Source organism: Streptomyces spinoverrucosus (genome assembly GCF_006539505.1).
In the GTDB taxonomy this organism is placed as follows: Bacteria; Actinomycetota; Actinomycetes; order Streptomycetales; family Streptomycetaceae; genus Streptomyces; species Streptomyces spinoverrucosus.
This window is the reverse complement of record NZ_BJND01000038.1, coordinates 56,385-107,414: the sequence shown is the minus strand read 5'-3', so window position 1 is coordinate 107,414 and position 51,030 is coordinate 56,385. Positions and strand designations below refer to the sequence as shown.

The 51,030-nt window shown below is 70.1% G+C and carries 40 protein-coding genes and 5 pseudogenes (1 of these 45 cut by a window edge); 17 read left to right on the top strand and 28 right to left on the bottom strand.

The features are described 5' to 3' along the window. From SSP24_RS43555 to SSP24_RS25135, 3 genes and pseudogenes are all read left to right on the top strand, one after another. A partial coding sequence (locus tag SSP24_RS43555; protein WP_218037103.1) for a hypothetical protein occupies positions 1–392 on the top strand: 392 nt, incomplete at its 5' end. A 414-nt stretch (positions 393–806) separates the two neighbouring features. Beyond that, a pseudogene (locus tag SSP24_RS25140) lies at positions 807–1,486 on the top strand (response regulator). Positions 1,487–1,885: 399 nt separating this feature from the next. Next, positions 1,886–2,422, top strand: coding sequence for a class I SAM-dependent methyltransferase (locus tag SSP24_RS25135; RefSeq protein ID WP_167529695.1), 537 nt, complete (start codon positions 1,886–1,888; stop codon positions 2,420–2,422). 77 nt (positions 2,423–2,499) lie between these two features. On the opposite strand, the gene SSP24_RS25130 is transcribed toward SSP24_RS25135, so the two are convergent. Beyond that, positions 2,500–3,495 carry an Lrp/AsnC family transcriptional regulator gene (locus SSP24_RS25130; protein ID WP_141311958.1) on the bottom strand — a complete coding sequence of 332 codons (996 nt, stop codon included), beginning with the start codon at positions 3,493–3,495 and terminating at the stop codon, positions 2,500–2,502. A 279-nt stretch (positions 3,496–3,774) separates the two neighbouring features. Here SSP24_RS25130 and SSP24_RS25125 point away from each other — a divergent pair, with 279 nt between their 5' ends. Continuing rightward, positions 3,775–4,065: a hypothetical protein gene (locus SSP24_RS25125; RefSeq protein WP_141311957.1), complete on the top strand. Its 291-nt coding sequence runs from the start codon at positions 3,775–3,777 to the stop codon at positions 4,063–4,065. A 167-nt stretch (positions 4,066–4,232) separates the two neighbouring features. After that, entirely contained in the window at positions 4,233–5,876 is a 1,644-nt protein-coding gene (locus SSP24_RS25120; protein WP_141311956.1) for an MFS transporter, read from the top strand. A gap of 150 nt (positions 5,877–6,026) precedes the next feature. Here the strand turns inward: SSP24_RS25120 and SSP24_RS44280 are convergent. The 7 genes and pseudogenes from SSP24_RS44280 to SSP24_RS25085 form a co-directional block, all read right to left on the bottom strand. Next, positions 6,027–6,224 (bottom strand): annotated as a pseudogene (locus SSP24_RS44280) (substrate-binding domain-containing protein); the annotation flags it as partial. A 204-nt stretch (positions 6,225–6,428) separates the two neighbouring features. After that, entirely contained in the window at positions 6,429–6,926 is a 498-nt protein-coding gene (locus SSP24_RS25110) for an SDR family NAD(P)-dependent oxidoreductase (protein WP_167529694.1), read from the bottom strand. A 261-nt stretch (positions 6,927–7,187) separates the two neighbouring features. Then, a complete protein-coding gene (locus tag SSP24_RS25105) occupies positions 7,188–8,393 on the bottom strand; it encodes an FAD-dependent oxidoreductase (protein ID WP_167529693.1) in 1,206 nt (401 codons plus the stop codon). Between the two features lie 242 nt (positions 8,394–8,635). Beyond that, the gene (locus SSP24_RS25100; protein ID WP_141311953.1) at positions 8,636–9,391 is read right to left on the bottom strand and encodes a dienelactone hydrolase family protein; all 756 of its coding nucleotides are present in this window, start codon (positions 9,389–9,391) and stop codon (positions 8,636–8,638) included. A 798-nt stretch (positions 9,392–10,189) separates the two neighbouring features. Then, positions 10,190–10,543, bottom strand: a pseudogene (locus SSP24_RS44960) (LLM class flavin-dependent oxidoreductase); the annotation flags it as partial. A 656-nt stretch (positions 10,544–11,199) separates the two neighbouring features. Further along, positions 11,200–12,522 carry a HupE/UreJ family protein gene (locus SSP24_RS25090; protein WP_229864926.1) on the bottom strand — a complete coding sequence of 441 codons (1,323 nt, stop codon included), beginning with the start codon at positions 12,520–12,522 and terminating at the stop codon, positions 11,200–11,202. A gap of 10 nt (positions 12,523–12,532) precedes the next feature. Next, positions 12,533–13,609, bottom strand: a complete 1,077-nt coding sequence (locus SSP24_RS25085) for a DUF3500 domain-containing protein (protein WP_229864927.1) — start codon at positions 13,607–13,609, stop codon at positions 12,533–12,535. 303 nt (positions 13,610–13,912) lie between these two features. Between SSP24_RS25085 and SSP24_RS25080 the strand changes: the two genes are divergently transcribed. Then, positions 13,913–14,608: a response regulator transcription factor gene (locus SSP24_RS25080; RefSeq protein ID WP_174864703.1), complete on the top strand. Its 696-nt coding sequence runs from the start codon at positions 13,913–13,915 to the stop codon at positions 14,606–14,608. Next, positions 14,605–16,047, top strand: coding sequence for a sensor histidine kinase (locus SSP24_RS25075; protein ID WP_141311950.1), 1,443 nt, complete (start codon positions 14,605–14,607; stop codon positions 16,045–16,047). The genes SSP24_RS25080 and SSP24_RS25075 overlap by 4 nt, the downstream gene beginning before the upstream one ends. Positions 16,048–16,319: 272 nt before the next feature. Here SSP24_RS25075 and SSP24_RS43000 read toward each other — a convergent pair whose 3' ends face one another. From SSP24_RS43000 to SSP24_RS25015, 13 genes and pseudogenes are all read right to left on the bottom strand, one after another. Further along, positions 16,320–16,457: a hypothetical protein gene (locus SSP24_RS43000; RefSeq protein ID WP_167529692.1), complete on the bottom strand. Its 138-nt coding sequence runs from the start codon at positions 16,455–16,457 to the stop codon at positions 16,320–16,322. Then, entirely contained in the window at positions 16,454–16,984 is a 531-nt protein-coding gene (locus SSP24_RS25070; RefSeq protein ID WP_141311949.1) for a hypothetical protein, read from the bottom strand. The genes SSP24_RS43000 and SSP24_RS25070 overlap by 4 nt, the downstream gene beginning before the upstream one ends. 55 nt (positions 16,985–17,039) lie before the next feature. Continuing rightward, entirely contained in the window at positions 17,040–17,507 is a 468-nt protein-coding gene (locus SSP24_RS45580) for a transcriptional regulator (RefSeq protein WP_229864928.1), read from the bottom strand. A 15-nt stretch (positions 17,508–17,522) separates the two neighbouring features. Beyond that, entirely contained in the window at positions 17,523–17,828 is a 306-nt protein-coding gene (locus SSP24_RS25060) for a hypothetical protein (protein ID WP_141311948.1), read from the bottom strand. 189 nt (positions 17,829–18,017) lie between these two features. Beyond that, positions 18,018–18,482, bottom strand: a complete 465-nt coding sequence (locus tag SSP24_RS25055; RefSeq protein ID WP_141311947.1) for a hypothetical protein — start codon at positions 18,480–18,482, stop codon at positions 18,018–18,020. Positions 18,483–18,957: 475 nt separating this feature from the next. Beyond that, a pseudogene (locus SSP24_RS45140) lies at positions 18,958–19,344 on the bottom strand (NF041680 family putative transposase); the annotation flags it as partial. A gap of 344 nt (positions 19,345–19,688) precedes the next feature. After that, positions 19,689–20,376: pseudogene (locus SSP24_RS25045) on the bottom strand (IS5 family transposase); the annotation flags it as partial. 252 nt (positions 20,377–20,628) lie between these two features. Beyond that, positions 20,629–23,256, bottom strand: a complete 2,628-nt coding sequence (locus SSP24_RS25040; protein ID WP_141311946.1) for an RICIN domain-containing protein — start codon at positions 23,254–23,256, stop codon at positions 20,629–20,631. 242 nt (positions 23,257–23,498) lie between these two features. Next, positions 23,499–24,605, bottom strand: a complete 1,107-nt coding sequence (locus SSP24_RS25035; protein WP_141311945.1) for a ricin-type beta-trefoil lectin domain protein — start codon at positions 24,603–24,605, stop codon at positions 23,499–23,501. 128 nt (positions 24,606–24,733) lie between these two features. Next, a complete protein-coding gene (locus SSP24_RS25030) occupies positions 24,734–26,368 on the bottom strand; it encodes a glycoside hydrolase family 27 protein (RefSeq protein ID WP_141311944.1) in 1,635 nt (544 codons plus the stop codon). 341 nt (positions 26,369–26,709) lie between these two features. Beyond that, complete coding sequence (locus SSP24_RS25025; RefSeq protein ID WP_141311943.1) at positions 26,710–28,143, bottom strand: non-reducing end alpha-L-arabinofuranosidase family hydrolase; 1,434 nt, start codon at positions 28,141–28,143, stop codon at positions 26,710–26,712. 1,075 nt (positions 28,144–29,218) lie between these two features. After that, entirely contained in the window at positions 29,219–30,892 is a 1,674-nt protein-coding gene (locus tag SSP24_RS25020; protein WP_141311942.1) for an IclR family transcriptional regulator domain-containing protein, read from the bottom strand. A gap of 231 nt (positions 30,893–31,123) precedes the next feature. After that, positions 31,124–32,407 (bottom strand): M6 family metalloprotease domain-containing protein, encoded by a 1,284-nt coding sequence (locus tag SSP24_RS25015; RefSeq protein ID WP_141311941.1) that lies wholly within the window; start codon positions 32,405–32,407, stop codon positions 31,124–31,126. Positions 32,408–32,699: 292 nt separating this feature from the next. On the opposite strand from SSP24_RS25015, the gene SSP24_RS25010 reads away from it, so the two are divergent. Both SSP24_RS25010 and SSP24_RS25005 read left to right on the top strand, forming a co-directional pair. Then, positions 32,700–33,344, top strand: coding sequence for a TetR/AcrR family transcriptional regulator (locus SSP24_RS25010; RefSeq protein ID WP_174864702.1), 645 nt, complete (start codon positions 32,700–32,702; stop codon positions 33,342–33,344). A 139-nt stretch (positions 33,345–33,483) separates the two neighbouring features. Further along, positions 33,484–35,013 (top strand): MFS transporter, encoded by a 1,530-nt coding sequence (locus tag SSP24_RS25005; RefSeq protein ID WP_141311940.1) that lies wholly within the window; start codon positions 33,484–33,486, stop codon positions 35,011–35,013. Between the two features lie 84 nt (positions 35,014–35,097). On the opposite strand, the gene SSP24_RS25000 is transcribed toward SSP24_RS25005, so the two are convergent. After that, positions 35,098–35,625 carry a MarR family winged helix-turn-helix transcriptional regulator gene (locus SSP24_RS25000; protein WP_141311939.1) on the bottom strand — a complete coding sequence of 176 codons (528 nt, stop codon included), beginning with the start codon at positions 35,623–35,625 and terminating at the stop codon, positions 35,098–35,100. A gap of 110 nt (positions 35,626–35,735) precedes the next feature. On the opposite strand from SSP24_RS25000, the gene SSP24_RS24995 reads away from it, so the two are divergent. Beyond that, positions 35,736–36,527 (top strand): dioxygenase family protein, encoded by a 792-nt coding sequence (locus SSP24_RS24995; protein WP_141311938.1) that lies wholly within the window; start codon positions 35,736–35,738, stop codon positions 36,525–36,527. A 16-nt stretch (positions 36,528–36,543) separates the two neighbouring features. Here SSP24_RS24995 and SSP24_RS24990 read toward each other — a convergent pair whose 3' ends face one another. Next, the gene (locus tag SSP24_RS24990; protein WP_141311937.1) at positions 36,544–37,062 is read right to left on the bottom strand and encodes a GNAT family N-acetyltransferase; all 519 of its coding nucleotides are present in this window, start codon (positions 37,060–37,062) and stop codon (positions 36,544–36,546) included. A 183-nt stretch (positions 37,063–37,245) separates the two neighbouring features. Between SSP24_RS24990 and SSP24_RS24985 the strand changes: the two genes are divergently transcribed. Next, the gene (locus SSP24_RS24985) at positions 37,246–38,244 is read left to right on the top strand and encodes a sigma-70 family RNA polymerase sigma factor (RefSeq protein ID WP_141311936.1); all 999 of its coding nucleotides are present in this window, start codon (positions 37,246–37,248) and stop codon (positions 38,242–38,244) included. A gap of 423 nt (positions 38,245–38,667) precedes the next feature. Beyond that, positions 38,668–39,375: a TetR/AcrR family transcriptional regulator gene (locus SSP24_RS24980; RefSeq protein ID WP_373306674.1), complete on the top strand. Its 708-nt coding sequence runs from the start codon at positions 38,668–38,670 to the stop codon at positions 39,373–39,375. A gap of 16 nt (positions 39,376–39,391) precedes the next feature. On the opposite strand, the gene SSP24_RS24975 is transcribed toward SSP24_RS24980, so the two are convergent. Then, on the bottom strand, positions 39,392–40,354 hold the full coding sequence (locus SSP24_RS24975; RefSeq protein ID WP_141311935.1) for a helix-turn-helix transcriptional regulator: 963 nt from the start codon (positions 40,352–40,354) through the stop codon (positions 39,392–39,394). Positions 40,355–40,417: 63 nt separating this feature from the next. Between SSP24_RS24975 and SSP24_RS24970 the strand changes: the two genes are divergently transcribed. The 4 genes from SSP24_RS24970 (at position 40,418) to SSP24_RS24955 (ending at position 46,111) form a co-directional block, all read left to right on the top strand. Beyond that, the gene (locus tag SSP24_RS24970) at positions 40,418–41,959 is read left to right on the top strand and encodes an MFS transporter (RefSeq protein ID WP_141311934.1); all 1,542 of its coding nucleotides are present in this window, start codon (positions 40,418–40,420) and stop codon (positions 41,957–41,959) included. A gap of 177 nt (positions 41,960–42,136) precedes the next feature. Beyond that, positions 42,137–42,898, top strand: coding sequence for a DeoR/GlpR family DNA-binding transcription regulator (locus SSP24_RS24965; protein ID WP_141311967.1), 762 nt, complete (start codon positions 42,137–42,139; stop codon positions 42,896–42,898). Beyond that, on the top strand, positions 42,895–43,842 hold the full coding sequence (gene pfkB, locus SSP24_RS24960; protein WP_141311933.1) for a 1-phosphofructokinase: 948 nt from the start codon (positions 42,895–42,897) through the stop codon (positions 43,840–43,842). Before SSP24_RS24965 ends, pfkB begins: the two co-directional genes overlap by 4 nt. A gap of 169 nt (positions 43,843–44,011) precedes the next feature. Continuing rightward, on the top strand, positions 44,012–46,111 hold the full coding sequence (locus SSP24_RS24955) for a PTS fructose transporter subunit IIABC (RefSeq protein ID WP_141311932.1): 2,100 nt from the start codon (positions 44,012–44,014) through the stop codon (positions 46,109–46,111). Between the two features lie 100 nt (positions 46,112–46,211). Here the strand turns inward: SSP24_RS24955 and SSP24_RS24950 are convergent, their stop codons facing one another. From SSP24_RS24950 to SSP24_RS24935, 4 genes are all read right to left on the bottom strand, one after another. Beyond that, on the bottom strand, positions 46,212–46,958 hold the full coding sequence (locus SSP24_RS24950) for a DUF6227 family protein (RefSeq protein ID WP_141311931.1): 747 nt from the start codon (positions 46,956–46,958) through the stop codon (positions 46,212–46,214). 217 nt (positions 46,959–47,175) lie between these two features. Further along, positions 47,176–48,402: a L,D-transpeptidase gene (locus tag SSP24_RS24945; RefSeq protein ID WP_141311930.1), complete on the bottom strand. Its 1,227-nt coding sequence runs from the start codon at positions 48,400–48,402 to the stop codon at positions 47,176–47,178. A 161-nt stretch (positions 48,403–48,563) separates the two neighbouring features. Then, positions 48,564–49,604 (bottom strand): P1 family peptidase, encoded by a 1,041-nt coding sequence (locus SSP24_RS24940; protein WP_141311929.1) that lies wholly within the window; start codon positions 49,602–49,604, stop codon positions 48,564–48,566. A 49-nt stretch (positions 49,605–49,653) separates the two neighbouring features. Continuing rightward, positions 49,654–50,892, bottom strand: coding sequence for a low temperature requirement protein A (locus tag SSP24_RS24935; protein ID WP_141311928.1), 1,239 nt, complete (start codon positions 50,890–50,892; stop codon positions 49,654–49,656). A 119-nt stretch (positions 50,893–51,011) separates the two neighbouring features. Between SSP24_RS24935 and SSP24_RS24930 the strand changes: the two genes are divergently transcribed. Then, a protein-coding gene (locus SSP24_RS24930) for a hypothetical protein (protein WP_141311927.1) crosses the window boundary here: on the top strand, positions 51,012–51,030 show its 5' end (the start). Its footprint extends 167 nt past the window's final position; the window shows 19 of its 186 coding nt (coding positions 1–19); the start codon lies at positions 51,012–51,014; its stop codon lies off the right edge, out of view.

The following is a 51,030-nucleotide window of genomic DNA, read 5'->3' as shown; positions in this document are numbered from 1 at the left end:
ACCGCCTCCGCCGCCGTCCGCAACGTGTGGACCGGCACCAACGCCTGGCCGCCGCCATGCCGGAGGAGACCAGGGCGTCCGTCTGCTGCTTGATGACGGTGTGGTCGATGCTGCTGGCGAAGCTGTTCCAGGACGCCCAGCCCATCGGCGGCGGAGTGACATCGATCTGGCTGGTGCTGACGGCGGTCGGTTCGACGGCCAGGGGCGCCGACGGCTCCTGCCGGTCAAGGCTGGCCAGACCGGCGACGGCGAGTCCGGCGGCGAGGACCTGGACGAGAAAGAACGTGATCTTGCCGGGACGCTGCCCCCGAGGCGTCGTGAAAGAGGTCTTCGGTGCACACGCCCGTGCACCACCGCCACTCTTGACCGATTCACCGGACGAAGTCCGGTGAATCGGTCAGAAGGTAGGGGTGCGCCAAACGGCAGGTCAATGGTTATGTCGTCTCTCGTTGGATTCTGTGCGGCGGATTCAGCCGGGGTGTCCGCGCGCCGTGGCGATGCCGACGATCCGGCGGCCGAGATGGGGCCGACCGTGAGCCGTTGGACGCGGACGTGGGTCGAGAACCCGCCGGACTCTGCCTGTCAGCTCCGTGCCCCTCAATCCGCCGTTCGGCCGAGATTCCGCGTGTCCGGGCCGGTTGCTCATGACCGTTCGGCCGAGGCGGTGGTCCCTGCCGAGAGGTGAGAGTGGAGCCCGGTCTCCACCCCGGCCGCAGTGGTACGGCGATGCCGCCGCAGCCACGACTCCCCCGCCACGTGGCCGGGCCGCACGGGTTCGTCAGGTGACCAGGACAGGAGAGATGGGCATGACTATCCGCGTGGTCGTCGTGGACGACCAGGACATGGTGCGGTCGGGCTTCGCCGCGCTGCTGTCCGCGCAGAGCGACATCGACGTCGTGGGGGAGGCACCCAACGGGCGGCTCGGCGTCGAGGTCAGCCGCAGTACGCACCCTGACGTGGTGCTGATGGACGTACGGATGCCGGAGATGGACGGGCTGGAGGCGGCCCGGCGGCTGCTCGATCCGCCGCCCGGTGTGGTGCACCGCCCGAAGGTGCTGATGTTGACGACTTTCGACATCGACGACTATGTCTACGAGGCCCTGCACGCCGGGGCCAGCGGCTTCCTGCTCAAGGACGCCCCGGTCGCCGAACTCATCCAGGCGGTGCGGTGATCGCCGCAGGTGATGTGCTGCTCGCCCCGTCCATCACCCGTCGCCTCATCGAGGACGTGGCTCGGCGCCGCTCCGTCCCGCGCCCGAACACCCGCCTGCGGCTGAACGGCCTCACGCCACGGGAGACGGAGGTCCTGCTGCTGGTCGCGCAGGGCCTGTCGAACAAGGAGATCGCCGAGACGCTGGTGGTGGCCGAACAGACCGTCAAGACCCACATGACCCGGCTGCTCGCCAAGCTCGGTGCCCGCGACAGGGCCCAGCTCGTCGCCATGGCGTACGAGTCGGGGCTGGTCGCTCCGGGGAGGTCCGGCTGACCACGCCCGACGCGGCCTGCTGCGGTCATCACGGACGGGCAAGCCCGGCACCATCGTCACGATCGTGGCACCGGCATACCCTGGCCTCGGGCTCCGTCACTTCATACCCGGGTGTGCCACCGGAGTTGGCAACTGGGTGGGACGTGCAGCCTCGTCCCCACGCCCTAGCGTCACCGCACCCTGATCAACCAGACCGGTTTCGCACGGAGCGCTCATGCACCAGACCATCGACGTCGATCACACATCCGGCTCTACCGCGCCTACGCCGACGACCTCGACCGGGCCCGCGAGAAGCAGCGGGAACTGCTCGCGTCGCCGACCTCGCTGAAGGCCCAACTCGACGACATCGAAGCGGAGATCACCTACCTCCTGCTGCGCGAGACCCGACCGGAGACGGTGGTGGAGATCGGCACCTTCCACGGCTGGTCCACCACCTGGATCCTCCAGGCACTGAGGGACAACGGCGCCGGCCACCTGTACTCGTACGACGTCGTGGACCGCGTTGTGCGCAACATCCCCCGAGCAACTGTCCACCGGCCGCTGGACGTTCACGCAGGGAGACACACGGGAGAACCCGGAGAAGATCCCGCTGCATCTGACAGCCGCTGCGCGGCGGGCACGGACTTCCTCTTCATCGACGCGGCGCACTCGGCGAGTTTCGCCCGCTGGTACATCCGCGAGCTGTTCCCGCGCATGCGGCCGGGCATACCGGTGTGCGTCCACGATGTCTTCCACGGCCGCAGGCCGCTGCCGTTCACCGAGGGCGCGGTCGTCCTGCGCTGGCTCGCCGACCGGGAGAACACCTGTTTCATCCCCTCCCGGGCCCGCGCACCCGAGATCCACGACCGCCTCAACGACGTCAAACGAACCCTCGCTCTGGGACACCCTCTTCGGGAAAGCAGGGACAACCCCATGATCTTTTTCACCCTGCGCTGAGGCGTGGGACTGCCGCCTGCGCATGGGTGAGAACCGCAGAGTCCATCCGGGACGAACTGTCGTCTGGACTTCGTCGATCATGCCGGCGCCGGATGGACGAGGCGGCCCTGGAAGATGAGTGAGGCCGCCTGCTTGAGGCGGCGGACGCGGATGCTGACCTCGTAGGCGTCGATGCCGTCGATGGCGGCGACGCGGGTGGTGAGGTAGCGGTAGAAGTCCTCGGCGTCGCGGCAGATGACGGTGGCCATCAGGTTGTGCCGGCCGCTGATGGCGCCGGCGAAGGCGACCTCGGCATGGCGGGCGAGTTCCTCGCCGGCCTGTTTGAGGCAGGCGGGGGCGACGCGCAGCCAGAGGGTGGCGTTGAGGGCGTGGCCGAGGCGTTCGGGCAGCAGGTCGACGTCGTAGGACAGCGTGCCGGAGGTCTCCAGGGCCGCCAGGCGGCGGGCGACGCGGGCGTTGGACCAGCCGGTGAGTTCGGCGAGGCGGGTGTGGGTGGTGCGGCCGTCCTCGGCGAGGGCGGCCAACAGGGGGGCGTCCTCGTCCGTGGGTGGCCGGAGTGGTCCGGCGGGGGCGGGTGGCTGTTCGCCGGTGAGCTGCCGTACCTGGTCGGGGCTGAGGCCGGCGCCGTAGCCGGTCCATTCATTGGTGCCGGTCTCGCCGAAGGGATGCAAAAGCAGGTCGATGCTGACGTCGAGGACGGAGGCCGAGCGGGGCAGCTGGCGCAGCAGGACGTCGTCGCGCTCCACGTCGACGGGGGAGCGGATCATGCAGATGATCTCCGAGCCGCCGGAGGCCAGGTTGGCGTAGGCGATGTCCGGCCGCTTGGCCAGGGAGTCCGCCAGGGGCCCGACCCGGTCGGGGCGGGAGCGGATGCGGGCCATCCACTGGGCCTGCCCGTACACCACAGGGTTGACCAGGCCGACCACCCGCATGACCCCGCTGCGGCGCAGGGCGTGGTAACGGCGGGCTGCGGTCTGCTCCGACACACCCGCTACATCGCCGATGCGGCGGAACGGGGCACGGGGCGCGCACTGGAGGGCGTGGAGGATTTTCCTGTCTACATCATCGATCACGGGGAGAGTGTTCCATTGCATAGGGGGTAGGTAGAGGTTTCTATTCACTTCGGGCTGTGAAGTTCATGGTCTGAGGCAGCGAGATGGATGCTGGGTCATGTCCTTGAGGAAGGGCCGTGACTCCCATGAGCACTCGGCTCGGTGACGTGGCTCCGGTGCCGGTGCCGGTGCCGGTGACCGTGGTTGTGGGCGTCTGCCGGTCGGCTGCCCGGCGGGGCGCCGCCGCTCCCTGACCGGCCCGGAGTGCCCTCCTCGCATCCCCCACGGGCGCTCCGGGCCATGAAGCGGCGCTGCGCCGACAGGACGACCGCGTCACCGTACGACACCACCATCCCCAGAGAGGCGTTCGTCCGTGCCCTGAACCATGCCGGTCCCACCCGGAACCCGGACTACATGTCCGCCTGGTACGAGCCCGGCACCGAGGCCGAGGGCGTCTGGGACAACCCAGGTGATCCGGTCATGCGCATCCGGGCCACCGTCTCCGGGGCCCCGTGCCGGCCCGTCCGCTCGAATGTCGACCTCCGCGTCCACCCGGCCGCATACCGGCCCGAGTTCGGACCGACCGCGTAAGCCGCCGGGCAACCGTCACACCCTCACCCACCGACGCCTGCGGGACGCCACCGGCCGCGTCCCGCAGGTCGGGGCTGCCCGCCCCGGCATGGCGGCCCCTGAGTACCACCCACCCCCTCCCCCGACCGCGGCGCACCGTGCCGCACGGGAGAATCCGGAGTATTTGCGTGAATGCCACCACAACGGCGATCAGGCCGACCGACCGGCGGGCGGCAACGATCGTCCTGGCCTGCCTCGGCGTGTTCGTCGCCTATCTGCCGGTCACCACGGTCGCCGTCAGCCTGCCCGCCATCCAGCGGGCGCTGAGCACCTCGACCGCCCAACTGTCCTGGGCGCAGGACGCCTTCGTCCTGCCCATGGCGGCCTTCATCATGACCGCCGGCGTCTTCGGCGACGTCCACGGCCGTAAGAAGGTGTTCCAGGCCGGCCTGTTCTTCTGCGCCGCCGGGGCGGCGGTCGCCCTGTGCGCGCACAACATCCAGACCCTGTGGGCCGGGCAGGCCCTGGCCGGTCTGGGCTCGGCCGCGCTGCTGCCCACCACGCTGGCCATGATCAGTCACGCGGTGCCCGACTTCCGCGAACGCGGCAAGTACATCGGCATGTGGGCCATGGCCATGCTCGCGGCCCTGGCCGTCGGCCCGGTCATCGCCGGCGTCATACTCGACCACTTCGCCTGGCGCTGGATCTACCTGCTGTCCATCCCTGTCTCACTGGTCGCGATGGTCGTCGCCGCCCCGCTGTTGACCGACTCGCGCGCCCCGCACGGGCGCAAGCTGGACTGGCCCGGCCAGATCACCGCGGCCGTCGGCGTCACCGCGCTGGTCTACGGCGTGATCGAGGGCGGCGCCGACTCCTTCACCGCCACCAAGGTGGTCGCCGCGCTGGCGCTGGGCGTCGCAGCGCTGGTCGCCTTCGTCCTGGTGGAGCGGCGCAGCGCCAGCCCCATGCTGGACCTGGCGGTGTTCCGCAGCGCGGCCTTCACCGCCACCGCCATGGTCGCCCTGATCATGTTCCTCGGGCTGATCGGCTTCTTCTTCGTCCTCAGCCTGTACTTCGGCATGGTGCAGCAGCTCGGCACGCTTCAGGCGGGCGCGCGACTGCTGCTCGTTCCCGTCGCCGCGATGGTGGCGGGGGCGCCGGCCGGACGGCTGATGCACCGCGTCCCGGCCGGCTGGATGATCACCGTCGGTCTGCTGCTGGCCGCAGGGGCTCTGCTGGCCATGACGAACCTCGACGCCGACACCTCCTACGGCTCGATCGCCTGGCGGTTGATCGTGCTGGGCGTCGGCCTCGGGCTCGTCACCACGCCGATGACGGCCACGGCCGTCGCCGCCGTGCCGCACCACCTGGCGGGCATGGCCTCGGCCGCCAACAACGCCTTCCGTCAGGTCGGTGGCGCGCTCGGCCCGGCCGTTCTCGGCGCCCTGCTGTCCACCCGCGCCGTCGACGCCCTGCCCGGCCATCTCGCCGACGCCGGCATCACCGGCGCCCAGGCCCACACCATCGTCGACACGGCGAAGGAGGGCGGCTTGGGCGCGGTCGCCGGGCTGGACCTCGGCTCGACGGCCCAGCAGATCTACGGCGCCCTGGGCGACTCCCTCCTCGACGGCATGCGCCTCTGCCTCGTGGTGGCCGCCACGCTGGCGCTGATCGCCGCCCTGTGCGCGGTCGTCCTGCTGCGCCGGCCGAAGCAGCAGGCTCCCGTCGGTGCGGCGAAGGCCGGGAGCGCGGCACGGCACGGCCGCCCGACCGCCTCCGCCGAGAACGCCCAGGCGGACACCGCCCAGCCCGCGGGACACCGGCGCGGCTGACCGGACAACCACGGGGGAGGGGAATCGTCCGCGTCGGTCACACCGAGCCGCGGACGACGATCCGCCCCCGTGCCGGGATGAGGTCGTTTCGACGCCAAGGCCCTCGGCGTCGATGTGCACGGCGGTTAGCGCGGGCGTGGCCAGGGCGCTGCACTCGGTGTCGTCGAAGCGGATCAGCGCCACGTCGTCGGGGGCGGCGAGGCCCAGGTCGTGCAGGGCGGTCGGGACATGCAGCGCGATGTCGTCATCGAGGGCGGCCACCGCCGTGACCTCGGGGTGCGCGGTGCCGAACGCTTCGACGGCGCGGGTGCCGGCCTCCCTCGGGCCGGGAACGACGAACTGCGGCATCGCGGGCAGCCCCAACCCGTCGGCCGCTTCGTCGGCGAAGCGTAGTCGCACCAGGGTGAGCGTGGTGGTTGCCGCCGCTCAGCACACTGGTTTCGGTGGCCAGGAGAGTGTCGAGAGCTTCGGTCTGGCACTCGAGGCCGGGGATGCATATCGTCTCGCCCAGCCGCAGGCCCGCGAGGCTTGCCCGGGCCACGCTTTCCGCGGTCATGGCGAAGGGCACGCTGTCAGCGAAACCGCCGTTGAACTCGGTGGCCACCACTCCGGGGCGAACCACCTGGGCGCGGATGGCGCGGCGTGATCTCGTGGGCGAGGGCCAGGAAGAAAGCCACGGTGGCGGCCTTTCGCGGCGGCGTACAGGGTGCGCGGAGGCATCCGCCGGTCGACTTGTCCGGCGCTGAATACCGGCGGGGAGGCGACGGCGATGGTGGTGCCGTCGTCGGCGGCCGGCATGCCGGGGAGGGCGGCGCGCACGAACTGGACGGATGCCAGGGCGTTGCGGGTGAGCACGCGGTCGGCTTCGGAGGGATCGACGTTTGCGAGCTCGGCGCAGCCGCCGGCCCCGGCATTGCTGATCAGCAACCGGACGTCCCCGGCGGCGAGGCGGTCGGTCCCAGTGGCCAGGTCGGAGCGTAGGCCGAGGCCGGCGGGTGGGACCTCGACGGCCGTGTCGGCCTCGCGTAGTCCGTCGGCGAGGTGGTTCAACCGGTCGACGCGCCGGGCGCCGGGTGAAATCGCACTCGGTGGCGAGGAGCCGGGCGTAGGTGGGCGCCGATGCCGGACGAGGCGCCGGTGACAAAGGCCAGGGGGGCGAAATGTTCTCCGCCTGGCGTGGCTGAAGGGCGGTGCGGTAGGGGCGGGGCGGCTGCGGGGAGGAGAAGTCCGGGACACGGATGCCGGGGTGTCCCGGCCCCGGCTGGGGCCGGAGCCGGGACACCCCGGGTTCGTGGACGCTGACGTGTGCGCCTACTCGGGCAGTGGGAGGTGACCGATCACCTTCTCGCCAACGGCCGCGGACATCCGGAGAGCCCGGTAGCCGTAGCCGCGCATGGCTTCTTCGTAGGCGCCGATGCCGTCCAGGAGCGCCTTGTCGCCCCGCGCGACGGCGAGCAGTTCACCACCGAGGACGTGCGCGTCGCGCAGCGCGGTGTTGGCGCCGATGCCCAACGCCGGGCTCATGGCGTGGATGGAGTCGCCCATGACGGTCACGTTCGAGGGCTCCCAGGCGGTCACCGGCCCGCAGCTGCGCAGCGTCAGTGGCTGCACCGTGGTGACGTCCCACAGCCGGACGGTCTCCACCAGGGCGGGATCCCAGGAGGCCACGCGCTCCAGCGCGTACGCCTTCAGCCGCTCAGGCGTGGCGGCGAACAACTCGGCGTCGGGCATCATGAGTTCGACGCGGGAGTTGAAGATGCTCAGCGCGTAGTTCTTGGTGGCTTCGTCCTGGAAGTCCTGGTCCTGTTTCTTGACCAGCGGCGAGTCGGGATTGCTGCGCTCCAGCGGGCCCAGGGTGAGCCCGGTGTAGTCGGAGGCGTAGGCCAGCGAGAAGGTGTTGAACAGCTGCGCCGGCAGCTTGGCCTTGGTCTCCTCGGTGATCGGGACCTTCGCGGCGATGCAGCGCGCGGCAAGGTCGGCGACCTTCACCTGCGGTAGCCTCTGGGCCCGCAGGGCGGAGTTGATGCCGTCCGCGGCGATCAGCACATCGGCCTCGACCGTTTCCCCGGTGTCGAGGAGCACGGTGACGGTGTCGTCCGGGTTGGAGCGATACCCGGTGGCCTTGGCGCCGAAGTGGACGGTCTTTTCCAGGCCGAGGTGGAGGATCCGGCGCAGTGTCGAGCGGCACACCACCAGGTGCTCCGGGATGTCGGTGGGCACCCCGATGCCTTCGGTGGCGGACTTGTCCCGGCCCGGACGGGGGTTGAGCCGCTCGTCGAACAGCAGCATGTCGTCGTTGGGCATGCCGGAGGTCGCCAGGAACAGCTCCCACAGCTCGGGCTCCAGGGCCGCGTAGAGGGCGGAGGTGCCGGTGGAGTTGATGTGGATCCGGTAGCCGGCCTCGCGGGCGCCAATGCTCGTGTCGCGCTCGTAGACGGCCACGTCCAGGCCGTGCCGGTTCAGGTAGTGGGCCAGCGTCATCCCGGCAAGCCCGCCGCCGACGATGACAATACGCATCCCAGGCAAAAGTACTCCCAGTGCAAATAGTTCTCGTACTCGGGAGCACACCGGGCCTCCACCAGGGAGAGGACGATTGACGCAGCCAGGCGTAATCGCCAGTGGCCTGCGCCCCGGACTACCAACCGGGATGCAATTTCGTGTGCTACACAATTCGTGCGCTGCAGAATTGTACACCGGCATTCCGCCGGTGAGGGTCGGACTGGTTTTGTGGCGTGCAGCGCTTCTTTTGGTTCAGCAGGTCAGAGTGTGCGTGAGAGAAGGTCCAGCAGTGCCGCCCAGTGGCGTTCCGCGGCTTCCTGGTCGTAGGCGGCGGTATCGGCCTGCGTGAATCCGTGATGCGCCCCCGCGTACACCTCGCAGCGGTGGCGTACGCCCGCCTCGGCCAGGGCCTTGTTCAGGCGCTCGATCTGCTCGGGCGGCAGTGCGCGGTCCTGGTCGGCATGGCCGAAGTACAGCTCCGCGGTGATGCGGTCGGCGAGCAGGTGCGGGCTGTCCGGCGCGGTGGAGGCGAGGTTCGCGCCGTGGAAGCCGGCCGCGGCGGCCACTCGGTCCGGGTAGCTGCCGGCCGTGCGCAACGCCAGGCCGGCGCCCATGCAGTAGCCGGTGACGCCGACCGGCCCGCCCCTGGTCATCGGGCATTCGGCCAGCCAGTGCAGGTAGGCGTCGGCGTCCCGCATCGCCGCCTGAGGCGTCAGGGACTGGATGATCGGTCCGATCCGCTGGAAGAGCTCCGGGCGTGCGGCCGGGTCGACGAAGTCGGGCAGGTCGATCACCGGCGCCCGTCCGTGGCGGTAGAAGACGTTGGGTACCAAGACGATGTACCCGGACGAGGCCAGACGGTCGGCCATCTTCTTCAGGTGCGGGCGCAGCCCGAAGGCGTCCATGTAGAGCAGGACAGCGGGGAACGGGCCGGTGCCGTCCGGATGCGCCAGGTAGGCGTCCGCACTGCCGTCCTGCGTGGGAATATCCACCGGTATTCCACGCACAGCGGTCATCTGCATCATCCCCTCCTTTCATTGGTGCACAATTTGGTCGAGATATCCAAGAGGAAGAGCTCGGCATTATGACTGGTGTTGATTTGATCGCGGCGATTCATTCTATTCCGCCATGCAGCTTCGGTGGCGCCCGTGCCGCAGGTGATGCTTCACCCACTTTCGGCGCCTTGACGAAGCATGGAAAACCTGGTCAGCGCAATACTTGGTTTGACGGAAAGGAATAATTCCGCCCGCCGGCAGTCGGAGATCGAGTGTGTCGAGAACGTCGCGTGCTCGCGGGTCCACGGTCATGTCCTGCTCCAAGGCTCGGTGCTGAGGCGAAGGCGCCCGTACCGGCTCTGTTAATTTCCGTCCCCAAGTGTTCGGTGACCAAGTGTTCGCTGCAGGACCGGGAAAACCACCATCCGTCCTGCGCTTACGGAGAACTTGCGTCAGACATGCATGGTGGGGTGCGCCATATGCCTCATCCGCCCGCCCGACAGTGGTCGAAGCCCCGGACCACACCGGCGCGGCCGTCAGGCCGAGTCGCGGACGATCACCCGCCCGGGAGGGCGGGTGGGTCAGCGGCCTCCAGGCCGAGCACCCTTTGGGCGGCCAGCCGCCCATGCACCTCGGCGTCGATGTGGACGGTGGTCAGTACGGGCGCTCAGTTCGCTGTACTCGGTGTCGGCGAAGCCGCTGAGGCCAGGCCGCCGGCCGCGGCCCGGGGGCGGGGCAGGACGAAGGCCGGTATCGGCGGCAGCCCCAGTCTGATCGCGGTCTGCCGGGCCGCCCCGGGCGGTCGGTTTCCCGAGCCGCGCCCAGGCCGTGGTGCTCGCGGTCGTACCAGGCCGCGCCGATGCCCAGGGTGGCCCGGCCGCCGGACAGCACGTCGAGCGTAGTGGCGATCCAGGCGAGGAGGCCGGGGCGACGGCACGTCACCTCAGTGACCAGAGAGCCCAGTCGCACCGTGGAGGTATGGGCGGCCAGGTAGGCCAGGGTCATGTAGGGCATGCGCAAGGAGCTGATCTCCCGGCCGGCGATGATGGCGGCGCGTGAGAACACGGCATCCACCATGAGGCGTCGCAGGACCGCCGCGGTGTGGAAGCCGCCGGCGATGAGGCCGCCGAAGCGGCTCGCGGCCGCCGCGTCCTCGTCCGTGTGCAGAGGCAGCGGGTCGAAACGGCGGCCGAGATCGCGAGGATCTCCTCCCTGGAGATCTTGGCGCTGCCCAGGGTGAACACGGCCCCGGGCCGAAGGTGTTCGGCGTACAGCACCCGACTCACCGCCGTTCCGGGGACGACGCGGTGCCTGCCGGACCTCTGACGGGGACGAACCAGCGGATGTGCGTGCCGAGTCGCATACGGGTCTCCGTCCGTCCTCTCTGGGTCACTGCTGAGCGCTCGTCTTCGCCGGCACCGCGAGCGGTGTCCGGGCGGGCCCCCGACGTCAGTCGACTTCCGTGACGAACCGCCGGAGCAGGCGGCTGAACGTCTCGACGTCTTCGTCCGGCCACCGGCCGAGCCGTTCCCGCAGCCCCTTGCGCGGGTGCTGCCGTACGCGGGCGAGGCAGGCGCGGCCGGTGTCGGTGAGTTCCCGCGACTCGGTCCGCGGCCGCGACGATGGGCCACCGGCGCGGCAAGCCGTCCGCCTCCAGCTGGGACGGCTGACGGCTGACGGTGGACTTCTCCAGGCCGTACCTCTCCGCCGGATCGGAGGCGGTCGGATGGGGGAAGGTGCCCACGTAGGACAGCATCGTGTACGAGGGGTTCGTCCCGGGCTGCCCCCTGGGCACGGCTGCCGCAGCGGCTGGGCAGGCATGAACGCTGTCAGTGGGCTCCGGATCGAAGCGCTCCGTCGCCGTCGAACGGCGTCCGTGGCGCGGTGCGCCGGGCGACGACGGCCAGCGCCGCGACCGTCACGGCGACGAGCAGCGGGTGGTCGACCAGCCACGTCTGGACGCCCTCGAAGGGGTCGGTCGATGTGAGGGTGGCGCGCTCGAGCATCCAGGAGACGGAGAACAGCAGGCCGAGGAGGGCGACCCCGATGCGGAACGCGGGGTAGAAGGCGGTGCGGGCCAGGACGATCAGGGAGGGCATCATCAGGGCGACGACGAGCAGTTGGGTCAGTTCGATGCCCAGGTTGAAGCCCAGCAAGGTGGTCACGAGCGAGCCGCGGTCGAGGCCGAGGTCGCCGATGAGGGAGGCGAACGCCAGGCCGTGGACGAGACCGAAACCGGCGGCGATGAGGATCTCTCCGCGGGCCACCAGGGGGCGTAGAGCGTGCACCGCGGACACGGCGATCGAGAAGGCGATCAGAGTCTCGACCGGGCGGGTCGGCAGGTTGATCACCCCGGTGGCCGCCAGGGCCAGGGTGAGCGAGTGGCCGATGGCGAACGCGGTGACGACGTGGACGACGTGGACGATGCTGCGACGCGATGAAGGGACCGAGCGCCATCGGCCCTCTGCGGCCACCAGCGGGGCCGGGATGAGCAGCATGAGGAGGAACAGCAGGTGATCCGCGCCCTCGCCGACGTGCTCGATACCCAGGCCGGCGGTGGTGGCGAAGCCTCGGATCCAAGAGCCTTCGCCTGCGGGGACCTTCAGGCTCTTGGTGTCGAAGTCGAAGACTCCGAGGGTCTCGGCGTCGTCGGTCTTGAGGATGCCGCGGTCGAAGTCGTAGCGGACGGTGGCGATGACCTTGTGGGTGAGCAGTTCCTCGACGATGACGTCGTAGGCCAGGTCGAAGGTGGTGACCCGGCCGTCGGGCGGGCGGAGTTCGAGGGGATAGACGAGGTGCGCCACCTCGTCGATCGTGCGGACCGAACCGGTGCCGAGCCTGACGGTCCAGGGCCGGTCGTCTTCGCCGACGGCCGTGATGTGCTCGGCTGTGTACCGCTTGAGGAACGCCCGCTCGGCGCCGAGCACGGTCTCCCGGGTGAGGTCCCGGTCCACGGCGACGGCCAGGCGGTCGACGGGCAGCTGCACCTCCCCCTCGACCCGGTCGCCGCGGACATCGAGGAGGACGGCCGAAGTGCTCATCGGATGGGCGCCGGCCGGCGACGCGAGGCCGCCGACCAGCATGAAGGCCGCGAGCAGGAACGTCGGCAGCAGACGAGCCGCCGACGGACGTGCGGGCAGGAGACGGCGCACCGTGGAACCCTCAGCTCCATCCGTAGTCGGCGGTCTGGTCGCGGAAGATCGTGTGCTGGTGCACTCCGTCGACCACGATGCCGCCCTGGTTGGAGAACTCGATCCAGACCGACGGGCCGTCGACCCGTACGTAGGTCTCCTTGTTGTCGATGGTCGTCGCGCCGCTCCAGCCCAGATACGTCTCGTCGTACTCGGAGACGTACTTGGCGATGAGCGCCTCGGCGGCCTCCTCGTCCAGGTCGTCGACCCACGTGCGGATCATCGCGGTGACCTTGTCCTGCTGCTCCTGGGTGAGGTTGCCGACAACGACGCCCTCGGGGTCCGGGAAGGGACCGTCGTTGCCGGGGCCGAGCAGCAGGTCGTCGAAGCTGCCGTCGATCTCGGCCTTCTCCAGTTCGCTGTCGCTGAGCGATCCGATGGCCGCGATGGTGGTGTCCCGCTTGTCCTGGAGCGGGGCGTACGACGTGCCGTCCGTCTCGAACTTCGACGGCTCGATGGCGGTCAGCGTGGGGGAGAGGCTGACGTCGTCCTTGTAGTAGGTGATGTTGTATCCCGCGTGGTGGCCGTTGAACTGGACCGTGAACTGCTCGGTCTCGCTGGGCTCCCCGAAGAGGGCCAGGTAGTACTTGTCCGCGCCGTAGTCGTCGCTCCCGCCGGGGCCGCCCCCGCTGCCCGACGACCCCACTTCGCTGAGGTACTCGTCCGCGATGCGGATATCCTCCAGCTCCTTGTAACCCTGCTCGCTGAGGGCGGCCTCCATGACCTTCAGCGCCGCGGCCTTCTGGTCGTCGTCGAGGTCGGCGAACTCGATGCCGTTGCGCGCGGCGAGCGAGATCGGGAAGTTCGACCAGCCCTTGGCCTTGGCCTCGTCGTCGAAGTCGTAGAGGGCGGTGTCCTTCTCGTCGTCGGAGAGCGTCTTGAGGAACGCGTTGGCGGCGGCGACGACCTCGGCGGTGTTCGCCTTCCCGGCGCCCGTGCTCGACGTCGTGGATGAACTCTGGCTCGAAGATGCCTCGGACGACGTGGACGAGGAGCCGTCGGAGCCGCAGCCGGCGACGCCGAGGCCGATGCAGGTGGCGAGGGCCATGCCGCGAACGAGTGCCCATCTTCGTCTTACGCCGCGCGGTAGTGATCCGTGTGCGGGGGAAGCCGTCGGGGAAGAGGCGGTGGGGGAATGGGTCACGGTGGACATGGGGCTCCTGGAGTGGTGCGTGCAGGGGCTCCCATCGTGGGTGAGCCGTATGGGATTTCCATGGGAGCCGCTGGTGAATTGGGCAAAGTCCGGGCCCCTGCCGGGCAGGGGCGAATGCGTTCGGAGTGGTCCGAGGGAAGCTGGTTTCCTGGGGTAACGGCTGCTGGACGACCGGCGGTTTTGCGCCATCATGTGGGGGTGCCGAACCGTGTCCTCATCGCCGATGACGATCGTGCTGTCCGCGAGTCCCTCGCACGGGCACTGAAGCTGCAGGGATATGAGGTCGTCACCGCCGCTGACGGGGTCGAGACGCTGACCCGAGCCCGTCGGGAGTCGTTCGACGCCCTGGTGATCGACGTGATGATGCCGTACGTCGACGGCGTGGCGGTGTGCCGAGTGTTGCGCGCCGACGGTGATGTGACCCCGGTGTTGATGCTCACCGCGCGCGGCGCCACGTCGGACCGGGTCGCCGGGCTGGACGCGGGCGCCGACGACTATCTGCCCAAACCCTTCCAGGTCCCCGAACTGCTCGCTCGCCTGCGTGCGCTGCAACGCCGGGCCGCGCTTTCACCGGGTGCTCAGGGGGACAGACCGGCCGGCCTGCGCATCGCCTCCCTGCACATGGACCCGGACGCCCGCCGGGCCTGGTGGGCGGACAAGGAACTGCAGCTGTCGAAGACCGAGTTCGACCTGCTGGAGCTGATGGTGCGCAACGAGGGGATCGTGCTGGCCCATTCGACGATCTCGCACCGAATATGGGGCTACCACTGCGGGCCGCACACGAACAATCTGGCGTGCTACATCAGCTATCTGCGGCGCAAGCTCGCCGACGTCGGCGCGCCCGACCTGATCCACACGGTGCGTGCCGTGGGTTACGGGGTGCGGCGGCCATGAGCCTGCGTCTGCGTTTCACCCTCGCCTTCACCGCCGTCGGAGCCCTGGTGGCGGTCCTCGTCGGTGTGCTGAGCTTCCGCGTCGCCTCCGACCGCGTCGTCGAGGGGGCCAACCGGACGGTCCGAATGGTCGCACTGGCCGTGGCCGAGGATCGGGACACGGCGCATGCCCGCCCAGACGCGGTCACGCGGCGCTCGGACGGCAACCCGGGCACGGGCGACGACGGGGAGCAGCCGGCGATCGTGCAGTCTGTGGCTCCCGACGGTACGGTCACCCGTCTCGGCGGCCCGGACGTGGAGTTGCCGGTGTCCGACACCGGACGCGCCCTCGCCGCCTCCGGCGCGCCCGGACAGGAGGAGACCACCATGATCGACGTGGGCGGTGCCACCTACTGCCAGCTCACCATTGCACTGGGCGAGGGCCAAGGGGCCCTGCAGGCGGCCATCCCGCTCGCTCCGACACTCGGCGTGCTGGGCGGTATGGCGATGGAGATCGCGGAAGCCGCCCTCGCTGTCATGTGTGCCGCGGCGGGCGCGGGCTGGCTGCTCGCGCGGCGTATCACCCGGTCTCTGGTGCGGCTGGCCGGGGCCGCCGAGGAGATCAGTGCCGACGGCCACGTCGACCGCGAGGTACCGGTGGACGGGCGCGACGAAGTCGCCCGGCTCTCGGCGTCGTTCAACACGATGATCCGCCGGCTCGCCGCCTCCCGGGCTGTGCGGGAGAGGCTGGTGCAGGACGCCGCCCACGAAGTCCGCACCCCGCTGACCAGCCTGACCACCAACGCGGGCGTGCTGCGCTACGCCACCGAGCTAGCCCCGGACGACCGTGACCGGCTCCTCGACGACGTTGAGGACGAGACGCGCGAGCTCGGTCACCTGGTCGACGAGCTGGTCGAGCTGGCCCTCTCCCGGAGCCGCGACGACGCCGAACAGCCCGTGGAACTGACCGAGGTGGCCGGCCGGGCCGCACGGCGGCTGCACCGGCGCACCGGCCGGATCGTCCTGCTCGACTCCGACGACTGCTTGGTCCGCGGCCGCCGCCAGGCACTGGAACGGGCCGTGAGCAACCTGCTGGAGAACGCGGCCAAGTTCGACGGTGACGGCGAGAATTCCATCGAGGTGCACATCCGTCGAGGCACGATCACCGTTTCCGACAGGGGACCGGGCATCGCCGTGGAGGACGCGGAGCGGGTGTTCGACCGGTTCTACCGGGCCGACACCGCCCACGGCGTGCCCGGGTCCGGGCTCGGCCTGGCCATCGTCCGCGAGGTGGCGGAGATGCACGACGGCACCGTGTTCGCGCGATCACGATCCGGCGGCGGGGCGGCCGTGGGGTTCACCGTGGCCCCCTCCCGGATCCTGCCGTCCCGGGAACCGGATCTCGCGGGGTCACACGACGAGCATTTGCCCGAGCGTCGCGTCGGGCGGCATCCGGACTGAGAGCCGCGGCATGAACAAGCACCGACCCGTCCCATGCCGCCGCAGGACCGCGCGAACCGCTCCGGCGCACGGTCACGTCCGCGGACAGGCGGTTGGCCAGGCCGAGCCGCCCGTCGGCCCCCGGGCCACCATGGAGAAACTGCTGATGAATTCCTCCGATTCCGCCCTGCGCCCGGTCCCCTCCATCCGCCGGACCAGGGGGACGACCGCCCGCTCGGCGGCAGCAGGTACAGGGCTGCGGCCGCGGGCCTGCAGGAGAGTTCCCGTGACCGTCAGTCGACTCCGGGCAGCAAGGATTGGTCCTCACGTGGGGCATGCCGTTCGAGATGGACGCGGTGGCTGGTGGCGTTCTGGGAGAGGGCGAAGCCCAGGATGAAGACCTTCTGCCGGTCGAGGCCGTAGGAGATCATGCGGTTGTTCCACAGGCTCTGATGAGCTGGTTGTGGACGGACTCCGCGTCACTGCGGTGGGGGTAGACGAGCTGGTGGGCGAGCGTGGCTTCGGGGATCTGCTGAAGGTACTCGGCCCGATGGAAGCCGCGCTCGATGTCACTTGGTCGCCGCTTGCCAGTTGAGGCGTCCCAGACACCGCGGTCGTCGGGGGCGGTGGTGATGCCGACCTGGACACGGTGAGCGTGGTCGCCGTGACGGCACGGAATGCGCAGCAGGTGGTACCAGCGGCTCTTGTCGCGGCCTTCGCGGTGTTCGAGTCGGGTGACCGGCACGGGGGCAAGGACGCTGGTGCCGTCGTCGAGGAGGATACGTTCGGCGATGCGGCCTTGGTCGCACCACAGGTCGTGCCGGCATCGTCCGGGGCGTAGCAGCTCGTACGCCCGGGGTTTGACGGAGCCGTGCTGCTTGTTGATCACCAGCAGCCCGAGGCGGGCGAGGGCGTCGCGATGGACGCCGTGGAACGCGCCGTCGTAGACGACTCCCATGCAGCCGGGCGGCTCAGGTCGGAGGCCGGTGAAGGCGCGCACTGCAACAGCGGCCTCATCCTCGTATTCGCCCCCGGCGACATGCCGGAAACAGAGGATGACCCGCCGCCAGTAGCCGTCGTCCCGACCGGATACGAAGAACCACTTCGTGCCGCGGGCAACTCGTTTCTCCTGCTCGCCGTTCTCGTAGTACAGACGCGCCGCTGGGTCGACCCGGCGCACGAATGTGTCTGCTGATCAGCGTGCGTAGGTCGGGCCACTCGGCGAGCAGCAGGTCGTGACTGAGGAAGGCTATGAGGTCGTCGCGCTGTCCCTCCGTCAGAACGGTGCGGTAAAGGCTCATGCGCTGCCGGGGTCGGTCGAGGTCGTAGGCGCGCAGGCCCAACCACACGACACGCAGTGGCAACTCGATGCGACCGTGCACGGGACCGGCCAGATCCTTGAGCGAGCTCGTCAAACGGCGCGCGTACCGGGCACGCAGCACGTCAGCCGCGGGAGGTGAGGAACTGGCCGGCGGATCCACGTGCGGATTTTCCACTCACGGCGACAGGCCAGACTCCTCGGAGCTGTCCGCAGCGCCACGTAGGTCTGCAAGCATCCGCCTGATGTCCTCGGTCAGCGTCGCGGGTGTGGAGACCCGGCCGACTCGAACGGAGAGAGCACCCGGAGTGTCAGCCGGATCAGCCTCCACCAGGTAACCCACTTCCGACAGGATGCCGAACAGGGCCGCGTGCAGATGACGTCGAGCGGCCTCCTGCGCACGGTCCGCCGCGCCCATGGGCCAGCCTCGCAGTTGTTCGTCGGCTGCGGCGCGACGCAGACTACGAGAGACGAACCACTCCACGTCGACTGATTCGCCGCGATCAGTAACCACAACACTGTGGGCGCGGTAGCGGTCGTCGTTGTCCGCTTCGGGTAGTCCGGCGGCTGCTAGAAGCGTCCGGGCCTCCAGCCTCAATGGACCACGACCTGAAGGTTGGCGTCGATGCTGAGCACTTGTCACGGGGCATGCTCCTCGGTCAGGAATGAGTGGTCATTCGACGAGAGTGATGACGCCGTCAGGAATCCAGCCCTCGAGATACCCACGTAGAAATGGACCGAGTTCGCGTGGATGTACATCAAAATCTTCGTCCTCGACGTCCGACAACGGATGCCAGACATAGTCGGCATTCGTAACGGAGCGGGCGCTGACGGGAAGACTGATCGACCTCACTCTGTTGTGACGGACGACGAAGATATGTGTCGATTCGTCCAGACCGCCTCGCTCCGGTGGTGGGTTGAATCTTCCGACTACCGGAGTGCGTGCAAGGAACCAGTGGGAGAAGAGCGGGTCCAGGACGTGAATGACCGAGAAGTGTGACGGGCGGATGCGGATTACCTTCGAAGTGACCGGCCGCCAAGAAGACTCGCCGTGAACTCTGCACAGCAGCACACGTTCTTGGCGGTCGATCGCGGCCAGCACATTGCAAGGCGAATTCTTTCGGAATGCACTCCTCATGCCTTGAGCGTCCGTCAGAACCGATACCCACGCCTCCGCTGAGTAGAAGAGGAATGAAGCCGACAACAATCCGGTGATTCACTGAAGTGAGATCCAGCTGTCCCTGTGCCCAGCTCGTGACGATGTAACAGCCACCGACGTGATCTGAGGACAGGCCCTGACCTGCAGCGATCAGCTAAGCGTTCCCGAAGTGGCGAGTTTGTGTTCCGGAGCGATCTCCTGGCCACCCGCTGACCTGCGGCGACGGAGTTTTCTACAAGCCCCACGAAGGCAGGGCCTTGCGTAAAACGTGGATGAATACTCTGAGTGACTATTCACCGCGGTTTGGGCAAGGTCCAGGGACCGCCACTGAGGTGGCGGCCCCTGACAGGGTAGCGGATCGGGGTGGGGTGGTGGGCTGAGGCTGATGCCTCAGCGGGTTCATGATCGGTACGGTTTGCCGTCGTCGCTGGGGTCGGTGGGCTCATCTTGTTCTTTAACCTTTCAACCGTTGTAGGGCGATGAGTGTCTTCTCACGTCGGACGGTTTTCCCCACGTCGTAGCGGGGCGCCCGGCGCCTGTTCCTGGTGCCGGGTGGTCGTCCTGGACCGGACCGGTGGGGTTTCGGCGTTTTGGCGGGACAGGGCATGTGCTGGCGGAGGTTTCGAAACGTCCGACGGACCCGAGCCGGGGTGAGCCGGCCCGGTGGAGCCGGTTTCTCCCACGGGTGCCGCAGATCCCGGGCGAGCGGGCGGGCGAGCCCGAGCCGGGTGTATGCGGCGATGATCAGCCAGGTCCAGCGGTCGGCCGCTTCTGGTTCCCGCAGCCGGGGCTTCGTCCAGCCCAGCGTCTGCTTGAACAGCCTAAAGGTGTGCTCCAGGTCGACGTGCTATCGCGCTCACTCTCATGGGCATTTTCATGGTCTCGGTAATGGATGACCTTGAAGACGAGCCATCATGGGAGCCGTCGTCCACGATGACGACGGACAGCGCTTCACCTGACGTCTCAGAGGAAGACGTCGAAGCAGGGGCAGACGACGATGGTGGGACAGGCGGCCGGGGCTTCGACGGGCAGGTGGGCATCCAGTTCGGCTGTGCCTGTTCTCCCGTCGGTGCTCTCGGCATTGCTGATGATGGTCGTCCCGCCAAATGCTTCATGGGCAAGGACGGTCGGGCTCGGTGGGGCTATGACTCGAACCGCGGATAGCAGGAAGTGGTTCAGCCGCTGGTCGGCGTCGGCATTCCTCGGCCGGCTTGGTGTAGCGCCCTTCCGAGCGAGACGCCTGGTCATGAGGGTGATCGCCGCCCAGGTGATCAGGGTCTCAGAGGGCTGGATGAGCCGTTCGTAGTCCCACCCAGCGGCGCGGCAGCACGACGAAGCCCGAGGCGTCCTTGGGGCGGCTGACCGGCTTGATCGTGAGGTTGAGGTGCTGTTTCGCCCAGTCCACGAGCTTTCCGGCGTAAGCGGAGTCCGCCCGGACGATCGTGATCTCGGGGTGCATCAGGCGCAGGCGGAAGAGGACTTCCTTCGCCGCTGCGGCGTCGTGCAGATCGGCGGGGGTGACCATGACCATCAGGGGCAGGCCCCGGGTGTCGACGACCAGGTGGCGCTTGCGCCCGTTGATCTTCTTGCCGGCGTCGTAGCCGCGGGTGGCTTTGGAGACGGGCTCCGCGGCTTTCACACTCCGGGAGTCGATCACGGTGGCCACCGCGCGGGGGCCTTTGCCCATGTCGCGACGGAGCCGGCCGGCAAGATGGTCGCAGATCCGGCCGACGATCCCGGCGGCGCCCCAGCGGGCCATGAACCCCCAGACCGTGCGCCAGGGCGGGTAATCCGCAGGCAGGGCCCGCCACTTGCAGCCGGTGTCCACGACATAGCGGATCGCGTCGACGATTTCGCGGCGGGGGTGCTTCTCTGAATGGAGGGGCGGCGTCCCGGTGCGTCACCCGTGGCGCTGATCGCGATCGCCATGGCCGTTTCGGTCTTTGGGTCGAGCGTCGCCATCGGTCACCAAGGGCTCGGAGGATGCTCCGCTCCGTCGGTGCCCGTGTTGAGCAGGCCGTGTTGGAGGCCCACCCGGGAAGTGACGCGGTCTGCGTCTCGGGCGAGATCCCTCAGCCTTGGCGGGGCCGCAGCGTTGTGGCTGCGGCCCCGTTCGGGGGTGGGGTCAGGACGGGTCGCCGTACTGGAGGCCGCGTCCGTTGGTGCCGACGTAGACGCGGCCGTAGGTGTCGGGGTCGCCGGTGATGACGCCGACGCCGCCGATGGCGCCCCACTGGTGGGCGTCGTCGTTGACGCGGAGCCAGGTGGCGCCCTGGTCGGTGGAGCGGAAGACTCCGGTGACGTCCTTGACGGTGCCGATCAGGTACAGGGCCTGGTAGGAGGTGCCCGGCTCGGCCTTGCCGAAGCCGAGGGCCGAGGCGGACTTCACCGTCTTGAGGGTGGTGAAGTTGCGGCCGCCGTCGGTGGAGTGCAGCAGCCCCTTGGTACCGCCCGCGATCCACAAGTCGCCGGCGATGCCGGGGACGGCCTTGAGCCGGCCGTCGGCGGGCAGGTTGGTGGCGCGGGCGGTGAAGGTCGCGCCGCCGTCGGTGCTGGCGTAGAGGGTGCCGCCGGACAGGGAGTAGAAGGTCCTGGCCGAGGAGCGGTCGGCGACGACCACGGCGCCGGTGCCCAGGCCGCTGACCTTCGACCAGCTCGCCCCCTTGTCGGTCGAGCGGTACGGGGCCTGGCCGGCCTGGGTCCAGATGATGGCGGAGCCGTCCGCCGCGAGCGCGATGTGGCCGTCCTGGGCACTGGTCACCGGCTCTGTCCTGAAGCCGGTCCAGCTGGTGCCGCCGTCGGTGGAGTAGGCGCCGTCCTTGTCGCCGCCACGGCCGACGCGGACCATCATCGCGGGCTTGGACTGGGCGAAGTCGATGTCGGTGCTGTTGGTCATCATCGGGTTCTTCAGCCGCCCGGCGGGCACCTTGGTCAGGGAGTCGTGGCGGAAGCCGCCCTGGTCGCCCATGGCGGTGACGACGGTGGCGCCGCCGGGCGGGGCGATCGCGTCCAGCAGCGCGGTTTCCTCCAGCCCTCGGGCGCCGGAGGCCCAGTTGCTGGTGCCGCCGGTGTCGGACGCGTTCGCGTTCTTGCTGCGCCAGATGCCGTTGCCGGTGCCGTACAGCACGTGCCCGGAGTTGAAGGGGTCGATGGCCAGGGCGGTCATCCAGTGCCCGGTGTGGTCGCCGACGTAGGGAGCGGCGGAGGCGTTGCGCACCGACTTGTCGGCCAGTGCCTTCCAGGTCGTGCCGCCGTCGGTGCTGCGGTAGATCTCGTCCTCGGGCCACCAGCGGCCGAGGGTGGTGACCATCACCGTGGAGGGCTTGCGCGGGTCGACGGCCAGACCGGAGAACCCGTAGTTGCCCTGGGAGGGGGAGATGTTCTTCCACGCCCCGCGGTCCGGCGTGTACTTCCACACCGAGCCCGCCGTGACGCCGTTGGGGCCGAGGTTGTTGGTGTACGTCAGGTACAGCGAGCCGTCGCCGGAGAGCACGCCGTGCTGCGGCAGTTGGCCGGTGGGTTGTCCGGGGACGGCCTGCCAGGTGCGGCCGTCGTCGGTGGAGCGGTAGAGGGAGGTGGATCTGTCGTTGACGCCAACGTAGATCGTCTTGCTGCCGGCCGGGCCGTACGTCACGAAGGAGATGCCCGCACCAGTGCTGGCCGCGTTCTTGACGGGGAACGAGGAGACCTGGCTCCATGTCACGCCGTGGTCCGTGCTGCGCCACAGGCCGTTCTTGCGGGTGCCCAGCAGGAGGGTGCGGTTGTCCGCGGGGTTGATCGCCAGTCGTTCGCCCGCCCCGCGGCCGTCCTCGTTGGCGCCCAGCTTGAAGGGCAGGTCGGTGCGCTTGAAGGTGCGGCCCTGGTCGGTGGAGCGCAGGATCGCGCCGTTGCCGGCCCAGTTGTTGGTGTAGGTGCCCGCCCCGAGGTAGAGCCGCTTGGGGTCGACGGGGTCGGTGGCCACCGAGTCGATACCGAGCAGGTTCCAGTCCTTCTCGCCGAGCCAGTCGGTCAGTGGGATCCACTGCTCGGCCCCGGTGTCCCAGCGGTAGGCGCCACCCATGTCGGTGCGCGCGTACAGCAGGCCCTTCTCCTTCTGGTTGAACACCAGCCCGGTGACGTAACCGCCGCCCACCACCTGGGCGTTTTTCCACACGTACGGTCCGGCCGCGGCCGTCTGGGCCTCGGTCACCTTCACCAGCTTCCACTGCTGGTTGGTGCCGCCGTGGCCCGGATACTGGATGACCGCCGCGCCCTGGGCCGTGGTGCCTCCCGAGACGTCCAGGACCAGGCCGCTCTTGCGGGAGGTGAAGGTGACCGCGTCCGAGCCGCTCACCGTGTCGATCCGCCACTCCTGGGAAGCGGAGGAGCTGTCGGTCTGCTGCTCGGCGGCGGCCCTCTTGGTAGTCGAGTTGCCCGCTATGCCCAGCACTTTGCCGCTGTTGCGGTTGACGAGCTCGTAGTAGCCGTCCCCGGCGTCCTTCAGCCGCCACTGCTGGTTGGCCGTGTTCTGGTCGGTGTACTGCTGGGCACGGGTGCCGTCGGCGGTGGAGAAACCCTTGACGTCCAGTACCTTGCCGCTGCGCACGGAAACCAGCTGGTAGTAGGCGTCACTGTCGACCTGCGCCGCCTGCGAGTCCTCCTGCACGAACAGGAAGTACGGCACGATGACGGCGGGCACGCCGATCAGCAGACCGGTGGCGGTCCAGCGACGGCGGTGACGCCCGCGCCGCCCGCCGTTCGTGGGGTTGTTCATGGGGAGGCGTTCTCCTTGCATGCTGTTCAACAGTGGAAAGCCGGATCCCGGCCCCGGAACTGGCCGGATCCGCTTCCTTGTCGCCACAGGCCACGCACAGGGTTGCCACGAGCCGGGAATCTTTTTCAGGTCACCCGGGTTCCGCTGTGGCGGGTGCCGGAACCGCGCCGAACGGCCCCGGCTCCCGGGTTCTGTCTTCCTGACGCCGGGCGGCACGGATGCGTCCGGTGCCGCCCCGGCGGTCATCCGGCGGTCAGAGTGGTCCACTTCTGGTTGGAGCCGCCGTTGCAGTCCCACAGGTGGAGCTGCGTGCCGTCGGCCGTGGAGGAGCCCGGAACGTCGAGGCAGCGTCCGGAGGCGGGGTTGCGGTAGCCGCCGTTGTAGGGCTCCCAGACCTGGTTGGCGCCGCCGTGGCAGGACCAGATCTGCACCTTGGTGCCGTTGGCGGTGCCCCAGCCGGCGGCGTCGAGGCACTTGCCCATGGAGCGCAGGGTGCCGTCGGTGTAGGCGGACCAGAACTGGTTGGCACCGTCGCCGCAGCTCCAGGTCTGGACGGCGGTCCCGTCGGCGGTGCCGGCGCCGTTGACGTCCAGGCACTTGCCGGCGATGCCGGACTGCACGCGGGCGGGGGAGGGGGCCGGGTTCCTCAGCCACCCTGCGCTGTCCGCGGCCTGGACGCCACGGTGGAAGGCGTCGGCCATCTTCTGGTAGCCCGCATCGTTGGGGTGCAGGGCGTCGGCCAGGTCGGCCGTGGTCAGGCTGCTCATGTCGACGTATGCGACGCGCCTGCCCGCGGCCTGTGCCTCGCTCACGATCTGCGGGATGGCCTGGTTGTACGCGGCACGGTACTGCTCCTCCGTGGCGCTGGTGGACACGACCAGGGAGGCCACGAGGACGGTTGCGTCGGGGGCGGCGGCGGTGATCTGGCCGACCAGGGACTTCAGCCGGGCGGTGGCGGTGGAAACCTGGTAGGACCTGTTGAGGTCGTTGGTGCCTATATGCAGCGTCACGACATTGGGCCGGTAGCGGGTGAGCGAGGCGTCGGCGAGTGCGGCGATCTGGTCGATGCGGTATCCCGAGTGGCCTTGGTTGTCGGGGTCGGACATCGAGCCGCCCCGCAATGTGCCCACGAAGTCCAGCGGATGGCCGTCGGCCGCAAGCTTGTCCCACAACGGCGCCCGGTAGCCGTTGCCCGTACTGCTTCCCACGCCCCAGGTTATCGAGTCGCCCAACGGCATGACCCGCAAAGGAGTGTCGGGGGCGGCGAAGGCAGGGGCCACCCCTGCCGCTGTCACCCCGAGCGCGGCGGCGACAAGCGTGATCAGGGGGCGAATCCAGGACTTTCTCATGGGGTTCCCTCTCTCTTGCGAGTGGTTGCTGAATCAGCGGGGCTGATCGCCGTACGGTCAGGAGCCCGATGGGCTCGAAGTCCCGCTTCAGATCGGGCGTCTCCCTGCGCCGTGGTAGGGGTGGCGGGTTACGGGAGCGTGGTCCACTTCTGGTTGTTCTGGCCGTTGCAGGTCCACAGGATGACTGGGGTCCCGCTGGTGGTCGCGGCCCCGTTGACGTCGAGGCACAGACCGGCGTGGACGTTGCGGATCGACCCGTCGGCTTGGGGGGTCCACTTCTGGTTGTTCTGGCCGTTGCAGGGCCAGATGATGACCGGCGTTCCGTTGTTGGTGCCCTGGCCGGAGGCGTCCAGGCACTTGTCGCCGTAGACGCGGATCTCGCCGTCGGCCCACGTGGTCCACAGCTGGTTGGCGGCGGTGTGGCAGTCCCAGATCAGCGTCGCCGTCCCGGCCGCGGTGGAGGAACGGTCCACGTCCAGGCAGCGGCCGGATCCGGTACTGCGCAGGCGTGCGGTGGTGGCGTCCAGCGGGCTGCCGCCGGTCATCTTGAACACGGCGACACCGTGCGCGGGTACGCTCGCGGAGATCTGGCCGGAGGTGCTCGACGTGCCGCCGGTCCACAGGTCGGTGAGGGTGAACGACCCGCCGGTGAGGCCGACTTGGGTGGCCGTCGTGGTGCTGCCGCCGCGGTTGAACAGGCCCACCGCGACCGAGCCGTCCGCGAGGGGCTTGGCGAACACCTCGGTGGCGCCGTCGTCGCGCACCCTGCGGCCGCCCGCGCCCAGCGGATCCTGGTTCACCGCCACCAGGCGGGGGTTGCGCAGGATCGCGCTGACGTCGGCGGACATGGTGCGGATGTCGTTGCCGGCCATGAGCGGGGCCGCCATCAGCGCCCACAGGGCGAAGTGGGCGCGGGACTCGGTCAGGGACAGGCCGGGACGGCCGACGACCAGCATGTCGGGGTCGTTCCAGTGCCCCGGACCCGACTGCGCCGCCAGGGGCGCGGTGACGTCCAGGACGTTCCCGACGCCCATCGGGTAGCTGTTGGTGTTGTTGTTCTGCCAGATGTCGAGCAGGTCCTCGGTGGTCCGCCACAGGTCGGCGACCTCGCCCCAGTTGTACTTGTCACCGGTGGGGGCGTGGAAGCTGTTGGGGTTGATGCTGTAGACGATCGGGCGGCCGGTGGCGCGCAGGGCGTCGCGCATGATGGTGAACCGCTCGACCTGCTCGCTGAGGGTGCCGCTGCCGGAGCACCAGTCGTACTTGAGGTAGTCGACGCCCCATGAGGCGAACGTGGCCGCGTCCTGCGCCTCGTGGCCCTTGCTGCCCGTGGCACCCGGGTAGGTCCCCACGCCCTGCGCGCAGGTGACCTCGTTGGGCGCCTGGTAGATGCCGAACTTCAGGCCCTTGCTGTGGATGTAGTCCCCGAGCGCCTTCATGCCGCTGGGGAACTTGGTCGGGTTGGCCCGCAGGTTGCCCTGCGCGTCGCGCTGCGGGTCGAACCAGCAGTCGTCGACGACGACGTACTGGTAGCCCGCGTCCTTCATCCCCGAGGACACCATCGCGTCGGCGGCCTGGCGGACCTGCGCCTCGGTGATCCCGCAGCCGAAGCTGTTCCAGCTGTTCCATCCCATCGGCGGGGTGAGCGCGGGGCTGCCCGGCGCAGCCTCGGCGGTCGTGCCGGCGGAGGCCGTGACGCAGGCGGTGAGCGTCAGTGCGGTGGCCGAAAGGAGACGCAGCAGTCGACTGCGTAGGGGAACCATGGGGAATTCCTTCCTGGGAGGCGAAGCGGAAGCCACTCGTTGGCGGGTGTACGAGGAGCCGAAGTCTCCCGGGAAGTTCTCGCTCGGCATGCCCGCCCGGTAGATTCGGCGCACATTGCCTTCACTGCCGAGTTGAGCGTCCGGTCGGCACCCTGGCGGTCAAGCCGAACATTGGTTGTTCCGCGAGTGAGGCGACGGCATGGAGGAACCCCAGCCGACGTGCGGCCGGGGTTTCTCAAGGCGGTGAGCATCGGTCGGCAGGTGGAGCCGCCCACGCCGTAAACAGCTCGTCCACGCGTCGGCGGAGCGCACCGCATCGCGGTCACCGTGGATCAGGCGGGTCAGCGCTGCAGGGTGAGCAGGCCCGGCCGGTACGGCAGTTGCTGGTAGGGGGTGCCCTGCGGTGTGTTGGGGTCGTAGCCCTGGTAGAGGAACCGCAGGTTGCAGGGATCGATGGTCATGGTCTGGTCGGGGTTGACGCGGATCAGGTCACCGTGGCTGACGTCGTTGGTCCAGGTGGCACCGCTGTTGGCCTTGCCCGCGAAGGGGCTGCTCTCGCTGCCGGCCTGGAGGGTCCACGGACCGTTCAGGCTGGAGGCGGTGAACGAGCGGAAGTAGCGTCCGTTCGCGCCCATGGCCTCGACGATCATGAGGTACTGGTTCTGGCCCTGGACCTTGTAGACCTCCGGCGCCTCGAACAGTCTCTCCTTCGTGTCGCTCATGACCGTGGTGTACGAGGAGCCGAAGCTGGCCGGGAAGTTCCCGAGCGGCATGGTCGACCTGTAGATCTTGCCGTTGTCATCGGCGAAGAACAGGTACATGTTCTGGTCGTCGGCGATCAGGGTCGGGTCGATCGGGACGCCTTCCGAGTCTTCGGGGAGGCTGCCGGTGAACAGCGGCTGCGGGGCGGACCAGCCGTTGGGGTCGGTGGGGTCGCTGGACGTGCGGTAGGTGAAGGGCCAGGCGGTACCCCACCCGTTCGAGGCCAGCACCCAGATGTTCTTGGGCGCGAAGTAGAACAGTTTGGGCGCCACCGCCAGGCCCTGGTCCATCCCGGTCTGGGTGGCCGCCGCCATGTCCGACCAGTTCGTGAAGGGACTGAAGGCCATCGTGTCCCACGACGATCCGTCAGAGGTGGTCGCGTAGACCAGGTTCCGGCCGTTGTACGGCACGGTGGTGAAGTCCTTCAGCGCGACCCACCCGTTCGCCGGCTGCGCCAGCGGACCGGTCGAGGTCCACCGGTATGTCGACGGAAGAGCACACGTGGGCGACGTCCCGGACAGGCCGGTCCACTTCTGGTTGTTGCCCCCGTGGCAGTTCCAGAGCTGCACCGCCGTGCCGTTGGCCGTGGCGCCGCCGCTGACGTCCAGGCACAGCCCGGACTGAACGCCGACGATCGTGCCGTCGGCGTTCGCCCGCCACTGCTGGTTCGCACCGCCGTTACAGGTCCAGATCTGCACCCGGGTACCGGCCGTGGTGGCGTGGCCCGGAACGTCCAGGCACTTGTTGCCGTACACCGTCAGTTGGTTGTCGTCCGTCAGTGTCCACTGCTGGTTGGTCCCGCCGTGGCAGTCCCAGATGTTCAGCTCCGTGCCGTCGGTCTGGCTGGGGCCCGGCACGTCGAGGCACCGGTCGGAACCAACGCCACGCACGGCGCTGGTGGTGGCCGCCTGAGCGGGGCTGGCTACGAGCATCGCCGCTAACGCGGCCATGGTCGCAACCGCGGCGGCGAGCACCGCGGATGGATGTCTGCGGCTGAAACCATGTCTGTGCATGCGGGACCTCGTCATCCTTGAGCAAGCGGCTCCGGTTTGCCCCGTCAGAGGCTGTCCGGATGGCGGGGTGGTGCGGTGGTGCGGCACTGAATGTTCGCTATGTCGAACAAGGGTCGAAGTGTCGAGCAACTGGATGATGAGAGAACCGGTTATCAGCGTCAATACCTCTCGCACAATTCGCGACCCGAAACGTTGGCATGCTGAAACCAGGCGGCTTCAAGTTCCGTGGTTGCGCGGCTCCTTGGCGTGAGGCGCGGGTAGCAGTGCGGGCACGGAGCAGGCACCGGGCTGGAAGCCGGGTCCGCTTGTCCCTGGCCGGGCTGCTGACCTGCGTCCCTGTTGTGACTCCGTGCCCGACCAGCGGTCGTTTTCCGGCGCAAGGAGCATCGGCGAACTCACCGAGTGGGGTGCGAGGGCCTCGGGAGGGCCGTCAGGGCGTTGACGGCGACGCCCCGGCGGTGGGTGCTTGCCTCGCCGACCGGCACCATGCCGCCACCAGCACTGCGGCGAGATCGTCGGCCTCGCCCGCAAGCCGGCAGGTCATTGCGGTGGACAGCGAGACGCTGAGGGGCTCGGCGCGTTGTCGCTCGGCCTGCGGTGCCTGACCACCGGGCACCTCCTGTGCGGGGCTCGTGGTGCGGCGGCGCAGGTGGTCCACGAGGGGCCGCAGGTCGCGCTCGGCGACGGCGCTGGCCGGGCATACAGCAGGATGCGGACGGTTTCGACCGAGGCCACGCTCTGTAGCCGGAATGACGACTTGCGCTCCTGGGCGTGCGGCGGGCGGTCCCACCCACAGAGCCGTGTCGAGGGGCGAAGCCGAGCACGCTGACCGGGGTGAGCAGCTGGATCCGGCTCTGCCCGGAGCGGGCGGGCCGTGCGCTGGGGCGCACGACCAGCAGACTGTCCGTTTCCGCGCAGGCCGGTGGGTGCCTGGGCGCGGGCTGTGACCTCGTCGGCGTCCCGCTCCCAGGAATCGTGCGGGTAAAGGCGAATCTCATCACCTTGCTGCCCATCGTCCACACGAGGTCAGTGGCCGTGTCGTTGGAGGGCGCGGATGTGCCCGGACGGGCAGCGGCTAGGTCAGGGGGACCCGAGTGAAGCGGCTCGATACGTGTAGGTCCGTCTCGATCGCGTCGGCCGTTTTGCGGAGGGCCGGGATCAGGTCGTCGACGCATTGCTTGAGGGTGTGTCGGGAAGCGTGCATCGCCGTGTTCAGGGCCGCCACCGCGCGGCCCGTGCGGTCGCGTACCGGGACCGCGACGGAGCGCAGGCCCTCCTCCAGTTCCTCGTCGACCAGGGCGTAGCCCTGGTGCCGGACCTCGTCCAAGGTGCGGGTCAGGGTGCGCGGGTCGGTGATCGTGCGAGGCGTGAGCCGGCGTAGGGGGCCGAGCGTGCGGGCGGCGGGTGGGAGGTCGGCCAGGAGGACGCGGCCCATGGACGTGGCGTATGCGGGCAGGCGGGTGCCCACGGTGATGTTCACGCTCATCACCCGGGCCGTCGCCACCCGCGCCGTGTACTGGATCTCGTCCCCGGCCGCCGTCAGTACGGCCAGGGACGTCGACTCGTGGATGCGTTCGGCCAGCGCCGCAAGGTGCGGGGCGGCGATGTGGGGGAGGGAGGTGCGGGACAGGGGCGGGTAGCCGAGGGAGAGGACCTGGGGGGTGAGGGTGAACGTGCCGGGGCGGGACTGGGCGACCAGGCCCAGGTGCTCGTAGGTGATCAGGGCCCGGCGGGCCGTCGCCCGGGCCAGGCCCGTCGCCTTCGCGACCTCCGTCAGGGTGAGCTCGGCCCGGCCCTCGCCGAAGGCGGTCAGTACGGTCAGCCCGCGGGCCAGCGACTCCACGAACTCCCGGCCCAGCTCCTGCTTCGACGCGCCCGTCCAGGTCGCCAGCCCGGACGGGGCCGGGGTGGGTTCCGGGCGGGGCGCCGTGCGCAGGTCCTCCTCCATCGCCGCCACCGCCGCGCGCAACCGGGGCAGCAGTGTGTCGCGCAGGCCGGCCGCGGTGTGCCGGCTGGTGTGGCTGACCACGCTCACCGCGCACGCGATCCGGCCGGTACGGGGATCCCGTACCGGAACCGCCACCGCGACGAGCCCGGGCTCGATCAACTGGTCGTCCAGAGCCCATCCGTCCTGCCGGGCCTGGTTCGTGCGGCGCGTGAAGTCCTCGGGGGGCAAAGGGTGTTCGGCTGGGGGTACGGCCGGGAAGTCGCGGTTCTCCGGGTTCGCCGCCCGGCGTGCTCGCCAGCGCTTCCAGTCCTGTGCCGTCCATTCCGTCGCGAACAGCGGGCCCGGTGCGGTGCGTTCGGCGGGCAGCAGGTCGCCGATGCGGAAGCTGAGGGACATCGCGCGGCGGCGGGTCGCCTGGTGGATGAAGCGGATGCCGTCGCCGTCGGCGACCGCGAGGGACACCGACTCGTCCAGTTCGTCGGCGAGGGCGTCCGCGCGGGCGTCCAGCAGGGCGGGCAGGCGCAGGGCGGCCAGATAGGCGTTGCCGAGTTCCATCAGGCGGGGGGCGAGGACCGCGTCCCGGCCGTCCAGGCGGACGTACCCCATGTGGGAGAGGGTGGAGGTGATCCGGTCGACCGTGGAACGGGCGAGGCCGGTGGCGCGTTCCAGCGCGCTCAGGCTGAGGATGCCGCCCGCCTCCGTCAGCTGCCGCAGCACGGCGATCCCGCGGATCAACGGCGTGACCGCCTCGTCCGGCACGGCGGGGGCGGCGGCCTCCTTCAGCGTGGGGTTGGCGGGCATCTTCTCTCCGGTACGGCGATCGCGGCAGGCCTACGGTAATGGCGGATCCCCGGATCGTGTCCGGCCTGCCCGGTCACCACCGCCACGTCGATGTTCGCGCGGAACCGCTTCGACTCCTCGCCGGAACGGCGGAACCGCTCCGACTCCTCGCCGGAACGACAGGGCCCGCCCCGGCACCCCCGCCACTCCCTGGTCACCACCGCCACCCCACCCGACGAGCACCCCCACCCCCTACCGCCGCGTCACCCGCACCACATGGTTCCCCTCCAGATCCGCCCCCGCCACCACGACCCGCACCCCCCGCCCCCGGTCCTCGAAGGACTCCCCGGGAGTGAACGTGGCGTCCGAGAGTTCGGCGTGGACGTTCGGGCTGCGGGTGCAGCCGCCGCTGTCGCGGCGCGAGTCGTACACCGTCACCGGGCCGTGGCCGGTGTCCACATCGGCGTCGACCTTGTAGATCAGTACGCCCGGCCGGCACACCGTCTCGTCGTTGCCGTCGCGGGTGCGCAGCTCCACGGCGTATCCGGTGTGCCGGTCGAGGGGTATGAAGATGAGCTTGGGGCCGCCCGGGCGGGCCAGCGGGGTGAGGGTGTGCTCGGTCGTGCCGGGAGCGGACGCGCAGGTCACCTGGGTCGTGTCCAGCCAGCCCAGTTTCCACTTGTGCCAGCCGAGGAGGTCGTTGTTGGCGCCCCAGTCCTCGCTCATGATGTCCCAGTGCCCGACCGCGGCCCCGCCCTCCTGGGTGTAGAGGTCGGGCAGGCCGAAGACATGGCCGTTCTCGTGCGGCAGGACGCGGTAGCCGGTCTTTTCGTAGGAGCCGGAGCCGTCGTCCTGGCGGGAGTAGACGAAGGAGGCGTTGGCGACGGACACGCCGTCCGCCATGGGCGCCTCGTTGTTGCCCGCGAAGGTCACCGAGAGGACCGTGTCCAGCGCCGAGGGGCCCGCGTTCGGCGTCACCAGCACGTTCAGCAGGTCGTACTCGCGGAAGTCGACCTTGGGATCGGCCTCGGCCACGATGTCCTGCACCAGCCGCCGGTAGCCGGGGTCGAAGGGGGCGCCGCGTTCTATGCCGTACGCCTGGAACGACTTCGGCATCCGCAGCCAGTCGGCGATCGGGGTTTCCGGACGGTAGTCCAGGCGGCCGTACGAACTGGTGCGGAACCACTCCCTGGTCTGCGGGAAGAACTCGTTGAACCGGTCCAGCGCGCGGCCCTTTCCGGGCGCGTCCGAGAAGTCGATCATCAGGGTGAGGGCGCGGACGGTGCCGGTGGAGCGGGCGTAGCCGCCGGGGGTCGGGATGCCCTCCGACATCTGGACCTCGGCCCTGCCGCTGATCAGGCAGGGGCCGTGGGCGGAGGAACGGGACAGGGCGCCGAGCGGCCGCGCTCCCGCCGTCGCCGAGCCCACTGTATGGTGGCCCGTCCCGGCCGAGGTGCTCACCACAAAGGTCACAGCGGTTACGGCGCCGAGCGCGGCCGCTCGGCGCGGGCGTATCCGACGGCGGGACGGCTGCATGCATGGACCTTTCGCTCCAGGCAGCCACCGGTCTCCGGCTGCACCCTTTTGATTCACCCTGTGCCGGGTGCGGCGCGGGCGCGCGCTGGAGCAGACCGATCGTGGGTTTTCGCTGAGTAAGCGCCGGTCAGCGGGGGTGCGACCGGAGGCGCGGGAGCGCTGTGACAGGGGTCACAGTGCGTCTTTCGGGGGATGGGAAATAACCGGGGAGCGATTCCCCGTTTAACCCGGCGTACGAGCGAAACGGGGGATCACTCCCCGGATCGCCCCACTGACGACCCAGGAGTACGCCGTGCAGACCGCCACCCCCATGCAGCGCAAAGCGACCCGGCCGCGCGCCGACGCCCTGCGCAACCGGGAGCGGATCGTCACCGCCGCCCGGGAGATGTTCGTCGAGCACGGTCCCGACGTGCCGCTCGACGAGATCGCCCGCCGGGCCGGCGTGGGCAACGCCACGGTGTACCGCAACTTCCCGGACCGCGACGCCCTGGTCCGCGAGGTCGTCTGCTCGGTCATGGACCGTACGGCCCTGGCCGCCGAGCAGGCGCTCGCGGAGCACGGCGACGCCTTCGCGGCGCTGGAGCGCTTTGTGCACGCCTCCGCCGACGAGCGGATCAGCGCGCTGTGCCCGATGATCTCCAGCACCTTCGACGAGCACCACCCCGACCTGGAGGCCGCACGCCACCGGGTCGAGCAGCTGGTCGAGATGGTCATGGCGCGGGCCAAGGCGGCCGGGCAGCTCCGCGCCGACGTGGGGGTCGGCGATCTGATGATCGTCGTCGCTCAGCTCAGCCGGCCGCCCGCGGGTGCCGCGTGCCTCAGCGTCGACCGCTTCGTGCACCGGCATCTGCAGCTGTTCCTGGACGGTCTGCGGGTCCCGGCCCGCTCCGACCTGCCGGGCACGGCGGTGACCCTGGAGGACCTGCGCCGGGCCTGACCGCCGACTGACCTTCACCTCACCAGCTTTCCGTCACTTACCGTCACCTATCGCCACGTACGTCACTGACCGTCACATATCGCCACTTACGTCACTCACCGTCACTTTTCCGTCCCGAAGTCCCGAAGTGGGTACCCCCATGTCTGAAACAGCCGTCAAGGCTCCCGGCGTCCCCGACGCCAACCGCTGGAAAGCGCTGGTCTTCATCGCGCTCGCCCAGCTGATGGTCGTCCTCGACGCCACCATCGTGAACATCGCGCTGCCCTCCGCCCAGCAGGACCTGGGCATCTCCGACGGCAACCGGCAGTGGGTCGTCACGGCCTACGCCCTCGCCTTCGGCGGTCTGCTGCTGTTCGGCGGCCGAATAGCCGACCTGTGGGGCCGCAAGCGCACCTTCGTCCTCGGCCTGGCCGGGTTCGCCGCCGCCTCCGCACTGGGCGGCGCCGCCACCAACGAGGCGATGATGTTCGGCTCCCGCGCCCTCCAGGGCGTCTTCGGCGCCCTCCTCGCGCCCGCCGCGCTCTCCCTGCTCGCGGTGATGTTCACCGACGCCAAGGAGCGCGCCAAGGCGTTCGGCATCTACGGCGCCATCGCCGGTGGTGGCGGTGCCGTGGGTCTGATCCTCGGCGGGTTCCTCACCGAGTACCTGGACTGGCGCTGGACGTTCTTCGTCAACATCCCGTTCGCGATCATCGCCGCGGCCGGTGCCTGGTTCGTCATCCGTGAGCCGGAGGGCGGCCGCAACCGCAACCCACTCGACATCCCCGGCGTCCTGCTGTCCACCCTCGGCCTGGTCGCGCTGGTCTACGGCTTCACCCGCGCCGAGTCCGACGGCTGGAGCGACTCCGTGACCGTCACCATGTTCGTCGCGTCGGCCGTGCTGCTCGCCGCGTTCGTGTTCGTCGAGGCGCGGGTCAAGGCCCCGCTGCTGCCGCTGCGCGTGCTCACCGAGCGCAACCGCGGTGGCGTCTACCTCTCGCTCGGCCTCGCGATCATCGCGATGTTCGGCCTGTTCCTCTTCCTGACCTACTACCTCCAGGTCGTGAAGGGCTACACGCCGGTCAAGACCGGCTTCGCCTTCCTGCCGATGATCGCGGGCATGATCACCGGCTCCACCCAGATCGGCACCCGCCTGATGACCCGGGTCGCCCCGCGCCTGCTGATGGGCCCCGGCTTCCTGGTCGCCGCGGTCGGCATGCTGCTGCTGACCCAGCTGGAGATCGGCTCCTCGTACGCCGCTCTGCTGCTGCCGGCGATGCTGCTGCTGGGCCTCGGCATGGGTACGGCGTTCATGCCGGCGATGTCCCTGTCCACGCAGGGCGTCGAGCCGCGCGACGCCGGTGTCGCCTCCGCGATGGTCAACACCTCGCAGCAGGTGGGCGGCGCGATCGGCACGGCCCTGCTGAACACCATCGCCGCCTCGGCGACCACGTCGTACATCACCGACCACATCGGCTCGGCGACCTCCCCCTCGCAGCAGCAGCTCGTCCAGCTGGAGGGCTTGGTGCAGGGCTACACCAGCGCCATCTGGTTCGCCGTCGGCATCCTGGTCGTCGCCGCGGTGATCGCCCTGACCTTCGTCAACGCCGGCCGCCCGAACATGGGCGCGGCGACCGGTGCGGGCGAGGGCGCCGAGGACGAGGTGCCGGTGCCGGTGGTCGCGCACTGACCCGCTGACGGCGCCTGTCCAGGCGTACTCCTGCGAGCAGTCGGGAAGTAGTCCCGGCGTACTCCTTCGGGCATCCGCACGGCCTCAGCGAAGCCAGGGCAGGTCCGCCCCGGCCTCGCTGGGCTGAAGTCCCTCGGCGACGATCCGCATGATCTCGCCGAGGGACTTCTGCTGCTGCGGGGTGAGCCGGTCGAACACGGCCTGCCGTACGGCGGCCACATGGCCGGGCGCCGACTGCTTCAGCACCTCAAGGCCCTGGTCCGTGAGCACCGCGAACTGGCCCCGCTTGTCGGAGGGGCAGTCCTCGCGGCGGACCCAGCCGTTCTTCTCCAGTCGGGCGACGGCGTGGGAGAGGCGGGAGCGGGTGATCTTCGCGTGCATCGCCAGCTCGGTCATCCGCAGCCGGCGGCGCGGGGACTCGGCGAGCTTGACGAGCAGGCCGTAGTAGACGTGCGGCATGCCCGCGTCACGCTGGAGCTGGCGGTCGAGATGGTCCTCCAGGAGCGTGGCGGCCTCGATGTAGGAGCGCCAGACGCGCTGCTCCTCGTCGGTGAGCCAGTTCGGCTCGTCGACGGGTGCGGACGCGGGTGCGGATGCGGATGCCGTGTTCATGGGCTCCACTGTACGAGACCTCTCCTTGAAATTTAAACTAACAGCCCTTAAGGTCGACGGGAGAGCTTTAGACTTAAAGCAACTGGGTCCTCCCGGAGGGAGCTGTCGTCATGTCCGCCGCCGCTCAGGAGCGCATGCCCGCCCTGTACCTCAGTCACGGTGCCCCACCGCTGGCGGACGACCCGATCTGGCCCGGTCAGCTCGCCGCCTGGTCCGCCGCACTGCCCCGCCCACGGGCCGTCCTCGTCGTCTCCGCCCACTGGGAAGAGGCCCCGCTCGCCCTCGGCGCCACCCGGACCGTCCCCCTCGTCTACGACTTCTGGGGCTTCCCCGAGCATTACTACCAGGTGCGCTACGACGCTCCGGGCGCCCCCGAACTGGCAGAGTCCGTACGGAAGTTGCTGCGGGCGCCGGGCATGCCGGTGCAGGACGTCCCGGAGCGGGGCCTGGACCACGGCGCGTACGTCCCGCTGGTCGAGATGTTCCCCGAGGCCGACATCCCCGTCCTGCAGGTCTCCATGCCGACTCTCGACCCGGCACGGCTGATGGAGATCGGCCGGAAGCTCGCCCCCCTGCGCGACGAGGGCGTGCTCATCGTCGGCTCCGGCTTCTTCACCCACAACCTCGCCGCACTGCGCCATCCCGGCGGGGGAGTGCCGAGCTGGTCGGCCGAGTTCGACGACTGGGGCCGGCGGGTGCTGGAGGCCGGTGAGGTGGACGCGCTGCTCGACTTCACCCACACCTCCCCGGCCGGGCGGCTCGCCCACCCTCGCACCGAGCACTTCGCACCGCTGTTCGTGACCATGGGCGCGGCGGATGCCGTGGGGGAGCTGGGGGAACAAAGGTCCGTGATCGACGGGTTCTGGATGGGGCTGGCGAAGCGGTCGGTGCAGTTCGGCTGACGGCCTCACCGGCGCGTCAGAGCTCCTTCTCGTACCAGGCCACGTCCCAGTACCGCCCGAACTTGCGGCCCACCTCGCGGTACGTGCCGACGTACCGGAAGCCGAAGCGCTCGTGCAGCCGCGTGGACGCCTCGTTCGGCTGCGCGATGCCCGCATAGGCGCGGTGCAGGTCCTCGCCCTCCAGGGCCGCGAAGAGCGCCTTGTACAGCAGCGTGCCGACGCCGCGGCCGCCGGCATGCGGGGCGACGTAGACCGTGACCTCCACGGAGGTGGAGTAGGCGGGCTTCGCGCGATAAGGGCTGGATGTGGCGTACCCCAGGATTTCCTGTGAGTCCGCGTCCGTGGCAACCATCAGCCGGTACGGCCCGTCTTCCGGGTGGGAGAGCAGCCAAGGGCGGCGCTCTTCCGGAGTGAAGATCGCCGTGTCGAATGTGATGGGCGTCTCACGAACGTAGTGGTTGTAGAGGTCGGTGAGGGCCGCGAGATCATCCTCGACTCCCGGTCTGACCTGCACCTCTATATGTCCCGACGGCATCGGTCCTCCTCACGTGGCCGGACAGGGTACTGCATGATCAGAAAAATGAGGGGTGGGTTGGGAATTCTGTCCTGATTCCAGTCGTTGTTTCCATCGGATGCAGGGCACCCGCAGGGGATACCGGAGAGGGTGCTGAGTGTCCGAAGGACCACCCGCTGACCTCACCATCGCAAGGGAGCACGCATGGCAACCCGTGCCGTCGCCCGTCGTACGTCCGCCGAAGGCGGGACCGTCGACGCGGCCAGCAGTGTTCGCGCCCATGGCGGCGAGATCGCGGACCGCGATCTGGTCGGCATGTACCTCGACGAGATCGCGCGGACGCCGCTGCTCGACGCCGCCAAGGAGGTCGAGCTGTCCCAGACCATCGAGGCGGGTGTGTTCGCGCGGCAGGTCCTCGACGGGTACGAGGAGTCGAAGGTGGACGCAACCCGCGAGGAGCTCCAGGCCCTGGTGGCCGAGGGCGAGCGGGCCAAGGACGTCTTCATCCGCTCCAACCTCCGCCTGGTCGTCGCGGTCGCCCGTCGCTACCCGCGCAGCGGCCTGCCCCTGCTGGACCTGATCCAGGAGGGCAACGCGGGCCTGGTGCGCGCGGTCGAGAAGTTCGACTACCGCAAGGGCTTCAAGTTCTCGACGTACGCCACCTGGTGGATCCGCCAGGCGATCACCCGCTCCATAGCGGATCAGTCGCGCACCATCCGGCTGCCCGTCCACCTGGTGGAGGAGCTGGGCCGGATCCGGCGCGTGCAGCGCGAGTTCAACCGTGAGCACGGGCGTGACCCGGAGCCCGCGGAGATCTCCGAGGAGCTCGGCTCGACGCCGGAGCGCGTCATCGACGTGCTGGACTGGGCCCGTGACCCGGTCTCGCTGAACATGTCGGTGGACGACGAGGGCGAGACCCAGTTCGGAGACCTGCTGGAGGACACGTCGGCGGTCTCCCCCGAGCAGTCCGTGATGACCCTGCTGCGCAGCGAGGAGCTGGACGACCTCATCGGCCGCCTCGACCAGCGCACGGCGTCCATCATCAAGATGCGGTACGGCATCGAGGACGGCCGGGAGCGGACCTTGACCGAGGTCGGCAAGGAGCACGGCCTGACCCGTGAGCGCATCCGCCAGATCGAGAAGCACGCCCTGCTGGAGCTGAAGAAGCTGGCACGTCAGACGGGCTTCGACGCCGCCGCGTGAGGGGCGCCCGAGGTGGCGCACGGCGATCGTTGCGGGGGCGTACGCCGGGGGGCGAAGGCCCGCGCGAACATGGCCGTGTAACGCCGCTTCAAACGACGCGTGCCGGGAACAAGACCCCTGGCACGGTAGTTCGGGCCCGAGGGTGAGCCCCCGGGCACCGACGGTCCCTGCGGCACGCCCCGCGGCACCGCATGTGACCAGCAGCTGCCGTAGCAACACACCTGAAGCCACGTCCCGACGCACTCCCCCCGGCGCCGGGACCTCCCGAGCCGGGCTTCGGCGCCTTCCCCCGGGCGTCGGGGCCCGGCTCTTTTTCGACGCTCCTGGGCTGAGGCCATGCCTGGGTGGCGGGGCACCCCGTACCTGAACTCCGGGGTGGCCCGCCGGATGGCAGATTGTGCCACATGGGCATAGCCTGCCGACGTGAGCAGCACCACCCCAGCACCGCAGCCCCGGCGTTCCTCGCCGTCCTCCTCGTCCTCCTCGTCGCCGTCCTCCTCCCTGACCGAGCGGCGCAAGGCGGAGACGCGGATGGAGATCGCCCGCGCGGCGGCGGGCCTCTTCGTACGGCACGGACTGCGCGCCACCCGCGCCGAGGACATCGCCCAGGCCGCGGGGATCGCCCCGCGCACCTTCTACCGCTATTTCGCCACCAAGGAGGAGGCCGTCGCCCCCCTCTACGCGGCCGGCGCCCAACGCTGGGTGGAAGCCGTCCGCGAGGCCCCGGGCGAACTGTCCCTCCCCCAGGCCCTGGAGCACGCGGTACGGCGCACGCTGACGCCGGGCGTGGGCGTGTCGGCGGCGTCCTGGGAGTGGGTGCGGACGCTGATCCGGATGTCCGAGGCGAGCCCGGCGTTGCGGAAGGTGTGGGCCGAGGTGTGCCGGGCTGCGGAGGACACGTTGGTGGAGGTGCTGGTGGAGAGGGGAGGACCTGCGGCCACGAAGAGTGACGACAACGTTGCCGGTACCGCGTCCTCGGAGCTGCGCTTCACCGCGGCCGTCGCGAGTGCGGTCGTACGGGTGGCCGTCGAATCCTGGGCGGCGGGGACCGCCCCGGCGACGGGACCGGAGGGTCCGGCGGAGCTGGCGCTGCGGAACCTGGCGGCGCTGCGGGACTTCCGGTGGGCGTGAGCCTGCAGACGACCCCTCACTCCACCGCCCGGCTCAACCGTCCCCCCAACTCCCGTACGTGCTCGACGAGTTCCGTCGGCTGACGCACCGTGAACTCGCAGCCCAGCATCGCCAGCCGTACCGCCACCCACTCCACCGCGTCGGCCGTACTGCCTCGCAGCATGCAGCGGCCCTCGTCGAGCGGCTCGGGCGCCCCCAGCCACCCCCGCAGCCGCGCCGCCACGACCTCGGCGGGCGCGTCGAACGTGACAGTGACCTCGTACGTCTCCTGCTGACGCCGGATCGACTGCCGCAGGTACTCCGCCGCACTCCCCGTCGGCAACTCCCGTGGCGTGAACCGGGCTCCGGTCGCGAACGGCTCGCTGACCCTGTCGACGCGGAACGTGCGCCAGTCCTCGCGCCCGAGGTCGTATGCGACGAGGTACCAGCGCCGCCCAGTGGACACCAGCCGATACGGCTCGGTCAGGCGCCGCGACTCACTGCCGTCCCCGGCGCGGTAGGCGAAGCGCAGCCGCTCGTGGCCGGCCACCGTCGACGCCATCACGGTCAGCGTCTCGGGTGCGATGCTCGGTCCGTCGCCGCTGGTCAGTGCCGTGGTCGCGGTCTGCAGGGTCGCCACCCGGTGCCGTAGCCGACTCGGCAGCACCTGCTCCAGCTTGGCCAGCGCCCTTACGGACGCCTCGTCCACGCCCTCCAGCGCGTGCCCGGCGCCGGCGCGCAGGCCCACCGCGATCGCCACCGCCTCCTCGTCGTCGAGGACGAGCGGCGGCATGGCCTTGCCCGCGACGAGCCGGTAGCCGCCGTCCGCGCCCTTGGAGGCCTGCACGGGATAGCCCAGCTCGCGCAGCCGGTCGATGTCCCGCCGTACCGTGCGCCGCGAGACCCCGAGCCGGTCGGCGAGCTCGCCGCCGGGCCATTCGCGGGGCGTCTGGAGGAGGGAGAGCAGTTGAAGGAGCCGAGCCGGAGTGTCCGTCGTCATGAGTCCGAGGATGCCGCAGAAGTAGGACACGATCTGACCTAATGCGGCCGTAGTTTCCGAGACATGACCTCCACCGAGACCTCTCAGCCCATGGCCTCTCGGCCCGTGGCCGCATCCGGACCGGACCGCCGTCGCTGGTTCGCGCTCGCGATCGTGATGACCGCCGCCTTCATGGACCTCGTCGACGTCACGATCGTGAATATCGCGATCCCGTCGATCCAGCGCCACGAGCACGCCTCCTTCAGTCAGATCCAGTGGATCACCGCCGGTTACGCGCTCGCCTTCGCCGCGGGCCTGATCACCGGCGGCCGCCTCGGCGACATCCACGGCCGCAAACGCGTCTTCCTCATCGGTATCGGCGGCTTCACCCTCGCGTCCGCGCTCTGCGGGCTCGCCGCCACTCCGGAGATGCTGGTCGGCGCCCGGATCCTGCAGGGCGCGATGGCGGCGCTGATGGTGCCGCAGGTCCTGGCGATCGTGCACGCCACCTTCCCGGCGCACGAACGCGGCAAGGTCTTCGGCCTGTTCGGCGCGGTCGTCGGTCTCGGCGCGGTCTCCGGCCCGCTGCTCGGCGCCCTGCTGACCGAGTGGAACCTCTTCGGCCTCGAATGGCGCCCGATCTTCCTGATCAACCTCCCGGTGGGCATCGCGGGCCTGGTCCTGGGCCGCCGTTTCATCACCGAGTCCAGGGCGCCGTACGCCCTGAAACTGGACCTCGTCGGCGTCGCCCTGGTGACGCTGGGCCTGCTGATGCTGCTCTACCCGCTGACCCGCGGCCGCGAGCTGGGCTGGCCGCTGTGGGGGTACGTCTCGATGGGCGCCGCGCTCGTCGTGTTCGGCGCGCTGGTGGCGTACGAGCGGCGCAAGGCGGCGCGCGACGGCTCCCCGTTGATCGAGCTGTCGCTGTTCAGGGTCAAGAGCTTCGCGGCCGGTATCGCCGTGCAGACCGTGTTCGGGATCGCGCTCGGCATCTTCTTCCTGGTGTGGACGCTGTATATGCAGTACGGCCTCGGCTGGGGTCCGCTGCGGGCCGGGCTGACCGGGGTGCCGTTCTCGATCGCGGTGTCGGTGGCGGCCGGGGTGTCGGTGCAGAAGCTGGTGCCGCGCTTCGGACGGGGGGTGCTGCAGGCGGGCGCGCTGGTGATGGCCGCCGGGCTGGCCCTCTACATCTGGGAGTCCGAGCGGTACGGCCTCGCCATCGCCTCCTGGCAGATGGCGCTGCCGCTGGTCGTGATGGGCGCGGGCATGGGCCTGATCGTCGCCCCGCTGACCGACGCGATCCTCTCCGAGGTGCCGCGCGAGCACGCCGGTTCGGCGTCCGGGCTGATCAGCACGGTGCAGCAGATGGGCAACGCGCTCGGCCTCGGGCTCGTGTCCGTGGTGTTCTTCGGCGTGGTCGACGACCGGGTGGCGGAGGCCGTGCAGCCGGGGCCCGCGTTCGTGGACGGCTTCCAGCATGCGGTGGGGTGGGTCGCGGGGGTGATGGTGGTGATCTTCCTGCTGATGTTCGCGCTGCCGAGGCGGGCTGCGGAGCATGTGGATGGCGGTGTGGGGGAGTCGGAGCCGGTGGCTGTGGTGGAGAAGGAGGCGGAGCTGGTGCATTGAGGCACCCGTTCTGAGCTGGGCCCGGCACTGAGGTGCCGGGCCTTTTACCTTGCGCTTCCGTTGAGGGCGGGTCCGTTCATGTCCGAATGAGGTCCGAGCCTGTTTACTTTCCGGAAATCCGGGCGTAGCCTCCGAAGTGAAACCACACGTTCGGGCATGGATCGGAGGCGAACGGGCATGTACGCACCGGAGCGGCAACAGGAGATCCTCCGTCTCGCCCGCGACAGCGGCCGGGTGGACGTGGTGGCGCTGGCCGAGGAGTTCCAGGTCACCGCGGAGACGATCCGCCGCGACCTGAAGGCCCTCGACCGCGCCGGCCTCGTCCGCCGGGTGCACGGCGGGGCCATCCCGGTCGGCCGACTCGACTTCGAGCCGGACCTCGCCGAGCGCGAGTCCACGGCCGCCGACGAGAAGGACCGCATCGCCAAGGCGGCCCTCGCCGAGCTGCCCACCGAGGGCACGATGATCCTCGACGCCGGTACGACGGTGGCGCGGCTGGCCGCCGCCATCCCGCTGGAGGCCTCGCTCACCGTCGTCACCCACAGCCTGCCGATCGCGGCCCGCCTCGCGGACCACCCGGGCATGCAGCTCCATCTCGTCGGGGGCCGCGTACGGCACCGTACGCGCGCCGCCGTGGACGCCTGGGCGCTGCGGGTGTACAGCGAGATCCGCGCCGACGTCGTCTTCGTGGCGGCCAACGGCTTCTCCATCGAGCACGGCCTGACCACCCCCGACCTCGCCGAGGCCGCCGTCAAGCGCGCGGCCCTGGCCGCCGCCCGCCGCGTGGTGCTGCTCGCCGACTCCTCCAAGCACGGCCAGGAGCACTTCGCCCGCTTCGGCGACCTGAGCGATGTGGACCTGCTGATCACCGACATTGGGCTGAGCCCCGAAGACGCCACCGCCATCGAGCGCGGCGGCACGGAAGTAGTGCGCGCATGATCCTCACCGTCACCCCCAACCCGTCCCTCGACCGCACCTACGAGGTCCCCGCCCTGGAGCGCGGCGAGGTCATCCGCGCCACCGGCGAGCGCATGGACCCCGGCGGCAAGGGCGTGAACGTCTCGCGGGCCGTCGCGGCCGCCGGACGGCGCACGGTGGCGGTGCTGCCCCTGGGTGGTGCGCCGGGCGCGCTCGTCGCCGATCTGCTCGACGCGCAGGGCATCGAGGTCGCACCGGTCCCGATCGCGGGCGCCACCCGCTCGAACATCGCGCTCGCGGAGGCCGACGGCGTCCTCACGAAGATCAACGCGCCGGGGCCGGAACTGTCGGCCCGGGAGCAGGAGCTGCTCTTCGACACGGTGCGCACGCAAGCGCGGGACGCCGACTGGATCGCGTGCTGCGGCAGCCTGCCGCGCGGCCTCGCGCCGTCCTGGTACGCCGAGCTGGTCGCGCGGGCGCACGCCGGGGGCGCCCGGATCGCGCTGGACACCTCGGGGCGTGCGCTGCTGGAGGCGTTGCGGGAGCGGCCCGACGTGGTGAAGCCGAACGCCGAGGAACTCTCCGAGGCCGTCGGGCGGCCCCTGGCGACGGTGGGCGACGCGATGAAGGCGGCCGAGGAGTTGCGCGAGCGGGGCGCACGCGCCGTGCTGGCGAGCCTGGGCGCCGACGGGCAGCTCCTCGTGGACGGCGCGGGCACCTGGTTCGGCAGCGCCCGCGTCGACGTCGTGCGCTCCAACGTCGGCGCCGGTGACTCTTCGCTCGCCGGCTTTCTGATCGCCGGCGGCAGCGGCCCGGAGGCCCTCGCCTCCGCCATCGCGCACGGCGCGGCCGCCGTCCAGCTGCCCGGCAGCGTGATGCCGACGCCGGGCGACCTGGACCCGGCCGCGGTGACGGTCACCTCCGACGTACCGGTTGACCGCGAGCTGAAGGAGCCGGTCTCATGAGCGTGCGTACGGCGATTTGTCCGGCGTATCCCGAAACGGCAGGTGTGCGGCGGGGCTCCCCCGGCCCCCTCTCCCTCACCCCCGCACTCCCCACAACCCCCCACAACACCCCCGTCCCCTCTCCCGCCCACTCCACCTCACGGGCGATATGCGTGCTAAGGAGCCCGCGATGAGCGACATGATCACCGCGGACCTGGTCGACCTCGACCTGTCCGCCGACACCAAGCAAGCGGCGGCGCGCGCTCTCGCCGAACGCATGGTGGCCCTGGGCCGGGTGACCGACCTGGACGGTTTCCTCGCCGACGTGGCCGCCCGCGAGGCGCAGATGCCGACCGGCCTCGACGGCGGCATCGGCATCCCGCACTGCCGCAGCGAGCACGTCACCGAGCCGACGCTCGCCTTCGGGCGCAGCGCGGCCGGGATCGACTTCGGTGCGGCGGACGGCCCCGCCGACCTGATCTTCCTGATCGCCGCGCCCACCGGCGCCGACGACGCCCACCTCGGGATCCTGTCGGCGCTGGCCCGGCAGCTGATGAACACCGAGTTCACCGACGCGCTGCGGGCCGTCGGGGACGCGGGGACCGCGGCGGCGCTCATCCGCGGGGACGAGACTCCGGCGGCCGCAACCGCCGGTGACACGGAGTCGGCCGCTTCCGCGGGCTCCACAGACTCCGTGGCGGCGTCGGGGGCGGCCTCCGCCGACGCCGCCACGGGTGCCACCGTCGCCGAGTCCGCCGACTCGGACGACTCCGGCACCGGCTCGGACGGCGAGCGTCCCTTCCGTATCGTCGCCGTCACTTCCTGCCCCACCGGCATCGCCCACACCTACATGGCGGCCGAGTCCCTGGAGAACGCGGGCCGCGAGGTCGGCGTCGAGGTCGTCGTCGAGACGCAGGGCTCGGCCGGCTTCGACCGGCTCGACCCGGCGGTCATCGCGGCGGCGGACGGCGTGATCTTCGCGCACGATCTGCCCGTACGGGAGAAGGACCGCTTCGCCGGGAAGCCCACCGTCGACGTCGGGGTGAAGGCGGGCATCAACCGTGCCGCCGAGCTGATCGCCGAGGTGCGCGGCAAGGCGGCGCGCGGCGAGGTCACGGCCGCCGCCCGGCCCGGCGGGACCCCCGTCGAGCGCGCCGGTGAGCCCGGCGAGGGCTACGGCACCAAGCTCCGCAAGTGGCTGATGTCCGGCGTGAGTTACATGGTCCCGTTCGTCGCCGCGGGCGGTCTGCTCATCGCCCTCGGCTTCGCGATCGGCGGCTACCAGATCAACGAGGCCAAGTCCGTCACCGAGCACTTCGACTGGGGCCAGGTCGACAGCTGGGGCGCCCTGCTGTTCCAGATCGGCGCCGCGGCCTTCGGCTTCCTCGTCCCGGTCCTCGCCGGATACATCGCCTACGGCATGGCCGACCGGCCCGGCCTCGTGCCCGGCTTCGTCGGCGGCGCGATCTCGCTGACGATCGGCGCCGGGTTCCTCGGTGGTCTGGCCGCCGGTCTGATCGCCGGTGGCGTGGTCCTCGGCATCCAGCGCATCAACATCCCACCGGTGCTGCGCGGCATCATGCCGGTGGTGGTGATCCCGCTGATCTCCTCGGCGATCGTCGGGTTCCTGATGTTCGTGGTCATCGGCAAGCCCATCGCCGAGGCCCAGAAGGCCCTCACCGACTGGCTGAACGGCCTGTCCGGCGCCAACGCCATCCTGCTCGGCGTGCTGCTCGGCCTGATGATGTGCTTCGACCTCGGCGGCCCGGTGAACAAGGTGGCGTACACCTTCGCGACGGCCGGCATCTCGGTCGCGGCGCCCAGCGACTCGGCGATGAAGATCATGGCCGCCGTGATGGCCGCCGGTATGGTCCCGCCGCTGGGCATGGCCCTGGCCACCACCGTCCGCAAGCGGCTGTTCACCAGCGCCGAGCGCGAGAACGGCAAGGCCGCCTGGGTCCTCGGCGCCTCCTTCATCTCCGAGGGCGCGATCCCGTTCGCGGCCGCCGACCCGCTGCGCGTCATCCCCGCCTCCATGGCGGGCGGCGCGGTCACCGGCGCCCTGACCATGGCGTTCGGCTCGACCCTGCGCGCCCCGCACGGCGGCATCTGGGTCACCTTCCTGATCGGCAAGCCGCTGCTGTACCTGCTGGCCATCGCGGTCGGTACGGCGGTCACGGCAGGCCTGGTCATCCTCCTCAAGGGCCTGCGCAAGCCGGCCCCCGGGGCGAAGGAGCCCGAGCCGGTCGCGGTGCCGACGGAGCCGAAGCAGCCGGTGGCGGCGGCGTAGGCACCGAGCGAGGAAAGCAGCGCGGTCCGGGACCGAGGTCGGTCCTGGACCGTGCTGTTTGTTCATGACCCGGCGTGCGCGACGCGTACGCGCCCCGCCCTCAGGACAGCTGCGCAGCCCTCCGCTCCATCGCCTCCCGAGCCGCGTCCTCGGTCGTATACACCTCGCACATGTGCCGTCCGTCCGGCGTGGCCGTGTGCTCGACCTCCCACAGGGAGATCTCCTGCCCGTCGCACAGCAGGAACGCGTGCTCGTACAGCGAGAAACCCAGCGCCGCGCGTCCCGCGCGGCAGGGGCGCCCGAAGGCCTGCGTGATCTGGTGGGCGCACGCCGTTGCGAGCAGCGCGGCCGTCTGCGCGCCGGGCCGGTCCGGGTTCTCCGCCCGGCGCAGCAGCCGACGGGCGTGATCCGCCGAGTCGTCCGGCACGTACGCGTGCCGTGGCATGGGGATCGACGACAGCTCCACCGGCACCGGCAGTTCGAAGTCCGGCGTGTCCGGCGGCACCCCGAGCCGGGAGCCCGCGGCGCGCAACTCCTCCGAGTCGACGTACACCTCGTGCTGCGGGACGCCGCCCGGCGTGGTGTTGTGAACGAGCTCCCAGAGGGTGAGCGCCGAGCCGTCGGCGAGCAGCCAGGTGTGCCGGTACGTCTCCTGGTGCAGGCCCGCGCTGTGGTGCGCGCAGTGCAGCGAACTGTCGTACGCCAGGGCGCTGTCGAGCCGCCCTATCGTCTCGTCGGGCAGCTCGAACGAGTTCAGGGCGCGTCCGAGCAGGCGCGCGAGGTGCTCCTCCGGAGACTCGGGCGCGTCGGGTGGTTCGTACGCTGCCGTCTCGTACGGGACGCTCAAGGTTTCTCCCGGCGTTGCTGCATGTCACCTTGTGGGTGCATACCGTAGCCCCTCGGTCGGACATCATGTCCGGGAACCGAGAAAACGTACGCCGGGAAAACGGCCGGGCCGCGCGAGAAGTTCCCACGCGACCCGACACTCCGTCAAAAAACGCTGGCCGGACGGCCTTCGTACGGATCTCCCGGCCGGTGTTCGTACGGATCCCGGCCGGTGTTCGTCAGTCGGCGCTCCCGGCGAGCCACTCGCTCCACGCCATGTTCCAGCCGTTGAGCCCGTTGTCCGGCGCCACCGTGGAGTCGGCGGAGTTCTTGACGATCACGACGTCCCCGATGAGCGAGTTGTCGTAGAACCACTTGGCCGGAGTGTCCCCCTGCCCGCCCTCCACGTCCTGGAGCCCGACACAGCCGTGGCTGCTGCCGAAACGGCCGAAGGGCGGATTGGCCTTCTTGTACCAGAAGTTGCCGTGGATGAACGTACCGGACGTGGTCAGCCGCATCGCGTGCGGCACGTTCGGGATGTTGTACGCGTCGGCGAGGCCCACCGTACGGCTGTCCATCCGCGTCTCCGCCACCTTCTCGGAGATCACCATCTGCCCGTTGTACGTGGGGAACTCCGGGCTGCCCGCGGAGATCGGGACCGTCTTGAAGGTCCTTCCGTCGCGCACGACCGTCATGGTCTGCGTGCCCGCGTCCACGGTGGAGACCTGCGAGCGCCCGATCGTGAAGGTGACCGTCTTCTTCTGCACCCCGTAGACGCCGTTCGCGCCCTCCACCCCGTCCAGGTCGATCTTCATCGTGACCTTGGAGCCCGCCTTCCAGTACTCCTCGGGCCGGAAGTCGAGCCGCTGCGCCCCGAACCAGTGCCCCACCACCTTCTGGCCACTGCTCGACGTGACCGTGATGTGCGACTGCACGGCCTTCTTGTCGCTGATCGCCTTGTCGAACGTGAACGACACCGGCATCCCGACCCCGACCGTCGTCCCGTTGTCCGGCGTGTACGTCCCGATGAAGCTGTTCGCCGATGTCACGGTCGTGAACGTGGAGTCGGCGGCGCTGGCCTTGCCGCTCGCGTCTTTCGCGGTCACCGCGATCTCGTACTTCGTCCCCCGCTCCAACTGCTCCTTCGGCTTCCAGCTCCGCCCGTCCGCGGAGATGGCCCCCGGCACGGCCTGCCCCGTCTCCGCCACCGTCATCTTCACCTCGGTCAGCTTCCCGTCGCTGACCTTCACGCCCGTCGTGTTGATCGACGCGCCGGTCGAACCGTCCTTGGCCGAGATGACGATCCGCGCCGCCGAGGTCTTCGCCTCGCCGCCACCGCCACCGCCGCCCTTGCCGTCGTTACTGGCCTTGGCGTTGCCGCCGCAGGCGGTGAGGGTGAGCGCGCCGACCATCAGGGCGGCACAGGCCCCCAGCGTGCGCCGCGTTGCTATGTCCGGCGTTGTCACGGGCTGCTCCATGTTCATGTGATGTGGGTGATCCGCTCCGGTTGCGTGGAGAAAGAGGGGACCGGGACCGGTGGGGTTCCCTCCACTCGCCGGGGACGCCATCACGTGACAGAACCGGGACAATTGCCGAACTCGGGCGCGGGGGAGCGGGGGCGGGCCGCTCAACTCCCGCCGTACAGCTCCGTGTAGGAGGGCCACCCCCCGCCCTCCCCCTCCCCCCTCCCCTTCACCGACTCGGCCGCCCGCACCGCCCGCACGATCGCGCGCGTCACCACATCGGCGCCCGCCGCCAGGATCTCGTTCAGCGCCAGCGGCTGCGCGGCGTCGAGCGGGCGGGCACCCGTCGCCAGCGCGAAGACCGTGTCGCCGTCGTGCAGCAGATGCACCGGCCGCACCGCGCGGGCGATGCCGTCGTGTGCCGTGCCCGCCAGCTTCTGCGCCTGAGCCTTGGTCAGGTCCGCGTCCGTTGCGACGACCGCGAGCGTGGTGTTCAGCGGCGGCGGGGCGTTCCTCGCCGCGCTCTCGGCGAGCCGCGTGCGTGCCGCCTCGTGCACCTGCGCATCGGGGTAGTTCACACGCCCCTGGAACAACTCCCCGTACAGCACCCCCGTCTCCGGGTCCAGCACCGACCCCGCAGCGTTGGCCACCACCAGCGCCGCCACCGTGATCCCCGAGTCGAGGACGACGCTCGCGGTGCCGACCCCGCCCTTCATCGCCCCGACCGCGGCACCCGTACCGGCGCCCACACAGCCCTCCGGTACCGGAGCGCCGATCTCGCTCGCCGCGGCCGCCTCGACGGCCGCCCTGCCGAGGGACGCGTCCGGCCTGGCCCGGAAGTCGCCGCCCCGGCCCAGGTCGAAGACGCACGCGGCGGGCACCACCGGCACGACATGCGCCGGATCCGGCCCGACGCGCACCCCGCGCCCCTGCTCCTCCAACCAGGCCATCACACCCGACGCCGCGTCGAGCCCGTACGCGCTGCCGCCGGTCAGCACCACCGCCTCGGCCTTCTGCACCACGTTGCGCGGGTCGAGGGCGTCGGTCTCCTTGGTGCCGGGGCCGCCGCCGCGCACGTCCACCGCGGCGACGGCCCCGCCCTCGGGTGCGAGAACGACCGTGGTGCCGGTGAGCCAGCCTTCGCCTGTGCGCGTCGCGTGTCCCACCCGCAGGCCGGTCACGTCCGTCAGAGCATCAACTGTCATGGAGACCAGTGTCCTGCCCCAGCGGGCGTTCCTCAGCGCACGCTCCAAGTCAACCGGCCGGCGTGCCCGTCTGCGTCCGGTGCTCTCGGGCGGTAAGGCGTGCCGTCAAGGTCGTCCCGGTCACCACCGCCAGCGCCGATACGACGCCCGCAGCGAGGACCGCCCAGTCGCGCAGGAAGGTGCAGCAGATCACCAGCAACGCCGCCGTCGGCAGCACGAGTTGCTGGGCGATGCCCCTCTTGAAGTGGCGTGAGTGCAGGGCCCAGACGGTGAGCAGGTACAGCGCCGTCGGCAGGGTCACCGCGGCGGACGCGGACAGGGTGGAGATGTGCGCCTTGCCGACCGTCTGCTCGACGGCCACCTCCAGGCCCGCGCCGATCGCGGCCGCCGAGGCGAAGATCAGGTAGTGGCCGTAACCCCACACGAACGCCTCCTGGCTGGAGCGCAGGCGCCCGTGGATCGGCACCACGAAGTAGATCCACCAGGCGGAGAACACGATCAGCAGGCCACCCGCCGCGATCGGCAGCAGTTCGCCCAGCGCGTCGTTCTCGTCGACGCCCGTCTTCACGGCGACCGTGGCCGCGGCGATCGTCTCGCCGAGCACGATGATCGTGAACAGCCCGTACCGCTCGGCGATGTGGTGCGGATGCCACGACGTCGGCCGGGCCTTCTCCGCGTAGAGCGGCACGCACAGCTCGGCGATCACCATCACCAGGAACACCCAGGGGCGTGCGGGCTCCGGGAAGAGCACCAGCCCCATCCAGCCGACCTGGCAGAGCAGTACACCACCGGCGTACCGCAGTGCCGTGGTGCGTTCCGCGCCCTCTGCGGATCGCGCGGCCCGCAGCCACTGCGTGGCCATGGCGAGCCGCATCACCACGTAGCCGAGCCAGACGAGCAGGAAGTCGTGGGTCTCGAAGGCCCGTGAGACCCCGGCGGCGAGCAGGAGGACGCCGGCGATCTGTACCAGGGTGACCACGCGATAGAGGGCGTCGTCGTTGTCGTAGGCAGAGGCGAACCAGGTGAAGTTCATCCAGGCCCACCAGATGGAGAAGAACACCATCGCGTAGTTGAGGATGCCCTCGCCGGCATGCGCCTCGGCGACGGCGTGCACCAGCTGGAATCCCGCCTGCGCGATCGCCACGACGAAACACAGGTCGAAGAAGAGCTCCAGCGGCGTGGCGACGCGGTGCACCTCGTCGCGACCGCGGGCAGTGAGCGGGCGCAGCGGCCTCCGATGGGCCGACGCGTCGGACGAGGCGGGCGGCGGAGTCGGGCTGGACGTCATGATTCCTAGGACAGCAGATACCGGCCGGAAAATCTTGGTAAGAGAGGATCAGCCGGATACCTCGGTCGCCGACTCCTCGGCCCCGGTGTCCGTGGGTGTCCGCCCCGTACCCTGGAGGCATGAGTACCTCCCCCGCCC

What these genes read in the sequence shown, in the direction of transcription:
- SSP24_RS25070 (WP_141311949.1), bottom strand. Translation starts at nt 16,984, where the DNA reads ATGGGAGTCGTCTACGACGGCGCGTTCCACGGCGTCCATCGCGACGCC.
- SSP24_RS25105 (WP_167529693.1), bottom strand. Translation starts at nt 8,393, where the DNA reads ATGCGTATTGTCATCGTCGGCGGCGGGCTTGCCGGGATGACGCTGGCC.
- SSP24_RS24955 (WP_141311932.1), top strand. Translation starts at nt 44,012, where the DNA reads ATGAGCGACATGATCACCGCGGACCTGGTCGACCTCGACCTGTCCGCC.
- SSP24_RS25055 (WP_141311947.1), bottom strand. Translation starts at nt 18,482, where the DNA reads ATGAGGAGTGCATTCCGAAAGAATTCGCCTTGCAATGTGCTGGCCGCG.
- SSP24_RS25100 (WP_141311953.1), bottom strand. Translation starts at nt 9,391, where the DNA reads ATGACCGCTGTGCGTGGAATACCGGTGGATATTCCCACGCAGGACGGC.
- SSP24_RS25015 (WP_141311941.1), bottom strand. Translation starts at nt 32,407, where the DNA reads ATGCAGCCGTCCCGCCGTCGGATACGCCCGCGCCGAGCGGCCGCGCTC.
- SSP24_RS25000 (WP_141311939.1), bottom strand. Translation starts at nt 35,625, where the DNA reads ATGAACACGGCATCCGCATCCGCACCCGCGTCCGCACCCGTCGACGAG.
- SSP24_RS25035 (WP_141311945.1), bottom strand. Translation starts at nt 24,605, where the DNA reads ATGAGAAAGTCCTGGATTCGCCCCCTGATCACGCTTGTCGCCGCCGCG.
- SSP24_RS25005 (WP_141311940.1), top strand. Translation starts at nt 33,484, where the DNA reads ATGTCTGAAACAGCCGTCAAGGCTCCCGGCGTCCCCGACGCCAACCGC.
- SSP24_RS24965 (WP_141311967.1), top strand. Translation starts at nt 42,137, where the DNA reads ATGTACGCACCGGAGCGGCAACAGGAGATCCTCCGTCTCGCCCGCGAC.
- SSP24_RS25025 (WP_141311943.1), bottom strand. Translation starts at nt 28,143, where the DNA reads ATGCACAGACATGGTTTCAGCCGCAGACATCCATCCGCGGTGCTCGCC.
- SSP24_RS25020 (WP_141311942.1), bottom strand. Translation starts at nt 30,892, where the DNA reads ATGCCCGCCAACCCCACGCTGAAGGAGGCCGCCGCCCCCGCCGTGCCG.
- SSP24_RS24975 (WP_141311935.1), bottom strand. Translation starts at nt 40,354, where the DNA reads ATGACGACGGACACTCCGGCTCGGCTCCTTCAACTGCTCTCCCTCCTC.
- SSP24_RS24940 (WP_141311929.1), bottom strand. Translation starts at nt 49,604, where the DNA reads ATGACAGTTGATGCTCTGACGGACGTGACCGGCCTGCGGGTGGGACAC.
- SSP24_RS24935 (WP_141311928.1), bottom strand. Translation starts at nt 50,892, where the DNA reads ATGACGTCCAGCCCGACTCCGCCGCCCGCCTCGTCCGACGCGTCGGCC.
- pfkB (WP_141311933.1), top strand. Translation starts at nt 42,895, where the DNA reads ATGATCCTCACCGTCACCCCCAACCCGTCCCTCGACCGCACCTACGAG.
- SSP24_RS43000 (WP_167529692.1), bottom strand. Translation starts at nt 16,457, where the DNA reads ATGATCTCCTACGGCCTCGACCGGCAGAAGGTCTTCATCCTGGGCTTC.
- SSP24_RS25030 (WP_141311944.1), bottom strand. Translation starts at nt 26,368, where the DNA reads ATGGTTCCCCTACGCAGTCGACTGCTGCGTCTCCTTTCGGCCACCGCA.
- SSP24_RS25040 (WP_141311946.1), bottom strand. Translation starts at nt 23,256, where the DNA reads ATGAACAACCCCACGAACGGCGGGCGGCGCGGGCGTCACCGCCGTCGC.
- SSP24_RS24985 (WP_141311936.1), top strand. Translation starts at nt 37,246, where the DNA reads ATGGCAACCCGTGCCGTCGCCCGTCGTACGTCCGCCGAAGGCGGGACC.
- SSP24_RS25085 (WP_229864927.1), bottom strand. Translation starts at nt 13,609, where the DNA reads ATGGCCCTCGCCACCTGCATCGGCCTCGGCGTCGCCGGCTGCGGCTCC.
- SSP24_RS24995 (WP_141311938.1), top strand. Translation starts at nt 35,736, where the DNA reads ATGTCCGCCGCCGCTCAGGAGCGCATGCCCGCCCTGTACCTCAGTCAC.
- SSP24_RS25075 (WP_141311950.1), top strand. Translation starts at nt 14,605, where the DNA reads ATGAGCCTGCGTCTGCGTTTCACCCTCGCCTTCACCGCCGTCGGAGCC.
- SSP24_RS25125 (WP_141311957.1), top strand. Translation starts at nt 3,775, where the DNA reads ATGAAGCGGCGCTGCGCCGACAGGACGACCGCGTCACCGTACGACACC.
- SSP24_RS24970 (WP_141311934.1), top strand. Translation starts at nt 40,418, where the DNA reads ATGACCTCCACCGAGACCTCTCAGCCCATGGCCTCTCGGCCCGTGGCC.
- SSP24_RS24990 (WP_141311937.1), bottom strand. Translation starts at nt 37,062, where the DNA reads ATGCCGTCGGGACATATAGAGGTGCAGGTCAGACCGGGAGTCGAGGAT.